Genomic DNA, 48,013 nt, shown 5'->3' with positions numbered 1-48,013 from the left:
TACGGAATTGATGAGGGGAAGCAGGAAAAGAAATAGCCCTCCTGTCTGGCTTAGTAAGGTGGAACACCCTGAAAACCGAGGACAAGAAGGCAATATCTAATTCCTGTTTTCTACTCTACTGTTCAGTATAGGCTTCTGAGACTCTCGAGTTACAAGCCTAAATACAATCATGTTTTAGATAATTTTTATCGGGGTTTAGCTGTTGCTTATTAGTTTTCTCCATCTTGTCTAATTTGACCTGGGGATTTTCCAAGCTGTTTTCGTGTTACTTTGCTTAGGTAATTGGCATTTTTATACCCTACTAGCTGGGCAATTTCATCAACCGTATACTTTGTATGTTGCAATAATTCTGTTGCCTTTTGTAAACGGATATTTGTTAAATATTGAACAGGAGTTACGCCGGTTTCCTTTTTAAATAGGCGGCTAAAATGGTATTTTGATAATTGTGATGCTTCTGCCATTTCATCAGAGCTAATGTCTTCTTGATAATAATTTCTAGCAAATAATGCTGCGCGAATAATCCCTTCTGACCAATCTTCCATTAATTTATCGAGATTTGATAGGTATACATATAACTCCATAATAAAATGATAGGCGATGCTTGATCCTTCGTAAGCATTCGTAATTTTGCGCTCCTTTGCATCATCATATATTTTTTTAAGAAGCTTGATTGGTGTTGACTCAGGATGAAAACGGACGATTTGATTATCCGTTTCCTTCACATAATCCCAGCAGCGTTTTGCTTCATTGCCATATAAGGTCAAATATAGGAATTCCCATTTCTCAGCATCCTTTGGAAAATAATAATGATAGTTACCAGGACTACTAACAATAAATGCTTGTCCAGCACCCACTTTAAAAGTACGCCCATCAATCGATATTTCACCATGTCCTGATAATGTATATTGAAAAATGTATTTTCCCTGATCTTTACGTTCAATTCCGCTCCAATTGTATATCGTTGAATGCTGTTCATCCCACCCGACAGACCAAATTTGTGCAACATGATTGACCACATGATCGGTAAAACGAAAGACGATCGCCCCGGTTCTTTTATCCATAGCAAAATATTCCCCCTTTTCTACCCTTTTTTTATGATTGAAGCAAAATATGGGTTGTTTTATATGAAAAATCATTTCCGGAAATGTATTTAATACACAAGTAAAAACGGTTTTACTAATTTAAGCATGAGCAAAAAAGTACTCATTTATAAAATGATTTTACCATTGTAACAGGTAGAAATGAAAATTAAAATGAAGCTAACAAAAGAGAAATAATCTAAAGGAAATTTTTAGTGAAATTCGATATAATGAAGGGTGATTTAGATGAAGGAACAAATGAGAGAGCAATTTAAGAAGCTGTTTGGTAAGACTGAAGGTATTCGTAGCTTTTTTGCACCAGGTCGAGTGAATTTAATCGGAGAACACACCGATTACAATGGAGGGCATGTCTTTCCGTGTGCGCTAACATTTGGAACATATGCATTAGCCGCTTTACGAACAGACAAAACGATTCAAATGTATTCAATGAACTTTCCTGACGTAGGTGTAATCTCCATTTCACTTGATGAACCGGTGTACTTTATGGAAGAGCATGATTGGGCAAATTATCCAAAGGGTGTTTTAAAGGAATTTCTTGATAGAGGAATCGAGTTCGGGAATGGATTTGATGTCTTGTATTATGGAGATATTCCAAATGGAGCAGGCTTATCTTCTTCTGCTTCAATTGAACTTGCAACATCAGTTATGCTTCAAGGTTTGTTTGAAACAAGCTTTTCAAAAGTTGAATTAGTTAAGATGAGTCAGCATGCTGAAAATGAATTTATCGGAGTAAGCTGTGGAATTATGGATCAATTTGCGATTGGAATGGGCAAGGAAAATCACGCAATTCTCTTAGATTGTCAAAGCCTGCAATTTAAATACAGTCCAATTATCCTTAAGGATGCATCACTTGTTATTGCAAATACAAATAAACGCAGAGCATTAGCGGATTCGAAATATAACGAAAGACGCTCAGAATGTGAAAGAGCGCTAAAGGATTTGCAAAATGAACTTGATATTCAATCACTAGGAGAGCTAACGCCAGAACAATTTGAAAATCACCGTCATCTTATCGTAAATGAAATTGATCAAAAACGAGCGAAACATGCAGTCTATGAAAATGCTCGGACAATTCTAGCAGTTGAGAAATTACAACAAGGTGATATCGAAAGCTTTGGTCAATTAATGTGTGATTCACATACATCATTACGAGATGACTATGAAGTGACAGGATTTGAATTAGATACTTTAGTTGAGGCAGCGTTAAATCAACAAGGGGTCATAGGCTCGAGAATGACTGGAGCAGGATTTGGCGGCTGTACAGTATCCATTGTAGAGAATGAAAAAATTGATCAATTTATTGAAGAGGTAGGCAAGGCATACAAGGAAAAAACAGGATTAACAGCTGATTTCTACGTTGCAAATGTTGGGGATGGCGCGAGAGAAATAATTTAATTTTGGAGGGATTTACATGGCAGTATTAGTATGTGGTGGAGCAGGTTATATCGGTAGTCATGCTGTTTCAGAGCTTTTAGACCGAAATGAAGAGGTTATCGTCGTTGATAATTTGCAAAAGGGTCATAAACCAGCAGTATTAGAAGGAGCAAAGCTTTATACAGGTGACTTACGTGATGAAGCATTTTTAAAACAAGTATTTGCGGAGAACAAAATTGAAGCAGTTATTCATTTTGCAGCAGACTCTCTTGTTGGTGAAAGTGTTGAAAAGCCACTTCAATACTATGAAAACAATGTATACGGAACGATGTGTTTATTAAAGGTTATGACAGAGTTTGGTGTTGATAAAATTGTCTTTTCATCAACAGCAGCAACTTATGGTGAAGCGGAAAATATTCCAATTTTAGAAACCGATCCGACTGTGCCAACTAATCCATATGGTGAAACGAAGCTCGCGGTAGAAAAAATGCTGAAATGGAGCAAGCAAGCATATGGTTTAAACTATGTCGTTTTACGTTACTTTAATGTTGCAGGAGCCCATATGGAGGGAAAATTAGGTGAGGATCATCAGCCAGAGTCTCATTTAATCCCAATCATTTTACAGGTTGCCCTTGGTCAACGCGAAAAAATTATGATTTTTGGAGACGACTACAATACAGCAGATGGCACATGTATTCGCGATTATATTCATGTGACAGACCTAGCGGATGCACATATTTTAGCGATTGAGAAACTTCGAAAAGAAAACGAAAGTGCTACCTATAATCTTGGAAATGGCAATGGCTTCTCTGTAAAAGAAGTAATTGAAACAGCAAGAAAAGTAACAGGTCACCCTATTCCAGCAGAGGTTGCACCGAGACGTGCAGGAGATCCAGCTATCTTAATTGCCTCATCAGAAAAGGCAATGAAAGAGCTGGGCTGGAAGCCAAAATATGCCGACCTTCATACAATTATTGAAAGCGCATGGAAATGGTTCCAAGCGAATCCAAACGGATATACAAAATAAAGTTAATGAATGAGGGGTTTATCCCCTCACATCTCTATTATTTTTCTAAAATTTACTTCCAGTTATATATGCCTTGTTGGGGGATGATGTCATGTCTATTCTAATCGATTATGAAATTGAACGACTTTTACAATTTGCATTAAAAAAACAACTTATTTCCAAATGGGACCTTGATTTAGTGCGTAATAAAATATTAGATGTTTTCCAGCTGACAGATATTAAGCAGGTTACTGTACCAAATGAGGATCTTGCCTCACCAGTTCTAATTTTAGAGCGGATGTTGGATTGGGCCTTTGAAAACGGACAATTACCAGAAAATACTGTAACTTACCGTGACTTGCTTGATACAAAAATAATGGGATGTCTCGTTCCTTCACAAAGCGAAGTCATCCGTCACTTCGAAGAGAATGTCCGAAAGTATGGTCCTAAGGAGGCAACAGCTTCGTTTTATCAGTTCTCCCAGGATGTTCATTATATTCGGACGGATCGAATTGCTAAAAATGAAAAATGGTTAGCTCCAACAGAATATGGCGACTTGCAAATGACGATTAATCTCTCTAAGCCTGAAAAAGACCCGGTAGCAATTGCTGCTGCGAGAAATTTGCAAAAAAGCGATTATCCAACATGCTTGCTTTGCAAAGAAAATGTAGGCTATGCAGGTAGACTTAATCACCCGGCAAGACAAAACCATCGAATTATTCCTGTTACGCTCGAAGATGAACAATGGTTTCTCCAATTTTCTCCATATGTTTATTATAACGAGCATGCAATTGTACTATCGGGTGAGCATAAACCAATGAAAATATCAAAGCAGACTTTCACAAAGCTGCTGCAATTTGTTGAGCAATATCCACATTATTTTTTAGGCTCAAATGCAGACTTACCAATCGTTGGTGGCTCGATATTAAGCCATGATCATTTCCAGGGTGGATATCATACCTTTCCAATGGAAGTAGCTGAAATGGAGTATAGCTTTACGCTCGATAAATATCCAACCGTTCAACTTGGAACAGTCAAATGGCCAATGTCTGTCCTACGTCTTCAAGGGCTAAATCAACAGGATTTAATCGATGCTGCGGATGATATTTTACGTGAATGGAAGAAGTATAGTGATGAATCTGTTGAAATTATTGCTTTCACAGGTGAAACTCCACATAATACGATTACACCGATTGCTCGAAGAAGAGGAGAGCTTTTCGAATTAGATTTAGTCCTCCGCAATAATCGAACAAGTGATAAGCATCCATTCGGTATTTTTCACCCTCACGAAGAGGTTCATCATATAAAAAAGGAAAATATCGGGCTTATCGAGGTCATGGGATTAGCGGTTCTACCAGGTAGATTACTTGAGGAATTAAAAGCAATAGCTGAGATTTTAGACAGCAATGAAGATCTATCAGTGATTTTAGAAAACAGTGAGCTTACAAAGCATTATGATTGGGTTGTTAAGCTAAAAGATAGGCTTACACCTGAACGGAAACAGTCAAGCTATCAATTATTGCTAGAGGATGTTGGCAATATATTTGCTACTATCCTAGGTCATGCAGGTGTGTTTAAGCGTGATGAAGCAGGTAAGCAAGCGTTTCAACGTTTTATAAAGGAAATGCAAAACAATATAAAATAAATCAGAGATGCTAGTATAAGATAATTATATATCGGACATACTGATCTTAATCCCCCCCTTTATTTTTAATATATTGTTTTCGGAATTTGTATTTCCGAGTTTGCTCTAGTGTATAGACTAGAGCTTTTTTTATTGTCTAGGAAAATGATAAAATTTTGAAACTGAGGATAAGTGCAAGACATCTCAGTGCCTATCCTCGAGGTCATAAACTTGTCGGAACTGTTCAAGGTGCTTATGCTTTCTTATTCAGTCAACGACATTCTATTTTTTGTTTTACCTATGATAAGATAAATAATAGATTGTAAGAAAAGGTGATAAATGATGAAACTTTCTATCGTGATTGTTACATATAATAGGCTCCCTGAACTTGCTGAGCTTCTCGAATCAATCTTAAGACAAACGGTAGCTCCATATGAAATTATCATCGTGAATGATGCAGGGGAAAGTGTCACACCGTTAGTGGAGTTATATCCAGAATTGCCGATAAAGGCAATAACCTTAAAGGAAAATGTTAAGCATGTTCATGCAAGAAATATTGGTGTAAGCTATGTAACAGGAGATGTAATCATGCTTTGTGATGATGATGATTTCCTTACAAAGCAGCATATTGAATTTGTACGAAATGAACTTAAGGATGCAGATTTCATATACTCAGATGCAGAAATTGTCAGCTTTGAAAAAAAAGGAAACACACGCATTCCTTTATCAAGAAGGACATTTGCCTATCACTATAGTCTTGAGGAAATGAGAAAGTTTTCAACCTATATTCCTTCAGGAAGTGCGTATAAAAAAGCATTACATGACAAAATTGGATTATTTGATCCTGATGTTCATAATTATTGGGATTGGGACTTTTTCCTCCGAGCAGCTAAAGTATGTGAAATAAAAAGAATACCTATTGCTAGTGTTATCTATGCTTTTTCAGAAGCAGGAGACAATCAATCATCAGAATTTACCGATAGAAGAAAACATTATTTAGACAAGCTGTGTGAGAAGCATCAACTCGGCAATCTACCACAAAAAAACTTTTTCGTTTTATTAGAAGAACCAGCGATGAAAAAGCGTGAGGCAGAAACGAAAATTGTTTGGGATGGTAAGCCAATTTATACAAGATTCGGGAGGGCAGACTATGCACCATTCAATAAATAATGATTGGGCAACGCGATTAAGCTCCCAGTTTGAACAGCCATATTATCAAGAGCTTCTTGAATTTTTAGAGGAAGAATATAAAAACAACGTTGTTTTTCCAGCAAAAGATAAGGTTTTTACTGCTTTAAATGAAACATCATATGATTCTGTAAAAGCAGTTATTCTTGGACAGGACCCGTACCATGGTGAAGGACAAGCGGAAGGTCTCAGCTTTTCGGTACAGCCTGAAGTGAAGCTTCCCCCATCACTACGCAATATTTTTATCGAATTACAAGACGATATTGGCTGTGAACAACCTGCAAATGGCTCGCTTATGAAATGGGCAAAAGAGGGTGTGCTGTTATTAAACACAGTCTTAACAGTAAGAAAAGGCAGTCCAAATTCACATAAAGGTAAAGGCTGGGAACGATTAACAGATGAAGTAATCTCTCATTTAAATAGACGCGAGGAACCAATTGTCTTTATTTTGTGGGGGAAGCATGCTGGCGAAAAAAAGCAACTTATTACTTCGCCACAGCATCATATCATTGAAAGTCCCCACCCTAGTCCATTTTCAGCAAGAAAGGGCTTTTTTGGAAGCAAACCTTTTTCCAAAACAAACGCTTATTTAAAACAGCATCACATTCGTGAAATTGACTGGAGCTTATAATTGTTTTTAGTTTCCTGAAAAGGAGTAAACAATAATGAAGGACGCGCAAATAAATTGTTTGAAATGCAAATATTTTTATATAACATGGGATAAGAGTTTCCCAAATGGCTGTCGTGCGTATGGCTTTAAGTCAGCCACCAGACCTGCTGTAATGGTGAAGCAATCATCAGGAACGGCATGTCTTAAATTTAAACCAAAGGGGTAACAAAAATGATGAATATTCATGTTTCAAAGCTCCTGCAAAAGATGGAGGAAGAGCTGACAAAAGCAAAACAAAGTGCTTCAGATAAAGAAATAAGGGAAAGATTGATCGTTATTCAATCGCTATGTGACGTCATTCTCGATGAACAAAAGAATTCGTTACACATACCTTCACCACAACCAAATCAAATTAATCCTGCTGAGCTTCAAAAAATGATGGGAAATTTTTCATCTGCACCTAAGCCACAGCAGACATCGTCAAATCTTTACAAAGAAGATGATGCGAACGGGGATTCCCTATTCGATTTTTAATTCCATTGGAAGAAGAAACTCCCCAAACAAATTCATCATATTATAACCTTATCAGGACACACTGATAGTAAATCCAATTGGAGGTTTATAATATGGCTTACGATGATTTGTTTGAAATGGGGAGAGGGAGATTTGGTTTAGATATGTTTAGTCCTGCTTCCCAAGCAAAAGTTTCACATGACCGTTATGATGTATATGTAAACGACGATTTCGTCGGTCAAAAATACTTGCTTACTGCACAGGAATCGGTTCATGATATTGATGAATTTCTCATGAACGAAGGACAAAAGGATTTCCATTCTTATTTAGATGGTGATCATTACTATATTAGAACTCAAACAAATGAACAAAGCATATCAAATGTGTTAAAAGTTTATTTGCAAAATCGCTAGAGCCTTTAAGTAGGCTCTTATTTTTTTATATGTAGGAAAGTAGTTTTAAAAAAACAGAAGTTCTCAAAAATCTTTCACAATTTCATAAGTTGAAATGAGCGAATTCTAGGGTAAGATGATAAAAGAGGAGGTTGGTTGAATGAAGCTGTTTCTTATTTTAGGTGCAATTAATGGATTTTTAGCTGTTGCGTTAGGAGCATTTGGGGCACATGGGCTAGAAGGGAAGATTCCCGAAAAATACATAAAAACGTGGCAAACAGGTGTTACGTATCAAATGTTTCACGCTGGCGGGCTGTTTGTCATTGCGTTTTTAGTGGATAAGCTAGCGAATGTTGGGCTGCTAACTGCTGCTGGTTGGTTGTTTTTCATTGGTATTATCTTATTTTCCGGTAGTCTTTATGTGTTAAGTGTGACACAAATTAGTGTGTTGGGAGCTATCACTCCGTTAGGTGGGCTTGCCTTTTTAGCTGGCTGGCTTCTAATTGGATATGTTGCAATTCGCTTTTTATAAAATAAAGCTTTTTTCGTAAACATGAATGCTTTTTATTAATTTAAAATAAAGAGGCCTATTCTCAATTATTGTGGAATAGGCCATTTTAGTTTACCTTATTTTCTAGGCTGAAAGGTAGCTAGTGCATATTGAGGATCGTATACTAGCTCTTCATCAAATGTTACATAATCTAAGTATACCATGAGTAATAAATAACGCATGCCTGTTTGCGGGTCACTAAGAATTAGATGATCGCGACCAGCTGCTTCAATAACCCCTTTAAAGATTTTCGCATTCCATTCACGATTGTTTTCAAAGGTCATATAGACAGTTGCGACCTTCCCGCGATTTAATCGTAAAATATTTTCTACATAGGATTGTTCTAATGGAAGCATACCAGGGATGTTTTGAGCGACACCTTGTTGCTGCGCAGGCAATGGAAATGATTGTATTAGCGGGAATCCTTGTTGACCTCCAAACTGAGCACCAGGATAAGGGTATGTAGCATATGGTTGACCTCCTGCACCTTGCATGCTCATTGGTTGCATTTGCATTCCGGCTCCTCCCCCTATACCTTGCATAGTCGATGGTTGCATTTGTCCTCCTCCTGCACCTTGCTGATTAAAGCTATAAGGTGGTGCTTGTGTTGATTGTCTTTTTTCATTTGCCATTTGTAACCCTCCTTATTAAATAAAAACTTGAACAAGCGGATTGTGATGGAAGATAAAAGCAGTGTGGTTTGTAATGACTTATATGCCATTGATTAAACAAATGTGCAAGTTATTCTATTAGATGGTTAACCATAGTGAGAATGTTGCTTGAACAGCTTTTTAACTTGAACGTGCAAGCAATTAAACATCCGCTTTACGTATAAGGAATAACCCCATTTTCTTAATCTACTTTTGATAGCAGTCATGCGAAAAGGGAGCATGATTCAATCTTTGCTCATTCATATGTATGTTAAAGGAGATGCTCTTATGACTTTTCATTTATCAATTTAGTGGATAGAAAGGAGACGTATAAAAATAGGGGATAGTTGTTTTGTTGTTAAAAAAACCTGTTGAAATCGATTACCAACAATCGTATTTCCAAAACAGCAAAAAAGAGGCTATCTCAAAACATAAGGGTCAGACCCTTCCTGAGACAGCCTCGCATTACTTTTTATTGAATAGCAAAAAACGGTTGGATTTTTTCTGCGTTTAAAAGGTTTCCGACAAAGAAGGAACCGAATTCACCGTAACGTGCGCTTACTTCGTCAAAACGCATTTCATAAACGAGCTTTTTGAATTGGAGAACATCATCTGAGAATAATGTCACACCCCATTCATAATCATCAAAACCGACAGAGCCAGTAATGATTTGCTTCACCTTTCCAGCATAGGAACGACCGATTAAGCCATGGCTTTTCATTAATTCACGGCGTTCTTCCATAGATAAAGAATACCAGTTATCATTTCCTTGACGGCGCTTATCCATTGGATAGAAGCATGCGTATTTAGATTGTGGAAGCTTTGGATACAATCTTGCGCGAACATGTGGGTTTTCATATGGGTCTTCATTGCTTTGACCTGCTAAGTAATTACTTAGTTCCACAACAGACACATAAGAATATGTAGGAATCGTAAATTCCGCAAGCTTTGTTTTATTAAATTCAAGCTCGATTGCATTTAGCTCATCCATTGTAGGGCGGAGAATCATGATCATAAAGTCAGCTTTTTGACCAACTATTGAATAAAGAGCATGACTGCCTTTGTCTGCATTCTGGGCAGTTCCCCATTTCTCAAGTAAACCTAAAAATTCATCGATGGCAGCTTGGCGCTCATCGTTTGTTAACAGCTTCCATGATGGCCAATCAATTGAACGGAAATCATGTAAACAATACCAGCCGTCTAACGTTTGTGCTGCTTCACTCATATATATTCACTCCTAAAGATTGATAGAAAATGTTTATATGTTAACTATATCATAGTTTGTCCATCCGACAGTATGAATAAAACTTGAACAAATGAGTAAGTTTGACAATTGTGGGGCATCATTTCTTATGAGAAAGTGAAAATAAAATAAGTGAAAATTTAGAAAGTAAAGACTTTTAGGTGTAAGCGTTATTATCATAAGGATATGTTTGAATTTAATAATAAGTGGAGTATTCTTAAGGAAGAGGTTTTTCTTTACATATCAAGGAGGTTTTTAACGTGTCAGATTTATTTGCGACATTAAAGGAAAAAGTGAGCGGACAACAAATTAAAATTGTTTTCCCAGAAGGAACGGATGAGCGTATTTTAACAGCTGTTCATCGTCTAGCTAGTGAAAATATTTTACAGCCAATCCTAATTGGAAATCAAGATGAAATTTCGAAAAAGGCAAGTGAACTTAACGTTTCTTTGGATGGTATCGAAGTGTACGATCCGAAGCAATACGATGCAATGGAAGAGCTAGTGGCAGCTTTTGTTGAAAGACGTAAAGGGAAAGCAACGGAAGAGGATGCACGTAAAATTCTATTAGACGAAAACTACTTTGGAACAATGCTTGTTCATCTTGGAAAAGCACAAGGGCTTGTAAGTGGAGCGGCTCATTCAACAGCTGATACAGTACGTCCTGCTCTACAAATTATTAAAACAAAGCCAGGCATTAAAAAGACTTCAGGTGTATTCATTATGGTACGTGAAGAAGAGAAGTACGTATTTGCAGACTGTGCAATCAATATTGCTCCTGACAGCCAGGATCTAGCGGAAATTGCTGTTGCAAGTGCTGAAACAGCAAAAATGTTTGATATCGATCCACGTGTTGCACTTTTGAGCTTCTCGACAAAAGGATCTGCAAAATCACCAGAAACAGAAAAGGTAGCAGAAGCAGTTAACATAGCGAAGGAATTAGCTCCAGATTTAGTTTTAGATGGAGAGTTCCAATTTGATGCAGCATTTGTACCATCTGTTGCAGAAAAGAAGGCTCCAGGCTCTGTTCTAAAAGGTGATGCAAATGTTTTTGTATTCCCAAGCCTTGAAGCAGGAAATATTGGCTATAAAATTGCGCAACGCTTAGGAAACTTTGAAGCAGTTGGACCAATTTTACAAGGGTTAAATAAACCTGTAAATGATTTATCACGTGGCTGTAATGCAGAGGATGTTTATAAGTTAGCGTTAATTACAGCTGCTCAAGCGTAATTTAACAATTGTTCGAGCTCACCTAGGTAATGGGTGGGCTCTTTTTTGTATATTTTGGATAATAACCAAGCTAATAAGTATATTTGATATAATAACGGTATAACTAGCATAAGGGTGAAGAATTTGTATGAACTCATTAATTGAACAGCCGCAATGGAGAATAGTCGATCAATCTAGCTTAGGTCCGCAATTCGAGGCTAAACAATCATTTGCAATAGATGATACATTATGTACAACTGTTGGAAAACTTGAATCACCGCCAACAGCTCGCACATGGGTGCATCACAATACAATAGTCCTTGGGATTCAAGATACAAAGCTACCATACTTAAAAGATGGGATTAATTTTTTGCAAGAGAGAGGCTACCACGTAATCGTAAGGAATTCAGGCGGTCTTGCGGTTGTATTAGATAAGGATGTTATGAACATTTCATTAATTTTCCCAGATCTTGAAAAAGGAATTGATATCAATCGGGGCTATGAAGCGATGTTCGAATTGATTAAATCTATGTTAAAGGAGCATGGCAACAAGGTAGAGGCGCGGGAAATTATTGGCTCCTATTGTCCTGGAAGCTATGATCTTAGCATAAATGGAAAGAAATTTGCAGGGATTTCACAGCGGAGATTGCGCAACGGTATCGCTGTTCAAATTTATTTATGTGTGTCTGGGAGTGGTGAGGAGCGAGCAGATTTGATTCGTCAATTTTATGACGTATCTCTTAAAGGCGAGCAAACGAAACTCACTTTTCCAACTATCAAACCAGAAACAATGTCCTCACTAAGCGATTTGTTACAAGAGAACGTAACAAATGAAACGATATTATTTGATTTATTCACAACATTAAAGGAACATAGTGGGCAATTACTTTCATCATCATTGACAGCAGATGAGCAGCTATTATATGAGCAAAACCTAGTGAGAATGATAGAACGAAACGAAAAGGTATTCTCAAAAATTGAATAGAAATGGGAGGCTGTTTAGAAAGGGCCTGACCTGGGGCCAGACCCTTTCGTTTTACGGCAGTCTCTATTCAGCTTCTATGACTTCTTTGTTACCTTCTAGTCTCTCGAGTATTCTTCTTTTTCGATATAGCATCATGCCTGTTTCAGCTAAATCATTGATCATCGAGCGGTTTGTAAGGGCACCAAATACCATTCCAGCAATTGGAACCATTTGCAAAAGCTTTTTCCAGCCAAATTGGTCGCGGTATGTGTAAACAACCTCGCGCCAGCCTTGAAGCTGTGAAATTACTTCACTTTTGGACTGTTCATTTTTATAAAAGTTTGCTAACTCATTTAAAATGGCTTCCTTCCCGACGACATCAGCTGATGAGAATTGCAAGCACTTAATGATGAATATGCGCTCTTCTCGTTCGTTAGGGTCATAGCCATAGGCAATCGCAATATCCTGAAGCGTTTTTAGTGAAAGTCCAAGAATAACTGGAATATCAACAGCAAGTGTGAAGATTCCTCCGATGCCTGTTGTTGCACCTTGAATCGTTGCAAACTGGCTGCGATTTGTTTTGAGATCCTTGCTAACAGCATCCATCGTTGATAATGGAAGTGAAGGTATTTCATCTACTGTTAAGGAATCATTTTTTGAATAGTGTTGTAGTTTTTTTAATATCGTATGTTCCTTCGTTAAATATTGTCCACCAGTTTGGACATATTGCCCAATTTCATCTAGTAAAACTCCAATTTTCTTTTGAATGAAGGCAGGAGTTAATTTATCTAGTAATTTAAATGGAAGCCTCCCAATCTTTTCCCAGAACCATAATCCCTTTTGATCCTGCTCCCATTCCTCAATCGTTTTTAATTCAGACTGTAACCATTCCTTTGTTTCCAATATAATCCAACCTTTACTATTAGCGTTATAGAACATACTACGTTTTTTTCGTTTAATTAGTTTCAAAAATAATTTTTGCCTCTGTTATAGTGAAATTCTTACTAGTATCCACTTTTCTATAAGGGATTTTTAATACAATTCCCAAAGAAGCTCACATATCGTCTCTAACAAATATAACGTTGCAAAAGCAATTATAAGATATATCTTCCATTTTATACATATTATTAGCTAAAAGTAGAAGGGTGATACGGACTAAAAAACGCCTTGATCCCATGTAATTAAGGCATCAAGGCGTTGTTTCAAGCATTCTATTATTATTCAGCAAGCTTTTCTAAATTTCCATTTCGGTCCATTTTAAATGTAGTAGGAGACGTACGATCCTCTTCATCAAATAATACAAGCTTTCTTGCTCGATTCATAATTTTCATTAATGTTTCATAGTCTTCTTGGACCGTAACAGTATCTTGTTCAAGCTTTGCTACCTTTTTCTTCAATTCTTCATTTTCTGTAGACAGTTCTTGGTTTTCACGCTTAAGACGAGTGTTTTCACTCATTAAAGCTTCAGAATGATCACTTGTTGATTTATAAGACTGTAAGAATGTGATGACCTGATCCATCGTTAACTTATTCGTTGCTGTAGGCTGCATAGGTCTAGCGATTGTTTTTGTAGCTTGAGTAGTTCCAGTTTCTGGTAGATTTGCTTTTACATCCTCATCTGCAGGCATTACCTCAGCCATATGATTCTCTAAAGCTGACATCATCGTAAGCTCTTCTTGTTCATCTAAATCAATAGAAGGAACCTCTGGTGAATAAAGAAGCTGCTTTTTAACAGGCTGTCCTTTTCCGAGGGCTCTCATTCGTTGCTTGCGTTGTTTTTTTGCTAGTTGTAATGCTTTTTCATAATCGTGACGAACGACAGCATTCCAGCGAAAACCACATGCAGCTGATGTGCGGTTAAGCTTATCGCCTACCTCTTCAAAAGCGTTTAGCTGGGTACTCCCTTCGCGAACATGTCTAAGGACAGTTTCTGCTAGTAATAAATCATTCTCTTGAGACCATGCGTCTTGTCTTTGTTTCATAATTTTTCCAACTCCCTAAAATAAATAAATGTTTTTCCAAATAACTGTTAATAAGCATGGACAAGTTATCGCCATTTTATTCATTTTTGTTACGAGGATAGTAGATTTTTTTATAAAACCTTAAGGATTTTATTCATTTGGGACGTTTTGACAATATATCTTTTAGCTTTAGAATCTACTACAAATGGAATTTCCTCCTAAAAATAGAAGTGCTTTATCATACTTGCATTGCTAATTGAATAGCGGTAAAATATTTTTTAGCGAAAAAATGAGATTGATGTAGGATAAACTCCTCAATAAATAGATGGTGGGTTTTCCATCATATTCGGTTAGTTAGAAAGGGTTGTACAAAATTATGGCAAACGAATTTCGAATTTGTGATGATTGCCAAGCAACGAACATAAAAACTTTAATACCACGTTTAAAAGAAATTGATGCAGATGCAACAATTGATATTGCTTGCCAATCATATTGTGGACCAGGTAGAAAAAAAGCTTTTGCTTTTGTCAATAATCGTCCTGTGGCAGCACCAACGGAAGACGAATTAATTGAAAAAATTGAAAACAAGCTAAAAAAATAACATCACCTTTGTAAAGTCTCTACAACGGTGATTTTTTTATGAATGTTTTCGAGTTTTAAAAGAGGAAAATTGTAAAATTGTAGGTGTTAATGTCTAGTTGAAGTAGCTATAATAAAAACAAGTGTTATTGATTAGTGTTAGTGTCTATTAGGCACTTTTGTATTTTTTTAATGTTGAGCTACAACGCCTAGTCTCATGAGGGTATGAGTCAGCTAAGAACCCTAAAAGAGATAGAGACTTTCTTGATGTGTTGTCTTTATCCTCACAGGGTCACTAACAAGGCGTATTCGCTTTTTTATTAAGTCGGAACGGAAGTGGGAAGACAATGGCAAATACAAAATTGTCTGAGGAGAAGGTTTTTAAGGATCCCGTTCACCGCTATATACATGTTCGAGATAAATTGATTTGGGATCTGATCGGGACAAAGGAATTTCAACGGTTACGAAGGATTCGTCAGCTTGGGACGACATTTTTCACCTTTCATGGAGCAGAGCATAGCCGGTTTAATCATTCATTGGGTGTTTATGAAATTGTTAGACGAATTGTTGATGATGTTTTTAAAGGGAGACCGCAATGGAATGATGAAGAAAGAATGCTATGTCTTTGTGCGGCGTTATTACATGATTTAGGACATGGTCCTTTTTCACATTCATTCGAAAAGGTATTCCATCTCGATCATGAGGATTATACACAGGCGATCATTTTGGGAGATACAGAGGTTCATGCAGTTCTCTGTGAGAATGGGAAGGATTTTCCAAAAAAGGTTGCCGAAGTGATTGCAAAAACATACGAAAATAAACAGGTTGTAAGTTTAATATCAAGCCAGATTGATGCAGATAGGATGGATTATCTTCAGCGGGACGCCTATTATACGGGTGTGAGCTATGGGCATTTTGATATGGAACGGATTTTACGTGTGATGCGTCCTCGAGAAGATCAGGTCGTAATTAAGAGCAGCGGGATGCATGCGGTTGAGGATTATATTATGAGCCGTTACCAAATGTATTGGCAGGTATATTTTCATCCTGTTACACGTAGTGCGGAAGTGATTTTAACAAAGATTCTTCATCGTGCTAAACAGCTTCATCAGGAATTTTATTCGTTTAAGCATGAACCGCTACATTTTTACTCTTTATTTGAAGATGAAATGACATTAGCGGACTATTTAAAATTGGATGAGTCTGTTATTTTGTATTATTTTCAGGCTTGGCAGGATGAAGATGATGCGATTTTAAGTGATTTATGTACGCGATTTATGGACCGCAAGCTGTTTAAATATGTTGAGTTTAACCCAAATGTGCAAATGATGACACTGATGGAACTCACGGCGTTATTTAAAAAGGCTGGAATTGATCCCGAATATTATTTAGTTGTCGATTCGTCATCAGATTTGCCATATGATTTTTATCGGCCTGGTGAGGAGGAGGAACGTTTACCAATTCATCTGCAAATGTCGAATGGAGACATTCGAGAGCTATCACGAGAATCAGAAATTGTTGATGCCATATCGGGAAAAAGAAGGACAGATCATAAGCTATATTTTCCTTTGGATTTATTAGAGGATTTATCAACGAAGCGTACGGCGAAGAAAAAAATATTAGAATTATTAGGATTAGCTAACTAAATCGAGAGAGATATAACGTTGAACATAGAAAGAGTTAGGAGATGACGGGGCTTTGATGAAAGAACATGCTAAGCTGATGAAGGTTATTTCATCAGCTGGTGAAATTATTGGTCGTAAAAAGCTGCAAAAGATGATTTATATTGCAAAGAAGGTTAATCTTCCTTTTTATGAAAAATATAACTTTCATTTTTATGGACCTTATTCAGAGGAATTAACACTTCGAATTGAAGAGCTTTGCAATTTAGGATTTATAAATGAGGTTCATGAAAAAAAGGGTGGCTACTTTCAATATCGTTATTCATTAACAGACGCTGGACAAGAATTTTTAGGCCATTATGAGCTTGATTTGCCGCCATTAAAGGATTTTATGCTAGATTTAAATGAACAAAATTCAAGATTTTTAGAGTTAGTATCAACGGTTTTATACTTTGAAGGACTTGAAAAAGATGAAGTGAAGGATAAGGTGTTTACGTTAAAAAGCAAACAGCGTTATACAGAAGAGGAAATCGACGAGGCTTATCAGTATATTGAAAAAATTAGAGATTTAGTAACGAAGGAGCTTACAAAACATTAAAGAGTGCACGGGTGGAAAGAATTTTTCTTTCCTATTTTTTTTGCTTAGATTAGGAGTATATAAGGTGCTTAAAAGGGCTGCTCAAAAGATTTACCTTATTGAGTCAGCCTTTTGTTACTTTGCAGTATTTCTATTCATCACTTAGTCTTTTTCCGCCAACAGCATAATGATTTTTTGACATTTCTTCAATGAAGACGACAATTTTTTCATCAGGTGCTCCTGTTGTTTCAGAGACGGCAGCAGTTACTTTTTCCACTAATGCCTTCTTTTGCTCCTCTGTACGGCCTTCTAGCATTTTAACAGTTACATATGGCATATGTCCCATCCTTTCAAAAATATGTATCGCTGGTGAACATTTTGCTTGGAAAATGTATTCAGCCTGTAAATATAGTATACTTTAAGCGAGTACGTTTGCATAACCTCACATAAAGGAGAATGAGATGGAAAGATTAGAAGAAACGATAGGACAGTTTTTGGCGTTTCCATTACAAATGATTCCGTATGTTGTCATTACATTAGTTGTAGCCTTCACATTTCATGAGTTTGCCCATGCATATGTTGCCTATAAATTTGGAGATCCTACTGCTAAAAGGCAGGGGAGACTAACGCTATCACCGTTAGCCCATTTGGATCCGTTTGGTACGATTCTTATTTTTATTGCAGGCTTCGGTTGGGCAAGGCCGGTACCGGTTAATCGCTACTTTTTTAAAAGACCTCGACTTGCAGGTGTTTTAGTATCTGTAGCAGGTCCATTAAGCAATTTAGTGATCGCTTTTCTTGGAACAGCTATATGGTATATTCTTATATCAACGAAAATATTAATGGCTCTGCCAGAATCGATGATGTACGGTCTAGAGGACTTTTTTAATATATTTGTATCACTTAATGTCATGCTATTTATTTTCAATCTACTACCGTTTCCACCGTTAGATGGGTATCGAATTATTGAAGATTTAGCACCAGCACATATTCGTGCTAAAATGACACAATATGAAAGCTATGGGATTATTATCTTTCTCATTCTTGTCATTACACCGCTTGATCAGTACATTATTCAACCGATTTTTGCTGTCGGTCGACCATTAGTGATGGAGATGTTCCATTTCTTATTAAGCCCGATTATTTAACTACATAAAATAGTTTAAAGAAACAAATGGTTATAAAGAAGGAGGATTACTTATGGAGGAAAAGAAAAAGAAGAAAAGTATTGGCTTTAATATCATCAAAAATGACCCAACGGATGGTCACGGAGGGTTCGGTGTAGGTGCATTAAGCCTTGATAATGTATCCCCGGTATTTGTTGATATTGAAGAGGGCGAGGCCTTTGTTGATATTGGTGCAATGCATGCTAGAAGTGCTGTTGAGAAGGGCATTAAGTTTCTAAAAAATAAAGAGGAAGTACCAAATGGAAAACCATATTGGCTCGTTTGGGTAACAATTGATCGAAAAGCGGAGGGTCCATATTATGCCGGTGTTGCAGCATGTGAAATGACTGTGGATCGCTCGATTAGAAGAGGGTATAAATCTCTTCCTGAGCATGTAAACCGAATGGATAAATCAATGAAAAGACATATTATCGTTGACCATATGGATGACCGCTCTAAGGAAATTCTTGCAAATTATTTAAAAAATCATGACCAAGGCATGTGGGAGCGCTCTGAGCAGAAGCTGAAGGATGATTTAAACGCAAACTGAAAATATGTCGAAACTGTGACACTTTCGTGAACAAATTGGTAATATCTTGTGAATTTCCCTTAAAGTTAGTAGACTAAGGTTAAGTTTATAAAACTAGGACATAAAAAGCCCCGAGCATATTTGTTCGGGGTTTTTTATTGTTTGGAAATTATAAAATTTTGAAATTTTGGTGAAGCGCACGACATCTAACTCCGGCGCTAAGCCCTCAAAGCTACAAGCCTAGGAATTGATAGTAAGAGCAAGCACCTTCCATTCATTTGCGTCTTGTGCTTGTCGGGGCTGACCAAGGTGCTTCCGCTTTTCTATTTGTCTAGCTCCAGCGCCTAGCCCCTCGAGGTCACAAGCCACATAGGAATTGAAGGCAAAGAACACCTTCATTTCCTATGCGTCTTGTGCTTGTCGGGGCTAAACGAGGCGCTTTCGCTTTTCTGGTTACCACCATTTAAACAGTTTTTCGAAAAGTCCTTCTTCTTTATTGTTTTTCTCTTTCTTTGCTTTGTCTTCGGATTTTTTGTTTGATTTGTGTTCTTTACAGTATTCAGTTGGTTCAGTGCCTTCCACAAAATAGGTCAATCTGCGAACGGGGCAATCTTTTGTTGCCAGCTTGCCGCTTGCTGGGTTAATGTATACGCCAACAACACCATCAGGAGGACGGAATGCTTTGACGGATTCGTCTTCTAATGATTCCTCCATGAAATTTGCCCAGATTTTTTTAGCGTAGCTTCTTTCCTGAACTAAATTGATCGATTTCCCTTTATCATAGCCTGTCCATACTCCTGCGACAATTTGTGGAGAGAAGCCGACCATCCAGCTATCAGTCGATGTTGTACCAGATTTACCGGCATATTCCCTTGTTAATGTTGATGCAATTGTCTGCCCTGTTATTGAGGTGTAATCATTTAACTTCGGATCAAACATCCCTGTCATCATATGTGTTGTAACAAAGGCAGCTTGCTTATCTAATATTTGCTCTTTTTCCTTACTGCTTTTATAAATAAGCTTGCCGCTTGCATCCTCAATTTTTGTGACAAAGGTTGGTTCAATTTTTTTCCCACCGTTTCCTAAAATACCGTACGCATTGACTAAGTCAATTAACCGTACAGGTGAGGTACCTAAAGCAGTCGATGGGATTTGTTTCATTTTCGTCTTTAATCCAAACTGTTCACCGGATTTTACAAGCTTATCCATTCCGAGAAACATATGTGTTTTAACAGCATAAATATTGTCGGATAAAGCAATTGCTTGAAGCATCGTTATAAAGTCATTTGCATAATAGCCATTATAGTTACTCGGTTTATATGTTGCTTTGCCATTATCATACTTGAACGTTGTTGGCTCACTTTTCATTTCTGTGGATGGAGTGAAGCCGTTTTCGATCGCTGTATAATATAATAATGGCTTTATCGCTGAACCAGGCTGTCTAACTGCTTGAGTAGCCCGATTGAACGGACTTTTATCATATTCACGTCCACCAATTAATGCTTTTACATGACCTGTAGAAGGCTCTAATGCAACAAAGCCTGCTTGAATATCTGATGATTGATCGATAGAACTGTTCATTAGTTTTTCTGCGGTTTCCTGCATTGTGATGTCTAGTGTAGTATAAATTTTTAAACCTTGCGTTTGGATAGCCTCTTCATCAATTTGCAGCAAATCAGCGACAGACTCCATAACAGCATCTTGGAAATAAGGGGCAATGCCCTTCTGTTGTTTGCTTTCTTTTTTAGTATAGACAAGCTCTTCACGTAAAGCCGCATCTAATTGGTTTGCCGTAATATAGCCTTCATTTTTCATCGTTTTTAAAATGATTTCCTGTCTAGCCTCGGCTTTTTCCTGATTAACATAAGGTGAATAAGTGCTTGGACCTTTTGGGATTCCTACCAATAAAGCTGCTTCTGCAAGTGATAAATCCTTTGCGCTTTTGCCAAAGTAATAATTCGCTGCTGCCTCAATACCGTAAACGCCATGACCGTAATATATCGTATTTATATATCCTTCTAATATTTGTTCCTTGCTGTAATTTTGCTCAAGGCGGATCGTATAAAAGGCTTCCTTAGCCTTTCTTTCCCATGTCTTACCATGATGTAAAAAAAGATTTCGTGCATACTGTTGGGTAATCGTACTAGCGCCTTGTACTTTAGCCATCGCTTTTAAATCAGCTAAAGCTGCTCCGGCAATTCGTTTATAATCGAAGCCGTTATGCTCAAAAAAGCTTTGATCCTCAATTGCAACAGTTGCTTGTAGGACATAATCTGAGATCTCATCTAATGGAACCCAATACCGCTTTTGCCCATTGTGCAGCTCGCCAATTTTTGTCCCATCACCTGCATAAATAATGGTTGATTGTGGCACTGTTAAGGAAGGAGGACCTTGCCATTTCGCATACAAAACAATGCTAAGAATAATCGTAGATAAAAAGACTAAAACTAAAATGCCGATAAATAAAAGGGCTCGCATTGTTTTTAACGTTATTCGTAAACGTTTAGGTGTGATTACATCCATCGTTTTTCACCTCCAGACTGTATGATTTATCCGTACAAATACACTGTTAGTCATTATGAGTGTTTTTATCAGTTTTTAAACATCCGAGGGGAAACTATGTATTTTTTTCTTGCATTTTTGCTAGTTTCATCTATACTTTTTTTAGGTTTTATTGAAGTCTGGCTTTATCAATGAATTCTTACTTTTCGTACATTCGCCGCTTGAAAATACAACGGATTTTTCTATTTTGCTTAAAACAGGCAGGTAGGATTTGAAGGGTTGAAAGGATGATTTAAATAAATGAGTGAATTATGGTATACAGAGAAGCAAACGAAGAATTTTGGCATCACTTTAAAAATAAAACAAACGTTACATACAGAACAAACTGATTTTCAATACTTAGAGATGGTGGAAACAGAAGAGTTCGGTAACATGCTTTTCCTTGATGGAATGGTCATGACATCACAAAAGGATGAATTTGTTTACCATGAAATGGTGGCACATGTACCGTTATTTACACACCCTAACCCAGAAAATATCCTAGTTGTTGGTGGGGGAGACGGCGGAGTTATCCGTGAAGTCTTAAAGCACCCGCAAGTGAAAAAGGCGACACTTGTTGACATTGATGGCAAGGTCATTGAGTATTCTAAGAAATTCCTTCCTGAAATTGCAGGGAAATTAGATGATCCACGTGTTGAGGTGAAGGTCGGAGACGGCTTTATGCATATTGCTGAAAGCGAAAATGAGTATGATGTCATTATGGTTGACTCGACTGAACCGGTTGGGCCAGCTGTTAACCTTTTTACTAAAGGCTTTTATGCAGGTATTTCAAAGGCTCTTAAAGAGGACGGAATTTTTGTTGCCCAAACAGACAATCCTTGGTTCACGCCAGAGCTTATTTCTACAGTGCAACGCGATGTGAAGGAAATTTTCCCTATAACACGTCTCTATACAGCCAATATCCCGACATACCCAAGTGGTTTATGGACATTTACAATCGGCTCAAAGAAATATGACCCACTAGAAGTAAGCGTAGACCGTTTCCACGACATTGAAACGAAATATTATACAAAAGAATTGCATAAGGCATGCTTCGTATTACCGAAATTTGTTAGTGATTTAATTAAATAAATGAAATGAGGGTGAGGGCATATCTCTCACTTTTTTTAAAGAAAGTCGTTCGCTTTAGCATCAACAAGTTTAACGGTGCTCGAGCTTTTTATGAGATCGGAGGGTAAAACATGAAATTTGATGAAGCATATTCAGGTAATGTATTTATAAAAAGTCATCCAAGCTATGAAGAAAGTGAAGCGGTTATTTATGGAATGCCGATGGATTGGACGGTCAGCTATCGTCCAGGTTCTCGTTTTGGCCCAGCGCGTATTCGTGAGGTTTCCATTGGACTTGAAGAATATAGTGCTTATTTAGATCGAGAATTGGAAGAAGTGAAGTATTTTGATGCAGGCGATATTCCGCTTCCGTTCGGTAACCCACAACGAAGCATCGAGATGATTGAGGAATATATTGACGGACTTTTAGCAGATGGGAAATATCCGTTAGGAATGGGTGGAGAACATCTAGTTTCTTGGCCGGTTATGAAGGCAATGTACAAGAAATATCCAGACTTAGCGATCATTCATATGGATGCCCATACAGATTTGCGTGATCATTATGAAGGGGAGCCGTTGTCACATTCTACACCAATTAAAAAAATTGCTGATTTAATTGGTCCAAAAAATGTGTACTCCTTCGGGATTCGCTCTGGAATGAAGGAAGAATTCCAATGGGCGAAGGAAAACGGAATGCACATTTCAAAATTTGATGTGCTTGAGCCACTCAAGGAAGTGCTGCCAACACTTGCGGGTCGACCAGTCTATGTCACGATCGATATTGATGTCTTAGACCCTGCGCATGCACCAGGTACAGGAACAGTGGATGCAGGTGGAATTACGTCTAAAGAATTATTAGCGTCTATTCATGAAATTGCAAAATCTGATATCCGGGTAGTTGGTTCCGACCTAGTTGAAGTAGCGCCAATCTATGATCATTCAGAGCAAACAGCAAATACAGCAAGCAAAATCATTCGTGAAATGATTTTAGGCTGGGTACAGAAAAAAGGGTAATTATTTTTTCATAATAGTTAAAAAGCTTCCTATGCAGGGTGGAAACACCTGTATTTGGAAGCTTTTTGTTTATTTTAAGCTTAGTGTTTGATACTCTCACACCTATTAAAAATTTTGGATTGTTTGATTAAGTTCATCAGCTAATGTTGAAAGCTTTAATGATGATTCTCGAATATCTGTTAGTAGATGTGTAAAGCTTTGAATGTCTAAATTGTTCCGTTCATTTTGTTTTTTGTTTGAGTTACTAACCGTTAAGATTTCCTCAAAGCTATTTAGCGTATCACTTACATGTTGGTTTGTATGGATCGCCTTTGAATCCACATCGTTTATTTGCTCAACAACACCTTCAATTTGAGTAATGGTTGAACGTACTAAATCTGTAATATTATTTGATGAATCCTTTGTTTGTTCGGCTAGTTTTCTAACCTCTGCTGCAACAACCGAGAATCCTTTACCTTGCTCACCTGCGCGGGCAGCTTCAATGGCAGCATTTAACGCTAATAGATTTGTTTGCTCAGCAATTGATGTAATGACCGCAACAATTTCTCCTATTTCCTTTGACGTAGAGGCTAATGAAGAGATGCTGCTTTTGATTTGATTTACACTTTCCTTTAATGAGGCCGTTTGGACGATAACAGCGTCTAGCTGTTCCTTTCCTATAAGTGAACGCTCTTCAGTTGAAATTGCCGATTGCAGACCTTCTTCAATGTTTTCTTTAATTTTCTCCGATTTGTTTAAAACATCTTCGACCGTTGCCCCTGTTTCTTCTGACATTGCAGCTAAATCCTCAGTAATATCGCCAATTGTCTTTTTCACATTTTGCTTCGCTTCATCCTCTTTGTCTAAAAGCAGTTGATTTTGCAGCTTTTGCAGGGCAGCTAAACATATTTGTGCTTCAAGACTAAAGATTTTAGAAACGACTCGATAGGCTAAAGTTAAGCTTTCGGGATCCGTTTTATAGGCTTCACCAACAATTTCAATAACAGCTTCCGTTAAAATTTGGTTTGTACATAAATACCATTTCACTTCAACACCTATTGCTAAGTAGTATCTGGCTAAATTATTTCTCTTTTCCATAAAATCAGCACTAATAACTCCAGAAAAGAAGTCAATGATATATTGTTTTGAACCGCTTTTTTCAATTCCTAGTGATTTCATATCAACGATTTTTCTAATTCCATCAAAAGGATGGTTATATAAAGCATCGTATACTTTATCGAACTTTTCTTCGATTATCGGTTTTAAAGCCTTCGCCACAGCTAAATCATGAAGTGTTATGTTGAGAAGTTCTAATTGTTGTTCTAATTCAGAATGACCGTTGCAGTTAATTGAAACATCCTGTTGTTGTTCAGCGAGTTCTACCAATGATGGGTGTGAGCTTGCCTTTTTGCTAAATAAAGCCATGTTATCCCTCCGTTATTCAATACTCTATATCTTATATCGGTATAATATCTATTTTCTAAATAATTGCAGGACAGAAATTATCAGCTACCTTCCCCTTGCACAGTTGCAAATCGTTCTTTATACTATTAAAGTTAAAGGAGTATGAGAAAAGGGAGTGTCTATATGTCAAAAAGCACACCTATCCAAATCCATGTATTATCGGAAATTCGCAATGAAAAAGACCTTGATAAAGAACAAATCGAGGTTAGGACGAAAGGCGAATTTATTTTAAAAGGAAAGACATCTTATATCCGATATGAAGAGGAACATGAGCTCGGTTCTGTAAAAACGACGGTAAAGATAGCTGAGAATGAGGTTGTAGTGATGCGAACTGGAGCTGTTGTAATGAAGCAGCGTTTTATTAAAGGTATGGTAACTGCAACAGAGTACACAACACCTTATGGTCGGCTTCAACTCGCAACGAATACTCACTCTTTATCTCACGTGACAGAAAATCGTCAAGGCAAGCTCGTTCTTCATTATGATTTGCAATTAGATGAAAAGGAAAAGCATGTACATACATTAATGATGACATATAAGGAGGAACAATCATGAATATCGTCGAGCAAGTGAAGGAACGCTTAAAGGATGAAATTAAAGCAGCTGTCATAAAGGCTGGATTAGCTGAAGAAGCGCAAATACCGGACGTATTATTAGAAATTCCAAAAGAAAAAACACATGGTGATTATTCAACAAATATGGCAATGCAGCTTGCAAGAGTGGCGAAAAAGGCACCTCGGATGATCGCAGAAGGTATTGTCGAGCATTTTGATAAAGAAAAGGGATCCATCGATAAAATCGAAATAGCTGGTCCAGGTTTTATTAATTTCTATATGAATAATCATTATTTAACAGAGCTAATTCCAGCGATCTTAGATGCTGGCGAAAGCTATGGTGAAACAAATATCGGAAACAATGAAAAGGTACAAGTGGAGTTTGTTTCTGCAAACCCTACAGGTGACTTGCATCTAGGACATGCACGCGGAGCAGCTGTTGGTGATTCCTTATGTAATGTTTTAGCGAAAGCTGGCTATGATGTTTCTCGTGAGTATTACATTAATGATGCGGGTAATCAAATTAATAATTTAGCACGATCTGTCGAAGCACGTTATTTGCAAGCGTTAGGAAATGCTGCAGAAATGCCGGAGGATGGCTATCACGGTGAGGATATCATTGAAATCGGTAAAAAATTAGCTGAGGAATTTGGCGATAAATATGCGAACCAATCAAGTGAGGAGCGTTTAAGCTTCTTTAGAGAGTATGGTCTTAAATATGAAATGGGTAAGCTAAAGGCTGATTTAGAGGAATTCCGCGTTTCCTTTGATGTTTGGTATTCTGAAACTTCTTTATATCATAACGGAAAAATTGATGAAGCACTTGCAAAGCTTAAGGAAAAAGGACATATCTATGAAGAGGATGGAGCAACATGGTTCCGTTCGACAACATTTGGTGATGACAAGGATCGTGTTTTAATTAAAAACGATGGATCTTACACATATTTAACACCAGATATTGCTTACCATAAAGATAAGCTTGATCGTGGCTTTTCAAAGCTTATTAACGTATGGGGAGCAGATCATCATGGATACATTCCACGTATGAAGGCTGCTATTGAAGCGCTTGGTTACAGCAAGGATACACTTGAAGTTGAAATCATTCAACTCGTCCACCTTTATAAAAATGGCGAGAAAATGAAAATGAGTAAACGAACAGGTAAAGCAGTCACTATGAGAGATTTAATTGAAGAGGTAGGTCTTGATGCTGTTCGTTATTTCTTCGCAATGAGAAGTGCTGATACTCATATGGATTTTGATTTAGACTTAGCGGTTTCAACATCAAATGAAAACCCTGTGTACTATGCGCAATATGCTCATGCACGTATTTGCAGCATGCTTCGTCAAGGTGAGGAACAAGGATTATCCTTTGATGGTCAGTTAAAGCTTGAGGAAATCTCGTCTGAAAAGGAATATGATCTGTTGAAAAAGCTTGGGGAATTCCCACAAGCCGTTGCGGAAGCAGCTCAAAAACGAATTCCACACCGAATTACAAACTATATTTATGATGTCGCATCTGCTCTGCATAGCTTTTATAATGCTGAAAAGGTACTTGACCCTGATAACGCAGAAAAAAGCCGTGCAAGATTAGCGCTAATGAAAGCAACCCAAACGACTTTGAAAAATGCTTTAACATTAATCGGTGTATCAGCACCTGAAAAGATGTAATTTCATAAGAAGAGGCTGTTACAATCGGGGAAAAACCCAGATGTAACAGCCTCTTTTTTTAGTTGCTATTTTTCTTGCGTACTCTTTTTCGTATAAAGATGACGACAAACACAATAATTAGTAATGCTAATATCGCATAAACGATATTTGAGTAAATATCCATATAGTGTACAATTGTTTCCCAAGAGCCCCCAACAGCTGCTCCGATATTGACTAAAATGATATTCCAAATTAATGTTCCGAGTGTTGTGAATAACAGAAATACTCCAAAATTCATATGGGACATCCCTGCAGGTAAGGAAATTAAGCTTCGGATTAAAGGGACGAGCCGGCAAAAGAAGATTGTCCATACACCATATTTCTCAAACCATCCATTTGCTTTATGAATGTCATCTGTTGTTAGCCGTAAAATATGTCCCCAGCGATTAACAATTTTTTCGATCTTTTGAATATCAATAATCAAGCCGATGCCATAAAGAATAACTGCTCCAAGCACAGACCCTAACGTAGAGTATATGACAACGCCTGTTACGGTTAAATTTGTTGTCGTCGTTAAATATCCGCCAAAGGTTAAAATGACCTCAGATGGTATAGGCGGAAATACGTTTTCTAATGCGATTAAAAGAAGAATACCAAAGTATCCGAACTTTTCCGTTATCTCTGTTATCCAAGCTTCCAAAATATCTTCACTCCAATTTTTAATTTTTAGCTATGTGAAAACATGGTGTAAATTTTTTGTTCTTTTGTTGATTGTTGAAAAATGCTAAGACTCCTGCAAAGAAAAGTGAATACCTATAGCAAAAATCTACAATCAAGTTTAGCAGAGCCAACTTTTTATGAAAACAGCTTATTCACCTTTTGATAAAGAATAGAGTCGAGGATTTTATAGACAAAAAATAATCCAACAAGGCCAATGCAATAGGCAAACAATGTCACTTCAATCATTAAGGTAATGAGTGTGTTTTCGTTCATTGCTGCTGTAACGACCCAAATGATTAAACCGACAATACCGGTTATAACGGCCAAGCCTAATAAATAATAATGGGCATGAAGATTGAAAAACGATGTGCTTTTTGACAATGATAAAAATTCCTTCACTTTAAATTGATTAATCGCTTCGTTTGTTGCTTCTTGTTTTGTCATACCTTGCTTTACTAAATCCTCAACATAGTCTTCTAAATAGGTTTGTAATTCCAATTTTTCGTCCGCACTCATCGCCAACTGGTTTACATATGCATGGATATCATTTTGCTTTTGATACATCGCATTCAAATGGATATGGCTTATATAATTTAAAGCTCCCCAGATAACAGCGAGTCCAAATGAGAACCAATAACAGAGAATTAACCAAAACGGATCAGTTGTATACATTCGATCAACATAATAAAAGCTAGCGAAACATAGTGCGGATAATATGATTAGCCAAGGATATTTTATCTCAGATAACATTAATGCTTTCTTCAAAAAATGACTCATGAAATCCTCCTCCCTTAAATAAATCGTTTTACCATTTCAGTTATCATTTTCCAATCGTGAACATATGTCTCAAATAGCTCAATGCCTTCCTCTGTAATGGCATAATATTTGCGTCTGCCTCCATGGCTTTCAGTGCCCCAGTAGGAGGATATCGCCCCGTGTTTCTCTAGCCTCTTTAATGATAAATACAGAGTTGCCTCCTGAATTTCAAATGTACCTCCAGTTTTCTCTTTAATTGTTTTGGAGATTTCGTAGCCGTAATTATCTTTTTCTTTTAAGACTGATAGAATAAGCAGATCGATATTACCTTTAAGCATTTCCTTATTCAAAAAGATGCCCCCCAACGATCCAATTACTTAATATTATTAAGTACATAGCTATCGTATAACAGATTACTTAAAATAACAAGGTAATTTTTCATGTTTTTTCCAAAGGGAGTTTTTTTGCTATCTAAAGTGAGTAAGGTGTGCCTTCTAAAGTCTTGACTCCTACAAGTCTCACAAAAAGACCAAGCCTTAAAGGAGTTCTGTTTAAAGCAGGGGGGATTTAAAACGGAAGGGGCAGATCAACAAGATGGGAATAGAAGGGGAGCAAGCCCTTTTACAGGCTTAATCATTTTGACTGTGCCCTTCTTACTTCTTCCGTAAAACAATCACGTTCATCTACAGCTAAAAGAATTGTATAGATTTCTTTTTTCTGCCAAAGAAATTGGAAACACTTATTTTTATTTTTTCTTCCAAGGGATCCCATCTTGTAACGTACGATAGTAGCAAACAAGCTTGAATACCTTATAGACAAGAAAGATGAGAAGCAAGACAAGGAGTAGACCTATAGTTACTTTCATAGATTACATCTTATTTCCTTCAGTTGTTGAGTTACTGGCATTAGCGACAAAATCGATTAAGAAATGGAAAATCATTAGGGGAAATAGACTACCTAAAATGAGATAAAGCATACTAAAGCATATCCCGATCAGAGTAGTTCGAATAAATCCACTTAATCCTTGATAGGTATGAGCTAAGCCAAAGACGATTCCAGCGATAACGACATAAAGCCATTCTGATGCATCTGGTACCAAGGTCATTAAGACTAACAGCAAGAACCCTCTATAAATGATTTCCTCTGTCACACCTGCAGTTAACGAGACATAGCCCCATAGTTTTTTCTCCTGACTTGACTCGGGGAGTAGCTCCTGGTAAGGCATTTTCTCTAACTCATTCGCAACCTTGTCTCTAAACGCTTGACTTGTTTTCATTGCGACGAAATGGTAGACAATGGCGAAAAGGTAGCCGACGAATAAAGCAAGCAGGATATAAGAGATCCATTTACCGAATATAGATGTGTTAAGGGAGGGCCAAGAAAACCCAAGTGAGGAAAAAGTAATTGGAGAAACCATTGTAACAATAACAATAATAAGTGTAGGTATCCATAACGCTAGCATCGTTTCTTTATAATAGGCTATTCTCCGAGTTTTGTTTTCAGGGGTTTTATGGATGTCTTGCTTAAATCGCTGATACGATATATACCCCCAAATAGGCTCATAGGTTAGTAGAAAGCATAAAAAGAGTACATAAAAAATAGTCAATGCCATAAGAATTCCTCCTAGCCCTCTATGAAGAAGAGGTAACAATAGTATGTAGTGCTTTCAAAATTCTGTGGTACTCGATAATGTCCTTCGCTGGTAGCTTCAAAAAATATTTTTCAAATATTTTTTTATCTGCGTGCTCCAATTCAGAGAATAAGCTCTCTCCTTTTTCTGCGAGAATAACAAAGGTTTCCCGACGATTATCAACATTAATTTCTCGTTTTACATATTTATTAGCCTCCAATTTTTTAACAAATTGACTTGCTGCACTTGGTGTTGCATCGATCGCTACAGCAATGTCCCCCATTGTTGGGTTTCCTCTTTGCTTAACAAGGCTAACGATTATTGATTGTTTTGAAGATAATTCATATTTCTCTAGTATTTTTTGATATTCCTTAACAAAAACAAGCTTAATATCCTCTGAAAACCGTTCAGCTTCATGCAGTAAAGTCATTGGATCCATATGAAAACTCCTTTATTTAAGTATTCTCAATTGTTAAGTTTACTTAAATAAAAAATACCATAAAAATACATCAGAAACAATTAGTTCCAATGTATTTCATAGTAATGTTTTATAGTTTTTCATAAATTTGCCATATATTATTTACATTTCAATTGTTGCTTCACCAATCCGCTTAATACCTCTTATTTTAGAAATGTCCTCACATAGCTTAAGAGCAGCAAAGTCCTTACGTTTTGCCTCAACCATTACGTCGATGTCTATATTAAAATTCTTAAGGTGATTTATGAGAGGGAGCAAAAATTCTAGATCAACATAATCAGCATGGCTACGAAATTCTTTCTCGGATTTAGGGGAGGAGACATGAATCTTTGGTTTCAGCCCAATTGTCTCCCATGTTTGAAAAATTCTTGGCAGTAAATTTTCTAATTTTTCATCGCTTTCGTTGTTTGCCATGTAATGATGGTAATCAAACATGAGAGGGATGTTTTCCTTTTCACATATTGCTAATGTTTCTGTTGTCGTATATGTCTTATCATCATTTTCTAATGTCATTCTTCGCTTTATATGAAGAGGTAATGCTGTTAAGTTCATGTGGAATCGCTCGATTGCTGCTTGTTTATTTCCATATGCCCCACCAACGTGAATGTTTATAATTGCCTCATTCGAAAGACCCATTGCTTCTAAAACATCATAGTGATAAGACATATCTAAGACTGCATTTTCCGTAATTTGTGGCTTCTCACTTGTAAACAGGGTAAACTGATTTGGATGGAAGCTTGTACGGATTCGATGTTTTTTTACAAGTGTACCGATTTCTGAAAAGAGATGTTGAAATGGGGTTTTATAATCCCATCTTACTTCAGGATGTGTTGCTAATGGAACCATCGATGATGAAAAGCGATAGAGAAAGATTTCATGAGCGATATTATAATGGATCATTCGAAGCGTATGCTTGAGATTTTGTTCTGTTACATAATGAAGCTGAGCGCTTCTTTCATCCTCTGAAAGCTTCTTCCACCTAGTAAAGGTTAATGCTTTTGCCGGAGAACAATCCCAAAGAGAAAGAGCATGTGAAACATATCCAAATCGAATAATCATCCAATTCCTCCATAAACCTTATAAAAAATGGGAAAGACATGTTGCGATTACTTCAAGAATCCTTTGCTGAAACGGACGTTTCTGATAATCCTTATAGGTTAACTGTTCAGAATGAGTAAGATCTTCATCAATATATTTTTTAAATTCATGAATAAACGTTTTGTCGTAAATTAAACAGTTCATTTCATCATTTAAATATTGGCTTCGCTTATCAAAGTTAGCCGTTCCGATATCACATAGCCTGTCATCTATAACAATTCCTTTAGCATGATAAAAGCCTTGGTAAAAACGATAAACTTCACAACCAGCAGGTAGAAGCTTGCCGAGGTAAGGAAAGGATGCCTCTTTTACAAGTGGGTGATCAGATTTCATTGGCACCATCAATCGAACTCTAACACCTCTTTTTAATGCAAGAAGCAGCTCGTGAAGCACCTGTTCTCCTGGAATAAAATAAGGTGAACAGATAAAAATTTCCTCCTTCGCCATTTGAATAAATTCAATGACATGCTTCTTTAAATGCTCACCATATGTCGCAAAAAATCGTTGCTCACTTGCTCCAGCTGGCTGAACGGGATAATAGCGTGGATTTTCTATATCATTATCTCCCGTTGCGTCAAACCAATCTTTTAAAAATTGCTTTTGAAGGTCATTAACACCTTCAGCAGTTACTTTTAGATGATAATCGCGCCATAAACCAAACTTTAAATCATGTCCAAGGTATTCTTTTCCGACATTGAATCCACCTAAGTAGGCTATTTTGCTATCGATGACAGAGATTTTGCGATGGTTTCTTGCTTGGCTTGAATAAAAAAGAAAAGGAAGCTTTGGTTTATGCGTATAAGCAAAAAGAACACCCTTTTCCTTTAATCCTTGAATAGTCTGCTTTTTAAGACGCTTGCTGCCGATGTAATCGAGCAATAGTCGGACCTCTACTCCTTGTTGAGCCTTTTCTCCAAGTAAAGCTAGGAAGTCTTCACTTATTTGGTCATTTCGGACAATATAAAAAAGAACATGCACACTTTTCGTACTTTTCCGGATGCAATCCATTAAGTCTTGAAATAAGTGATTTCCATCTACAATTAGCTCAAAATCACTCTTTCTTAACGGAAATACCTCATATTTAGATTTTGCAAGATGATTTTTTCTTCCAAAGTGATAATCTATTCGAAGCCAACATACAATTGCCACTATAATAAAGCCGATCAAAAGGAACTGAGTCAAGGTCATTCCTCCTAGTAGCATATTTTTTATAGTATTAACACGACTTTTTATTTTATGTGGAAACAAGGAAATAAATATTGACTGAATGCTCATTCATTATTTATCATAAACGTATAGATGTCATTCATAAGATGTAAGTAGGGTGGATGTTATAGAATAATGAAAAAGCTAGACAACGTCTTTAAGGGGAAAAGACCTTTGTTTAACAACATGTAATCGGGAAAAGGGGGAGAAGAAATGACTTGGCTACTTGTGGCAAATTTTGTGGCATTTATTATTGTAACCGCTTACGCAATTCATTTGTTTGTGTACTTAATAAAAACGAGGCTCGCTTATATTCGACTTGGAAAAAAGGTTGAATTTGAGCATCGAATGAAAGAGCGATTCCATAACCTTTGGATTAATGTCTTTGGACAAAAGAAGCTTTTAAAGGATAAAAAAAGTGGGATTATTCATGTCATGTTTTTTTATGGATTTATTCTCGTTCAATTTGGAGCGATTGATTTTATTATCAAAGGACTTATGCCAGGAAGACATCTTCCGTTAGGACCGCTATATCCGGCTTTTACATTTTTTCAGGAAATTGTCACGTTTATGATTTTAGTTGCCGTTGCTTGGGCATTCCATCGTCGCTATATAGAAAAGCTTGTCCGACTAAAGCGAGGATTTAAATCTGGATTAGTCCTATTATTTATCGGGGGATTAATGCTATCTGTCCTTTTAGGGAATGGAATGGCACTTATTTGGCACGAGGAAGGACTGACATGGTCTGAGCCGATTGCCTCATGTTTTGCGGCAATTTTAAGCTTTGTCGGTGAATCTGGCGCAGTTGTCCTATTCTATTTTGCATGGTGGATCCACTTACTCTTCTTATTATCATTTTTAGTTTACGTACCTCAATCTAAACATGCTCATTTAATTGCAGGACCTGCAAATGTGTTTTTAAATCGATTAACAAATCCGGGAAAGCTTGAAAAAATTGATTTTGAAGATGAATCACAAGAAACATTTGGTGTTGGGAATATTCAAGATTTTACCCAAAAGCAATTAGTAGATCTCTATGCCTGTGTGGAATGTGGACGATGCACAAGTATGTGCCCAGCAACTGGAACGGGGAAACTTCTCTCACCAATGGATTTGATTACCAAGCTACGTGACCATTTAACACTAACAGGTGCTGCAGTTACGCAAAGGCAGCCATGGGTTCCCACTGCAGCCTTTAGTAAGACGAAGGGAAACCAAATTGCGCTGATGGCAGCAGGTGCTAGTGCAAACGAGTCAGCAGCAACTGCATTTGAATACAATCCATCGCTAATTGGAGATGTCATTACCGAAGAAGAAATTTGGGCGTGTACAACATGCCGCAATTGTGAAGACCAATGTCCAGTGATGAATGAGCATGTCGATAAGATTATTGATTTGCGCCGTTACCTAGTCTTAACAGAGGGGAAATTAGATGCTGATGCACAGCGGGCGATGACTAATATCGAGAGACAAGGAAATCCATGGGGATTAAATCGAAAAGAAAAGGAGTCATGGCGGGAACTTAATGAAGAAATTTCCATCCCGACAGTAAAGGAAATGCAAAAGGTCGGGGAAGAGTTTGAATATTTATTTTGGGTCGGCTCAATGGGCTCGTTTGACAACCGTAGTCAAAAAATCGCCCTCTCCTTTGCAAGACTTTTAAATAAGGCTGGGGTGAAGTTTGCGATTCTTGGAAATCGAGAGAAAAACTCAGGCGACACTCCACGTCGACTTGGGAATGAATTTTTGTTCCAGGATTTTGCAACAAAGAATATCGAGGAATTTACCAAGCATAATGTGAAAAAAATCGTTACGATTGATCCTCATGCCTATAACACATTTAAAAATGAATATCCGGACTTTGGACTTGAAGCAGAGGTGTATCACCATACTGAACTGCTAGCTAAATTAGTTGAGGAAGGCAGGTTAAAACCAGTTCATGCAGTAAATGAGACGATTACCTTTCATGATTCCTGCTATCTAGGGCGCTACAATGATGTTTACGATGCCCCACGCCAGGTTATTAAAGCAATTCCCGGAGTCACTCTAGTAGAAATGAAACGAAACCGCGAAACAGGAATGTGCTGTGGTGCAGGTGGAGGATTAATGTGGATGGAAGAGGATACAGGCAGCCGCATTAATGTAGCAAGAACAGAACAAGCTCTTGCCGTAAAACCGACGATTATTAGCTCGGGCTGTCCGTATTGTTTAACAATGCTAAGCGATGGCACGAAAGCTAAGGAGGTTGAGGCAACAGTAAGCACATATGATGTCGCAGAACTATTAGAAAAATCGATATTTAATAGCTAATAAAGGGGAGAAAAGGATGACAACGACAGTAATTTTAAGTGGGGCACGGACACCATTTGGTAAATTCGGTGGAGCATTGGCGTCCTTTACCGCAATTGAACTTGGTGGTATCGCTATTAAGGAATCGATAAAAAGAGCAAATATTGATGGAAATGAAGTTCAAGAGGTGATATTTGGTCAAGTGCTCCAAGGTGGGCAAGGGCAGATTCCGTCGCGCCAGGCTGCACGGGCGGCGGGTCTTGCTTGGGATGTGAAAACAGAAACAATTAATAAAGTTTGTGCATCTGGATTAAGAGCTGTCACCTTAGCGGATCAAATCATTCGTGCTGGAGATGAAGAGGTAATTGTAGCTGGTGGGATGGAATCAATGAGTAATGCACCATATCTTTTACCTAAAGCACGCTTCGGAATCAAAATGGGTGATACCCCTGTAAAGGATTTAATGATCCATGATGGCTTAACCTGCAGCTTTACAGGAGTCCATATGGGTACTTACGGTAATCGGACAGCAAAGGAATTAAACATAACGCGAGAGCAACAGGATGAATGGGCATTGCAAAGTCATCAGCGCGCCGTCTCTGCACAGAACGCTGGGCGATTGGCAGAAGAAATCATTCCAATCACGGTACCGCAAAGAAGAGGAGCACCAATTATTGTGGAGAAGGATGAAGCACCGAGAAAGGATACTTCAATCGAACAGCTTGCGAAACTAGCCCCTGTTTTTGATCATGATGGAACAATAACTGCAGGGAATGCCCCAGGTATTAACGATGGGGCAGCGGCTTTAGTCCTTATGAGTGAAGAGCGGGCTATTCGAGAAAACCGTAAGCCGCTCGCAAAAATTGTAGCTCATACAGCTATAGCCGTTGAAGCAGAGAATTTCCCAAAAACACCGGGAATCGTCATAAACGATCTTCTTAAAAAGACCGGTAAAACAATCGATGACATCGACTTGTTTGAAATAAATGAAGCGTTCGCCTCTGTTGCATTAGCAGCAAACCAAATTAATGATCTTAATCCGAACAAAGTCAATGTCAATGGAGGTGCGATTGCGTTAGGGCATCCGATCGGTGCGAGTGGTGCGAGAATTATCCTTACCCTTATGTATCAGTTAAAACGTAGAGGCGGAGGTATAGGGATTGCAGCTATATGCAGCGGTGGGGGGCAAGGTGATGCGATTATGCTTGAAGTGTAGCTGGGAGGAGGATGAATGATGAGGAGCTTAAAACTCATGGTTGTTGGTGCTGGGCAAATGGGTAGAGGAATTGCCCACGTATGTGCAATGGCAGGATTTCCTGTCATTCTTTATGACTTGGAGCAAGCCGTTGTTTCAACAGGGAAACAATTGATTCAGGACCAGCTTGGAAAGCAAGTTGAAAAGGGAAAGCTTGCTAAACAAGAAATGATGGAAATTTGCAAAAGAATTACAACAACTACGAAGCTTGAGCAAGTTCAAACAGTCGATTTCGTCATTGAAGCTGTCGTTGAAAAAATCAAGGTAAAAAAAGACGTATTTTATCAGCTTGATAAATTAGCTCCACCCCATACGATTCTTGCGACAAACACATCATCATGCTCGATAACTGAAATTGCTGCCGTAACAAATCGTCCCGAAAACGTAATAGGCATGCATTTTATGAACCCTGTACCTGTTATGAAGCTAGTTGAAATTATTCGCGGCTTAGCGACTAGTGATAATGTGTTTGAGCAAACAAAAAGTCTTGCTGAAGCTCTAAACAAAACACCGGTCGAGGTCAACGATTATCCTGGCTTTGCCTCTAACCGTATTTTAATGCCGATGATAAATGAAGCGATTTACACTGTCTATGAAGGTGTTGCAACAAAAGAGGCGGTTGATGAGGTGATGAAGCTTGGAATGAATCACCCAATGGGACCGCTTAGACTGGCAGATTTTATCGGTCTTGATACATGCTTATATATTATGGAAACTCTCCACAATGGCCTTGGAGATGATAAATATCGTCCTTGTCCATTGCTGAAAAACTATGTAAAAGCCGGGTGGCTAGGGAAAAAAACTGGCAGAGGCTTTTATCAATATGAATAATCATCAATAAGATTGTTCCCAGATTAACATCATCGGGTTGCTCTTATTTTTACGTTGCTAAAGAAAGCTACTATGCTTTTTTAAAAAAGGAGTGACATCAAGTGAATTTTAAGCTAACAGAGGAACAAAAGGCTATGCAGAAAATGGTTCGTGACTTTGCCGAAAACGAGGTAGAGCCCTTTGTGGAAAAAATGGAAAACGGTGAATTCCCAACATCCCTTCTAAAAAAAATGGGAGAGCTTGGTTTGATGGGGATACCAATCCCAACATGTTTTGGTGGGGCGGGAAAGGATTTTATATCCTATATTATTGCTATTCATGAGATTTCCAAAATAAGTGCAGCGCTTGGGGTCATTTTATCTGTTCATACGTCTGTTGGTACGCTTCCGATATTCATGTTCGGAACAGAGGAGCAAAAGGAAAAGTATCTAAAAAAATTAGCGACAGGTAAAAGCTTAGCAGCCTTTTGTTTAACTGAGGCAAATGCTGGATCAGATGTGGCTAAAATGGCGACTCGTGCGATGCGTAAAGAAACGTGCTATGAAATAACCGGTGCAAAGGAGTTTATAACAAATGGAGGGGAAGCAAATACGTATATCGTCTTTGCAAAAACAAATCAGTCTAAAGGTAACAGGGGAATATCAGCTTTTATCGTAGATAAGGAAACAGATGGCTTTAGCTTTGGACATGATGAACAGAAAATGGGGTTACACGGTTCAAGAACTGTACAGCTTCTTTTCGATGAGGCAAAGGTACCGCTAGAAAACCTCCTTGGTAATGAAGGAGATGGCTTTAAAATGGCGATGTCAGTCCTTGATGGTGGACGAATTGGTATTGCCGCCCAGGCGCTTGGCATTGCGGAAGCTGCTTTACATGTTGCAACAAACTTTTTAAAAAAACGAAGCGCTGAATCGCAGCGTCCAATTGAACAAGGCTTAGCGTTCAAGCTTGCAGATATGGCGACAAAGGTGAAAGCGGCAGAGCTACTAGTCTATCAAGCTGCATATTTAAAGGGAAATGGCCTTTCTTGCGGGAAACAAGCAGCAATTGCGAAGTTATTCGCCTCAAAAACAGCGATGGAAAATGCAACAGAAGCCATACAGCTTCTCGGTGATGAAGGATATACAGATAAGTTTCCTGCTGAACGATTTTTTCGTGATGCAAAGGTTTGTGAAATCTATGAAGGAACGAGTGAAATTCAACGAATTGTAATTAGTAAGCATCTTCTAAAAAGTTAGGGGGATTGGTGATGCAGTTTATGCTTTCAGAAGAACATGAAATGCTTCGAAAAACAGTAAGGGATTTTGCCAAAAAGGAAGTGGAACCAACTGCAGCAGAACGTGATGAGCAGGAGCTTTTTTATCGAGACATCTTTACGAAGATGGCGGAGCTAGGACTAACAGGTATCCCTTGGCCTGAGCAATACGGTGGAATTGGCAGTGACTATTTAGCTTATTGCATTGCAGTCGAAGAATTATCAAGAGTTTGTGCTTCAACTGGTGTAACGTTATCAGCTCATACATCCTTAGCCTGCTGGCCCCTCTATAAGTTCGGAACAGAGGCACAGAAGCAAACGTATTTAAAGCCCCTTGCATTAGGTGAAAAAATCGGTGCTTATGGTTTAACTGAACCCGGATCTGGATCAGATGCAGGGAGTATGAAAACAAATGCGAGATTAGTAGGGGATCATTATGTATTAAACGGTTCAAAAATTTTTATTACAAACGGGGGCATTGCTGATATTTATATCGTGTTTGCTGTAACGGACGCAACGAGTAAAAGTAAAAAAACAACAGCCTTTATTATAGAAAAGGATTTTGCCGGCTTTTCGATCGGGAAAAAAGAACATAAATTAGGAATCCGTTCATCACCAACAACTGAGATCATTTTTGAAAACTGCAAAGTACCAAAGGAGAACATACTTGGTCAGCTTGGTGAAGGCTTCAAAATTGCGATGATGACATTAGATGGAGGGAGAAATGGTATAGCTGCCCAAGCGGTTGGAATTGCCCAAGGTGCATTGGATGCTGCAATCGACTATGCAAAAACACGTGAGCAGTTCGGAAAACCGATAGCGGCTCAGCAAGGGATTAGCTTTAAATTAGCTGATATGGCAACAAGCATTGAGGCTGCCAGGCTTTTAACCTATCAAGCTGCTTGGCGGGAATCAGAAGGACTATCCTATGGGATGGAGTCTGCTATGTCAAAGCTTTTTGCCGGTGATACAGCGATGAAGGTGACAACAGAGGCTGTACAAATATTCGGTGGCTATGGGTACACGAAGGACTATCCAGTAGAAAGATATATGCGTGATGCAAAAATAACGCAAATTTATGAAGGCACCCAAGAAATCCAACGTCTTGTCATTTCAAGAATGCTAACAAAATAGTTAGAGCTTCTATTAATAGTAAAATTCATTTTATTCGACTAAGGGAGGTATAGATGAAAAAACGTCAGGTTCAGGCATCTGTAAAAGATGAGCAGTTAATAGAAAAACGACGGGATCAAATGATCAAAGGGGCTGTATCTCTATTTAAAGAAAAGGGCTTCCATCGAACAACGACAAGAGAAATCGCCCGTGAGGCAGGCTTTAGCATTGGAACATTGTATGAGTACATTCGCCAAAAGGAAGATGTTCTTTATTTAGTATGTGATACGATTTATGACCAAGTCTATTCAAGATTAGAAGAAGATATCGATACGAAGGAGGGGACGGTTGAAAGCCTGAAAAAGGCCATTAAGACATATTTTTACGTTGTCCATGATATGCAGGATGAGGTACTTGTCATGTATCAGGAGGCAAAATCATTATCAAAGGATGCCCTTCCATATGTGTTGAATAAAGAACTTGAAATGACAAATTTATTCAAACAGATGATCCAAACTTGTGTTAATACAGGTGAGCTACAGCTTACCGAGCAGCAGTGTGAGCTTCTTGCCCATAACATTGTAGTTCAAGGTGAGATGTGGGCATTCAGAAGATGGACATTACAAAAGCATTATACGTTAGATCAATACATTGAATTTCAAACAGATTTCATCACTCACGGAATGGTGAAGCAAAACTGATTATTTTGAAGTGATGCTATTCATTTATTTTAATTCCTAGTATAGAAAAGATGGAATCTATTTTCAAAAAAGTACATGTTTTTACGATAAAGGATATGAAGAGTGCTGAAAAATACAGCGATATAATATTTGGTCATGATGAGACAAAATTCCTCTCATTGAACAAAGATAACGGGAAAAATGCAAAGGGATCAAAACGTTCCAATTCCTTCTAAATTGATAGAAATTGAACGCCCCTTCTGGAGCAGAATTTCCCGTTTTTTACTGGAATTTTACGGTCCCCTTAGATTTTGCATATTTTTACGTGATTATTGTGGCATAAACTGCTAGAATTTGTTTATAATGAATGGTATGATTTGCAGACTTACCTAGTACATAATGGAATAGAAGGCCAAGCTAAACATCGTATTTAAGTTCATATTAGTGAAAATTCGATGTTTGTTTCATGCAATCATTCTATGAGAAGCTAGGAAATAAATGCTTCTATTTTGACATAGTAATGAGTGCAAGGAGCTTTTCTATCTAATAAGATTTTCAATAAGCGTGGGCTCTAATCCTCGCTAAATTAGTGAAACTTATCCGATTGTACGATAAAGCAATAATACTTGCTAGTTACATCGGATAAATAGATGAGATACCTAGAAAGGGAGTGCCGTACTTGAGTCTTAAGGAATTAACAGAAGAGCAAATTAAAGAAATGGCAATGGTTGAAGTTGCCTATGAACTGTTTAAAGAAAACAGAAAACCTTATATTTTTAACGAATTAGTAGAAGAGGTTGCAGCCCTTCTTGGTTTAACTAAAGAACAGGTTGAAGACCGTATTGCACAATTTTATACAGATATGAATATTGATGGCCGCTTCATTTGTGTAGGAGAAAACATGTGGGGCTTACGTACATGGTACCCATATGAACAAATAGAGGAAGAAATTGTTCCGACAACAACGAAGCCGAAGAAGAAAAAAGCGAAAAAAGCTCTTGTTGATGATTTGGATGAAGACTTCGATGACATTGAAGACGATTTAGACTTTGATGATTTAGATGACTTTGACGATACAGATGACGAAGATGAAGATGATGAAGACTTCGATGATTTAGAGGATGTCGATTTAGATGATGACGATGATCTTATCGACGATGATGATGAGTTTGATTTAGATGAAGAAGATGATGAAGACTTTGATGATGAGGAAGAAAATTAATCTGAATCATCTTGACTTTCCTTATCTAACTAGGTAGAATCTATTTTGGGCTCTTAAAAAAGCAATCGTTGTATATATTATACATTTACGCTCCCTTTCAACTTGTTTGGAAGGGGGCTTTCTATTTTTAACGGGTAATCAAGTATATCATTTAATCTTAGATTTGGTGTAGGATCTGCGTCTAGCTTCTTTTAGGTAACAAGCGAAAAGGGAATTAACTTGCGTTTTGTTTGCCTTAAGTATTTTAAGGCGTTTGGATTTTTCTTATCTAAGTTGGTTTTTTAAGAAAGTTGAAGGCTCTTTAAGTAAAGTTCCCAAATGGCGATGGTGTGAGTATGCCAAAGTGCATTTAATACAAAATAAACATATAAAGCTTCTTTAGGGGGATAACTATGACAAAGTATATTTTTGTAACAGGTGGCGTTGTATCATCTCTAGGAAAAGGGATTACAGCCGCATCACTAGGAAGATTATTAAAAAATCGTGGCATGAGTGTAACGATCCAAAAATTCGATCCTTACATCAATGTGGATCCTGGAACGATGAGTCCATACCAGCACGGGGAAGTTTTTGTTACTGGCGATGGAGCTGAAACAGATCTTGATTTAGGTCATTATGAGCGTTTCATTGATATCAATCTAACAAAATTCAATAATGTCACTACAGGGAAAATCTATTCTACTGTTTTAAAGAAAGAACGCCGTGGAGATTATTTAGGTGGAACAGTACAGGTTATTCCGCATATTACAAATGAAATTAAAGAACGTGTTTTCCGTGCAGGAAAAGAAACAGGTGCTGATGTTGTTATTACTGAAATTGGTGGAACAGTTGGGGATATCGAATCATTACCATTCCTAGAAGCAATTCGCCAAATTAAAAGTGATATCGGTCGCGATAATGTTATGTATATTCACTGTACACTCGTTCCTTATATTAAAGCTGCTGGTGAAATGAAAACAAAACCAACACAGCATAGTGTAAAAGAGCTTCGCAGCTTAGGGATTCAACCGAACGTTATCGTTGTTCGTACAGAAAAACCAATTTCTCAAGATATGAAGGATAAGATTGCTTTATTCTGTGATATCGATAAAGAATCAGTTATTGAATGTCGTGATGCGGAAACATTGTATTCGATCCCATTAGATTTACAAGAACAAAACTTAGACACAATTGTTTGCAAGCATTTAAAGCTTGATTGTAAAGAAGCAGATATGACGGAATGGAAACAGCTAGTTGATAAAGTAACAAATTTATCAAAAACAACAAAAATCGGTCTCGTTGGAAAATATGTTCAATTACAAGACGCCTATATTTCAGTTGTTGAAGCCTTGCGTCATGCTGGCTATCAATATGATTCAGATATTGAAATTAAATGGATCGATGCTGAAACGCTAACAGAGGAAAACGTCGAAGAGCAGCTTTCTGATGTTGATGGAATTTTAGTTCCTGGTGGCTTTGGTGATCGTGGTGTTGAAGGGAAAATCCTTGCAACTACGTATGCTCGTGTGAACAAAGTTCCGTTCTTAGGAATTTGCTTAGGTATGCAAGTTGCTTCAATTGAATTTGCTCGTAATGTTTTAGGTTTAAAAGGAGCAAACTCATCTGAAATTGATCCGTCAACTCCATACCCAGTAATTGATCTATTACCTGAACAAAAAGATATTGAAGACCTTGGAGGAACTTTACGTTTAGGATTATCTCCAAGTAAGTTAAAATCAGGTTCACTTGCGTTTGAAGCGTATAAAGAAGAAGTTGTATATGAGCGTCATCGTCATCGTTATGAGTTTAACAATGAGTACCGTCAAGCGATGGAGGATGCTGGATTTGTCTTCTCTGGTACTACACCAGATGGACGATTAGTTGAAATTGTTGAAGTGAAGGATCACCCATGGTTTGTCGCATCACAATTCCATCCAGAATTTACATCAAGACCAACAAGACCACAACCATTATTTCGTGACTTCGTTCACGCTTCACTAACTAGCAAAAACTAATAAGACAAACGAAAGCTAATGTATCTTGGACAAGCCTTTTCAATAGGCCCTAAGATATGTTAGCTTTTTTTCGTTAGGCTAGCGGATACTAATTGTAACGAATATGAGGGGACTCTGCAGACAGGCTTCTCTGACTTCTGCAATAAGGTACTACGGAAAATATCCCAAAGTAAAATAAAAAGCAACTAGCATTAGCTAATTGCTTACAACTCTTCATCATATTCACTTAATATTTCCTGAATAGTAAAATGAATCGCATAATACACATATAACGATGTCATAAGAGCTGGAAATCCATAGCGATTCCCGTCGTCCCCAGGAATAAGCGGCTGCCGTAGCTTGGAATCGATATGAAAATCAGTTATCGATTCGAGTCCCTTTGGAGCATCTTTGGCAATTGCAGAAACACCGACTGTCTGAATTCCTTTTTTTGCTAAGGATTTAGCAATTTGAATGGCTTCTTCATCTGTTGAAAAATGTGTAAATAACAGAACTCTATCAGCAGATGAAACCTCAGTAATTTGCCCGTCATGTTCAAGCAAGGGCTTTGCTCTTAGTAACGGCTCATTACTTGAAATAGCCTCTAAGACGATACCATGAAGCTCTTTATGGCCATATAAATATAGATTCCCTTCCCCGACTAGCGCCTGGGCAAGAAGTCTTGAGCTATCCTCAATATCCAATGTCTCCTGATCAACAATCCTGTTAAAATGCCCAGTTAATTGTGTAGTGAAAATTTTCATCATCGTATATAGGTTCTCCTTTTAAACGGCGATTGGCAATAAATGCCGTCAGCACTTCGTTTTTCTTATTAGTGTATAACTATTATAACGAAACATGTCGGCAGGGAAAAGAAACAGGCACGATATGTGGAAATATTGCTATCATCCTTTATAAAACGATGGTATGGTTATAAGAGGAAATTGACAAACAAATGAAAAAATTGTCGATAAACAAGTTGATATTCAAGCAGGAGTTAGCCTTAAAAGAAAGAATTATGTAAGTTGTGGAAAAAATCCTTATGAAGGTGATCCTTCATATAAAAGCTTACTTCCATAATTAGAGATTAATTTCATCATTATATTTAATTCTAAGCCATATCCAGTATGAATTACTGGATTTTATGTGTGTATGATAAGTAGCACAAGGCAGATAGTAAAGACTTTTATATTAGGTGAAGTCACTGGATGTGGATTCTTGAGCGGATTCGATTTATTTTACAAAAAGTAGGTAGCAATTTTTGTATGAAGTTTAATGTTTAGCTCAAGTCTAAACCCTTTCTGGTATATGCGAATGATTCGAAGGGTAAGTATCCTTTTTGATCATATCCATGTCAGGGCTAAAAAGTGCTTGCGCTTGTCTTAGAAACCAACGAAGAGGTGTGTAGGAATCATGTTAAAGGAAAAAATACTAATTGTTGATGATCAGTATGGAATTCGAATTTTGCTAAATGAAGTTTTTCAGAAAGAGGGCTATCAAACCTTTCAAGCAGCTAACGGCTTTCAAGCGCTGGAAATTGTTGATAAGCACTCACCAGATTTAGTTCTTTTAGATATGAAAATCCCAGGTATGGATGGAATTGAAATTCTAAAGCGTATGAAGGTAGTTGACAAGGACATTCGTGTTATCATTATGACTGCTTATGGAGAGTTAGATATGATTCAGGAGGCAAAGGATTTAGGTGCACTTACGCATTTTGCTAAGCCTTTTGATATCGACGAAATTCGTGAGGCAGTAAAAAAATATTTGCCGCTAAAAGCATAATATTGAATTTATATTTTGAAAAGAGCTGTCGAATTGTTGCCGATTTTCGAAGAAATTGGTATGCTTAGTAAGTGAAAAGTGATCATGCGGATACTACATAATCGCGAATATTCTGGTCAAGCTAGGTATGATATGCTTTTCTGTTTCAGAAAATTAGGTTCATTAGGAGGGTTTTTCGGTATGCCTTTAGTTTCAATGACAGATATGCTAAATAAAGCGAAAGACGGAGGATATGCAGTAGGTCAATTTAACATTAATAACCTTGAGTTCACTCAAGCTATCCTACAAGCAGCACAAGAAGAAAATTCACCAGTTATTCTTGGTGTTTCTGAAGGGGCTGGACGCTACATCGGAGGATTTAAAACCGTTGTAAAAATGGTTGAAGGTCTAATGGAAGACTACAATATTACTGTACCAGTGGCTATTCACCTTGACCACGGTTCAAGCTACGAAAAATGTAAAGAAGCAATCGATGCAGGATTTACTTCTGTAATGATTGATGCTTCACATCACCCATTTGAAGAAAACGTAGAAACAACTAAAAAAGTTGTTGACTATGCTCACTCAAAAGGTGTTTCTGTAGAAGCTGAGCTTGGTACTGTTGGTGGACAAGAGGATGACGTAGTTGCTGACGGCGTAATCTATGCTGACCCACAAGAATGTAATGAACTTGTAAAACGTACTGGTATTGATTGCTTAGCGCCAGCACTTGGTTCAGTTCACGGACCATACAAAGGTGAGCCAAACTTAGGTTACAAAGAAATGGAAGAAATTGCAGGCTTAACTAACATGCCATTAGTACTTCACGGTGGTACTGGAATTCCTACAAAGGATATCCAAAAAGCAATCTCTTTCGGAACTGCTAAAATTAACGTTAACACTGAAAACCAAATTGCATCTGCAAAAGTAGTTCGTGAAGTGTTAGCAGCAAAACCAAACGAATATGATCCACGTAAATATTTAGGACCTGCTCGTGACGCGATTAAAGAAACAGTAATCGGAAAAATGCGTGAATTCGGTTCTTCTAACAAAGCTTAATCATAAAATAAAGAATAAAGCCGCCTTTTTATAGGCGGTTCTATTCCGAAGATAAAGGAAAGCGCTAACAAAATGCCAAGCTGACCAATTGTGATAAATGAAACGGACAAGCAAAATGTTTGTTCGTTTTGATTTGTTCTTTTAGCTTTAGTAGTAAGCACAAGCACCTAGTCCATTAATTAATCTCTTTCATCACTTATATACAAATAGTGATGTATAGCGATTTTATTAGTGAATTTGCTCTTTTAGAAAATTTTACATAAAGATTCACTAAAACTCTTCTCAATCCACGATGTCTAAAAACACCTACTGTCTAGTTAATTCCAGATTTAATTAAACGAAGAATAATCAGTAGGTACTTCTAATCAAATGTAATTAAACGTAAATTTCTAGCGTAAATGTTGTTGTCCTTCATAATAGATGGTTTAATATAATAGAATCAATAATAATATGTAAGAGTTCTAAATTTTATGTAGATGTTGTCCGATATTATTAGTAAGTATACTCTACCAAAAATGGAGTGATATTTTTTCATACGAGATGATTTTTTACATAACAAGTTGTAAACAGGTATTTACTAAGGCTAATAAGGAAATAAAAGAAATAACGGTTTATTTGCCAAGATGCCCAGTGCTTTTCCTATGTATTGATAATTTTGTTGACAAGATTTGCATCTAATTCGGAAAACATGATGGCTAATGAATAAAAGGCGTGTTTCGTGTGAGTGAATGCATATTTGTGCGAAATGAGCGCAAACTCACCTCCATGTTCTTTCCGGAAAGTCAACTTCATAAGAAGGGAGACTATCATGGAAAAATTAAAAGTAGCCGGTGGAGATTTTTTAAATGGTACAGTCAATATTAGTGGGGCAAAAAATAGTGCTGTTGCCCTCATACCAGCAACAATATTAGCAGAATCACCAGTCACAATCGAAGGGTTACCAAATATTTCAGATGTAGCTATTCTTGGTGACCTTCTAGAGGAAATAGGTGGTCGAGTTGAATTAAAAAACAACGAAATGTATGTTGATCCTTCAACAATGATTTCGATGCCACTTCCAAATGGCAAAGTGAAAAAGCTAAGAGCATCCTATTACTTAATGGGTGCAATGTTAGGAAGATTTAAAAAGGCGGTTATTGGTTTGCCAGGAGGATGTCACCTTGGCCCTCGACCGATTGATCAGCATATAAAAGGGTTTGAAGCATTAGGTGCTCAAGTAACGAATGAGCAAGGAGCGATTTATTTACGTGCTGATGAATTGCATGGAGCAAGAATTTATTTGGATGTTGTCAGTGTTGGCGCCACAATAAATATTATGTTAGCAGCCGTCTTAGCTAAAGGAAGAACAATCATTGAAAACGCAGCAAAGGAACCGGAAATTATCGATGTTGCGACATTGCTTACAAGCATGGGTGCTAAAATTAAAGGGGCAGGTACCGATGTGATAAGAATTGACGGTGTCGAAAAGCTACACGGCTGTCGTCATTCGATTATCCCTGACAGAATTGAAGCAGGGACTTATATGATTATCGGCGCTGCTATGGGGAAAGAGGTTATGC

The 48,013-nt window shown here is 37.6% G+C and carries 47 protein-coding genes (1 of these 47 cut by a window edge); 31 read left to right on the top strand and 16 right to left on the bottom strand.

Annotated elements, in window-relative coordinates; all coding sequences use genetic code 11:
• Positions 1–209: 209 nt before the first annotated feature.
• Positions 210–1,061, bottom strand: a complete 852-nt coding sequence (locus ACTJJ9_RS03380; protein WP_145580150.1) for an AraC family transcriptional regulator — start codon at positions 1,059–1,061, stop codon at positions 210–212.
• A 264-nt stretch (positions 1,062–1,325) separates the two neighbouring features.
• Between ACTJJ9_RS03380 and ACTJJ9_RS03375 the strand changes: the two genes are divergently transcribed.
• The 9 genes from ACTJJ9_RS03375 (at position 1,326) to ACTJJ9_RS03335 (ending at position 8,339) form a co-directional block, all read left to right on the top strand.
• Complete coding sequence (locus tag ACTJJ9_RS03375; protein ID WP_145580151.1) at positions 1,326–2,495, top strand: galactokinase; 1,170 nt, start codon at positions 1,326–1,328, stop codon at positions 2,493–2,495.
• A gap of 16 nt (positions 2,496–2,511) precedes the next feature.
• Entirely contained in the window at positions 2,512–3,501 is a 990-nt protein-coding gene (gene galE, locus ACTJJ9_RS03370; protein ID WP_095300281.1) for a UDP-glucose 4-epimerase GalE, read from the top strand.
• 91 nt (positions 3,502–3,592) lie between these two features.
• On the top strand, positions 3,593–5,125 hold the full coding sequence (gene galT / locus ACTJJ9_RS03365; RefSeq protein ID WP_145580152.1) for a UDP-glucose--hexose-1-phosphate uridylyltransferase: 1,533 nt from the start codon (positions 3,593–3,595) through the stop codon (positions 5,123–5,125).
• A gap of 321 nt (positions 5,126–5,446) precedes the next feature.
• Positions 5,447–6,274, top strand: coding sequence for a glycosyltransferase family 2 protein (locus ACTJJ9_RS03360; protein WP_145580153.1), 828 nt, complete (start codon positions 5,447–5,449; stop codon positions 6,272–6,274).
• Positions 6,255–6,923, top strand: a complete 669-nt coding sequence (locus ACTJJ9_RS03355; protein WP_095300278.1) for a uracil-DNA glycosylase — start codon at positions 6,255–6,257, stop codon at positions 6,921–6,923. The genes ACTJJ9_RS03360 and ACTJJ9_RS03355 overlap by 20 nt, the downstream gene beginning before the upstream one ends.
• 34 nt (positions 6,924–6,957) lie before the next feature.
• Positions 6,958–7,128 (top strand): uracil-DNA glycosylase, encoded by a 171-nt coding sequence (locus tag ACTJJ9_RS03350; RefSeq protein WP_145580154.1) that lies wholly within the window; start codon positions 6,958–6,960, stop codon positions 7,126–7,128.
• Positions 7,129–7,133: 5 nt separating this feature from the next.
• Complete coding sequence (locus ACTJJ9_RS03345) at positions 7,134–7,436, top strand: YwdI family protein (protein ID WP_255451748.1); 303 nt, start codon at positions 7,134–7,136, stop codon at positions 7,434–7,436.
• Between the two features lie 92 nt (positions 7,437–7,528).
• Positions 7,529–7,828: a hypothetical protein gene (locus tag ACTJJ9_RS03340; protein ID WP_095300276.1), complete on the top strand. Its 300-nt coding sequence runs from the start codon at positions 7,529–7,531 to the stop codon at positions 7,826–7,828.
• A gap of 139 nt (positions 7,829–7,967) precedes the next feature.
• The gene (locus ACTJJ9_RS03335) at positions 7,968–8,339 is read left to right on the top strand and encodes a DUF423 domain-containing protein (RefSeq protein ID WP_095300275.1); all 372 of its coding nucleotides are present in this window, start codon (positions 7,968–7,970) and stop codon (positions 8,337–8,339) included.
• A 95-nt stretch (positions 8,340–8,434) separates the two neighbouring features.
• Here ACTJJ9_RS03335 and gerQ read toward each other — a convergent pair whose 3' ends face one another.
• Both gerQ and hemQ read right to left on the bottom strand, forming a co-directional pair.
• A complete protein-coding gene (gene gerQ, locus ACTJJ9_RS03330) occupies positions 8,435–8,989 on the bottom strand; it encodes a spore coat protein GerQ (protein ID WP_233452135.1) in 555 nt (184 codons plus the stop codon).
• Positions 8,990–9,479: 490 nt separating this feature from the next.
• Positions 9,480–10,232, bottom strand: coding sequence for a hydrogen peroxide-dependent heme synthase (gene hemQ / locus ACTJJ9_RS03325; protein ID WP_095300274.1), 753 nt, complete (start codon positions 10,230–10,232; stop codon positions 9,480–9,482).
• A 278-nt stretch (positions 10,233–10,510) separates the two neighbouring features.
• On the opposite strand from hemQ, the gene pta reads away from it, so the two are divergent.
• On the top strand, positions 10,511–11,479 hold the full coding sequence (pta, locus tag ACTJJ9_RS03320; RefSeq protein ID WP_145580155.1) for a phosphate acetyltransferase: 969 nt from the start codon (positions 10,511–10,513) through the stop codon (positions 11,477–11,479).
• Between the two features lie 127 nt (positions 11,480–11,606).
• Positions 11,607–12,443, top strand: a complete 837-nt coding sequence (locus tag ACTJJ9_RS03315; RefSeq protein WP_186324079.1) for a lipoate--protein ligase family protein — start codon at positions 11,607–11,609, stop codon at positions 12,441–12,443.
• 63 nt (positions 12,444–12,506) lie between these two features.
• Here ACTJJ9_RS03315 and ACTJJ9_RS03310 read toward each other — a convergent pair whose 3' ends face one another.
• Positions 12,507–13,325 carry an EcsC family protein gene (locus ACTJJ9_RS03310; protein ID WP_186324080.1) on the bottom strand — a complete coding sequence of 273 codons (819 nt, stop codon included), beginning with the start codon at positions 13,323–13,325 and terminating at the stop codon, positions 12,507–12,509.
• A gap of 314 nt (positions 13,326–13,639) precedes the next feature.
• Positions 13,640–14,407, bottom strand: coding sequence for an RsfA family transcriptional regulator (locus ACTJJ9_RS03305; RefSeq protein ID WP_145580157.1), 768 nt, complete (start codon positions 14,405–14,407; stop codon positions 13,640–13,642).
• A gap of 352 nt (positions 14,408–14,759) precedes the next feature.
• Between ACTJJ9_RS03305 and ACTJJ9_RS03300 the strand changes: the two genes are divergently transcribed.
• The 3 genes from ACTJJ9_RS03300 to ACTJJ9_RS03290 all read left to right on the top strand — a co-directional run bounded on the left by ACTJJ9_RS03300 (position 14,760) and on the right by ACTJJ9_RS03290 (position 17,182).
• Positions 14,760–14,984, top strand: a complete 225-nt coding sequence (locus tag ACTJJ9_RS03300; RefSeq protein WP_095301732.1) for a DUF1450 domain-containing protein — start codon at positions 14,760–14,762, stop codon at positions 14,982–14,984.
• 325 nt (positions 14,985–15,309) lie between these two features.
• Complete coding sequence (locus ACTJJ9_RS03295; RefSeq protein ID WP_095301733.1) at positions 15,310–16,608, top strand: HD domain-containing protein; 1,299 nt, start codon at positions 15,310–15,312, stop codon at positions 16,606–16,608.
• Positions 16,609–16,660: 52 nt separating this feature from the next.
• A complete protein-coding gene (locus ACTJJ9_RS03290) occupies positions 16,661–17,182 on the top strand; it encodes a YwgA family protein (protein ID WP_145580158.1) in 522 nt (173 codons plus the stop codon).
• A 130-nt stretch (positions 17,183–17,312) separates the two neighbouring features.
• On the opposite strand, the gene ACTJJ9_RS03285 is transcribed toward ACTJJ9_RS03290, so the two are convergent.
• Complete coding sequence (locus tag ACTJJ9_RS03285) at positions 17,313–17,498, bottom strand: 2-hydroxymuconate tautomerase (protein WP_233452134.1); 186 nt, start codon at positions 17,496–17,498, stop codon at positions 17,313–17,315.
• Between the two features lie 145 nt (positions 17,499–17,643).
• On the opposite strand from ACTJJ9_RS03285, the gene ACTJJ9_RS03280 reads away from it, so the two are divergent.
• The gene (locus ACTJJ9_RS03280; protein ID WP_145580354.1) at positions 17,644–18,309 is read left to right on the top strand and encodes a site-2 protease family protein; all 666 of its coding nucleotides are present in this window, start codon (positions 17,644–17,646) and stop codon (positions 18,307–18,309) included.
• Between the two features lie 52 nt (positions 18,310–18,361).
• Positions 18,362–18,877, top strand: a complete 516-nt coding sequence (locus ACTJJ9_RS03275) for a YwhD family protein (protein ID WP_095301736.1) — start codon at positions 18,362–18,364, stop codon at positions 18,875–18,877.
• Positions 18,878–19,309: 432 nt separating this feature from the next.
• On the opposite strand, the gene ACTJJ9_RS03270 is transcribed toward ACTJJ9_RS03275, so the two are convergent.
• Complete coding sequence (locus ACTJJ9_RS03270; RefSeq protein WP_145580160.1) at positions 19,310–21,379, bottom strand: transglycosylase domain-containing protein; 2,070 nt, start codon at positions 21,377–21,379, stop codon at positions 19,310–19,312.
• A gap of 279 nt (positions 21,380–21,658) precedes the next feature.
• Between ACTJJ9_RS03270 and speE the strand changes: the two genes are divergently transcribed.
• Together speE and speB are read left to right on the top strand one after the other, a co-directional pair.
• Positions 21,659–22,489: a spermidine synthase gene (gene speE, locus ACTJJ9_RS03265; RefSeq protein WP_145580161.1), complete on the top strand. Its 831-nt coding sequence runs from the start codon at positions 21,659–21,661 to the stop codon at positions 22,487–22,489.
• 110 nt (positions 22,490–22,599) lie between these two features.
• Positions 22,600–23,481, top strand: a complete 882-nt coding sequence (gene speB / locus ACTJJ9_RS03260; RefSeq protein ID WP_095301740.1) for an agmatinase — start codon at positions 22,600–22,602, stop codon at positions 23,479–23,481.
• A 105-nt stretch (positions 23,482–23,586) separates the two neighbouring features.
• Here speB and ACTJJ9_RS03255 read toward each other — a convergent pair whose 3' ends face one another.
• Complete coding sequence (locus ACTJJ9_RS03255; RefSeq protein WP_145580162.1) at positions 23,587–24,885, bottom strand: globin-coupled sensor protein; 1,299 nt, start codon at positions 24,883–24,885, stop codon at positions 23,587–23,589.
• 162 nt (positions 24,886–25,047) lie between these two features.
• Between ACTJJ9_RS03255 and ACTJJ9_RS03250 the strand changes: the two genes are divergently transcribed.
• Both ACTJJ9_RS03250 and argS read left to right on the top strand, forming a co-directional pair.
• Complete coding sequence (locus ACTJJ9_RS03250; protein ID WP_186324082.1) at positions 25,048–25,479, top strand: DUF1934 family protein; 432 nt, start codon at positions 25,048–25,050, stop codon at positions 25,477–25,479.
• On the top strand, positions 25,476–27,146 hold the full coding sequence (gene argS, locus ACTJJ9_RS03245) for an arginine--tRNA ligase (protein ID WP_145580164.1): 1,671 nt from the start codon (positions 25,476–25,478) through the stop codon (positions 27,144–27,146). The genes ACTJJ9_RS03250 and argS overlap by 4 nt, the downstream gene beginning before the upstream one ends.
• Positions 27,147–27,204: 58 nt before the next feature.
• On the opposite strand, the gene ACTJJ9_RS03240 is transcribed toward argS, so the two are convergent.
• The 7 genes from ACTJJ9_RS03240 to cls form a co-directional block, all read right to left on the bottom strand.
• Entirely contained in the window at positions 27,205–27,825 is a 621-nt protein-coding gene (locus ACTJJ9_RS03240) for a DedA family protein (protein WP_145580165.1), read from the bottom strand.
• A gap of 155 nt (positions 27,826–27,980) precedes the next feature.
• Positions 27,981–28,622 (bottom strand): hypothetical protein, encoded by a 642-nt coding sequence (locus ACTJJ9_RS03235; protein WP_145580166.1) that lies wholly within the window; start codon positions 28,620–28,622, stop codon positions 27,981–27,983.
• A gap of 14 nt (positions 28,623–28,636) precedes the next feature.
• On the bottom strand, positions 28,637–28,951 hold the full coding sequence (locus tag ACTJJ9_RS03230; RefSeq protein WP_095301746.1) for a PadR family transcriptional regulator: 315 nt from the start codon (positions 28,949–28,951) through the stop codon (positions 28,637–28,639).
• A 518-nt stretch (positions 28,952–29,469) separates the two neighbouring features.
• A complete protein-coding gene (locus ACTJJ9_RS03225; RefSeq protein WP_145580167.1) occupies positions 29,470–30,213 on the bottom strand; it encodes a CPBP family intramembrane glutamic endopeptidase in 744 nt (247 codons plus the stop codon).
• 19 nt (positions 30,214–30,232) lie between these two features.
• Positions 30,233–30,670: a MarR family winged helix-turn-helix transcriptional regulator gene (locus ACTJJ9_RS03220; protein WP_095301748.1), complete on the bottom strand. Its 438-nt coding sequence runs from the start codon at positions 30,668–30,670 to the stop codon at positions 30,233–30,235.
• 141 nt (positions 30,671–30,811) lie between these two features.
• The gene (gene uvsE, locus ACTJJ9_RS03215) at positions 30,812–31,768 is read right to left on the bottom strand and encodes a UV DNA damage repair endonuclease UvsE (protein ID WP_145580168.1); all 957 of its coding nucleotides are present in this window, start codon (positions 31,766–31,768) and stop codon (positions 30,812–30,814) included.
• 18 nt (positions 31,769–31,786) lie between these two features.
• Entirely contained in the window at positions 31,787–32,995 is a 1,209-nt protein-coding gene (cls, locus tag ACTJJ9_RS03210) for a cardiolipin synthase (protein WP_095301750.1), read from the bottom strand.
• Between the two features lie 231 nt (positions 32,996–33,226).
• Here cls and ACTJJ9_RS03205 point away from each other — a divergent pair, with 231 nt between their 5' ends.
• The 8 genes from ACTJJ9_RS03205 to ACTJJ9_RS03170 all read left to right on the top strand — a co-directional run bounded on the left by ACTJJ9_RS03205 (position 33,227) and on the right by ACTJJ9_RS03170 (position 43,652).
• Entirely contained in the window at positions 33,227–35,323 is a 2,097-nt protein-coding gene (locus tag ACTJJ9_RS03205; RefSeq protein WP_145580169.1) for a (Fe-S)-binding protein, read from the top strand.
• Between the two features lie 16 nt (positions 35,324–35,339).
• Positions 35,340–36,518 carry an acetyl-CoA C-acetyltransferase gene (locus ACTJJ9_RS03200; protein WP_095301752.1) on the top strand — a complete coding sequence of 393 codons (1,179 nt, stop codon included), beginning with the start codon at positions 35,340–35,342 and terminating at the stop codon, positions 36,516–36,518.
• Positions 36,519–36,536: 18 nt separating this feature from the next.
• Complete coding sequence (locus ACTJJ9_RS03195) at positions 36,537–37,388, top strand: 3-hydroxybutyryl-CoA dehydrogenase (protein ID WP_186324083.1); 852 nt, start codon at positions 36,537–36,539, stop codon at positions 37,386–37,388.
• Between the two features lie 101 nt (positions 37,389–37,489).
• Entirely contained in the window at positions 37,490–38,626 is a 1,137-nt protein-coding gene (locus tag ACTJJ9_RS03190; RefSeq protein WP_145580171.1) for an acyl-CoA dehydrogenase family protein, read from the top strand.
• An 11-nt stretch (positions 38,627–38,637) separates the two neighbouring features.
• Complete coding sequence (locus ACTJJ9_RS03185; RefSeq protein WP_145580172.1) at positions 38,638–39,777, top strand: acyl-CoA dehydrogenase; 1,140 nt, start codon at positions 38,638–38,640, stop codon at positions 39,775–39,777.
• Positions 39,778–39,830: 53 nt separating this feature from the next.
• Entirely contained in the window at positions 39,831–40,457 is a 627-nt protein-coding gene (locus ACTJJ9_RS03180) for a TetR/AcrR family transcriptional regulator (RefSeq protein ID WP_145580173.1), read from the top strand.
• Positions 40,458–41,115: 658 nt separating this feature from the next.
• On the top strand, positions 41,116–41,658 hold the full coding sequence (rpoE, locus tag ACTJJ9_RS03175) for a DNA-directed RNA polymerase subunit delta (protein WP_145580174.1): 543 nt from the start codon (positions 41,116–41,118) through the stop codon (positions 41,656–41,658).
• Between the two features lie 392 nt (positions 41,659–42,050).
• Positions 42,051–43,652, top strand: a complete 1,602-nt coding sequence (locus ACTJJ9_RS03170; RefSeq protein ID WP_145580175.1) for a CTP synthase — start codon at positions 42,051–42,053, stop codon at positions 43,650–43,652.
• A gap of 203 nt (positions 43,653–43,855) precedes the next feature.
• Here the strand turns inward: ACTJJ9_RS03170 and ACTJJ9_RS03165 are convergent, their stop codons facing one another.
• A complete protein-coding gene (locus tag ACTJJ9_RS03165) occupies positions 43,856–44,398 on the bottom strand; it encodes a DUF2529 family protein (RefSeq protein ID WP_145580176.1) in 543 nt (180 codons plus the stop codon).
• Positions 44,399–45,044: 646 nt separating this feature from the next.
• On the opposite strand from ACTJJ9_RS03165, the gene ACTJJ9_RS03160 reads away from it, so the two are divergent.
• The 3 genes from ACTJJ9_RS03160 to ACTJJ9_RS03150 form a co-directional block, all read left to right on the top strand.
• On the top strand, positions 45,045–45,416 hold the full coding sequence (locus ACTJJ9_RS03160; RefSeq protein ID WP_095301760.1) for a response regulator: 372 nt from the start codon (positions 45,045–45,047) through the stop codon (positions 45,414–45,416).
• A 180-nt stretch (positions 45,417–45,596) separates the two neighbouring features.
• Positions 45,597–46,454: a class II fructose-bisphosphate aldolase gene (locus ACTJJ9_RS03155; protein WP_095301761.1), complete on the top strand. Its 858-nt coding sequence runs from the start codon at positions 45,597–45,599 to the stop codon at positions 46,452–46,454.
• Positions 46,455–47,262: 808 nt separating this feature from the next.
• Positions 47,263–48,013: the 5' portion of a UDP-N-acetylglucosamine 1-carboxyvinyltransferase gene (locus ACTJJ9_RS03150; protein ID WP_145580177.1), read on the top strand. 539 nt of this gene lie beyond the right edge of the window; only the first 751 of its 1,290 coding nucleotides appear in the window; its start codon is at positions 47,263–47,265; its stop codon lies off the right edge, out of view.

This window comes from Metabacillus sp. 22489, assembly GCF_052044855.1.
GTDB lineage: Bacteria > Bacillota > Bacilli > Bacillales > Bacillaceae > Metabacillus > Metabacillus niabensis.
Note: the sequence above shows the minus strand (reverse complement) of the source record. Positions and strands in the feature narration are given on the sequence as shown.

What these genes read in the sequence shown, in the direction of transcription:
- ACTJJ9_RS03350 (WP_145580154.1), top strand. Translation starts at nt 6,958, where the DNA reads ATGAAGGACGCGCAAATAAATTGTTTGAAATGCAAATATTTTTATATA.
- ACTJJ9_RS03180 (WP_145580173.1), top strand. Translation starts at nt 39,831, where the DNA reads ATGAAAAAACGTCAGGTTCAGGCATCTGTAAAAGATGAGCAGTTAATA.
- ACTJJ9_RS03285 (WP_233452134.1), bottom strand. Translation starts at nt 17,498, where the DNA reads ATGCCATATGTAACTGTTAAAATGCTAGAAGGCCGTACAGAGGAGCAA.
- ACTJJ9_RS03200 (WP_095301752.1), top strand. Translation starts at nt 35,340, where the DNA reads ATGACAACGACAGTAATTTTAAGTGGGGCACGGACACCATTTGGTAAA.
- ACTJJ9_RS03250 (WP_186324082.1), top strand. Translation starts at nt 25,048, where the DNA reads ATGTCAAAAAGCACACCTATCCAAATCCATGTATTATCGGAAATTCGC.
- ACTJJ9_RS03340 (WP_095300276.1), top strand. Translation starts at nt 7,529, where the DNA reads ATGGCTTACGATGATTTGTTTGAAATGGGGAGAGGGAGATTTGGTTTA.
- ACTJJ9_RS03375 (WP_145580151.1), top strand. Translation starts at nt 1,326, where the DNA reads ATGAAGGAACAAATGAGAGAGCAATTTAAGAAGCTGTTTGGTAAGACT.
- argS (WP_145580164.1), top strand. Translation starts at nt 25,476, where the DNA reads ATGAATATCGTCGAGCAAGTGAAGGAACGCTTAAAGGATGAAATTAAA.
- ACTJJ9_RS03345 (WP_255451748.1), top strand. Translation starts at nt 7,134, where the DNA reads ATGATGAATATTCATGTTTCAAAGCTCCTGCAAAAGATGGAGGAAGAG.
- ACTJJ9_RS03165 (WP_145580176.1), bottom strand. Translation starts at nt 44,398, where the DNA reads ATGATGAAAATTTTCACTACACAATTAACTGGGCATTTTAACAGGATT.
- ACTJJ9_RS03335 (WP_095300275.1), top strand. Translation starts at nt 7,968, where the DNA reads ATGAAGCTGTTTCTTATTTTAGGTGCAATTAATGGATTTTTAGCTGTT.
- ACTJJ9_RS03315 (WP_186324079.1), top strand. Translation starts at nt 11,607, where the DNA reads ATGAACTCATTAATTGAACAGCCGCAATGGAGAATAGTCGATCAATCT.
- ACTJJ9_RS03155 (WP_095301761.1), top strand. Translation starts at nt 45,597, where the DNA reads ATGCCTTTAGTTTCAATGACAGATATGCTAAATAAAGCGAAAGACGGA.
- galT (WP_145580152.1), top strand. Translation starts at nt 3,593, where the DNA reads ATGTCTATTCTAATCGATTATGAAATTGAACGACTTTTACAATTTGCA.
- ACTJJ9_RS03360 (WP_145580153.1), top strand. Translation starts at nt 5,447, where the DNA reads ATGAAACTTTCTATCGTGATTGTTACATATAATAGGCTCCCTGAACTT.
- ACTJJ9_RS03235 (WP_145580166.1), bottom strand. Translation starts at nt 28,622, where the DNA reads ATGAGTCATTTTTTGAAGAAAGCATTAATGTTATCTGAGATAAAATAT.
- ACTJJ9_RS03205 (WP_145580169.1), top strand. Translation starts at nt 33,227, where the DNA reads ATGACTTGGCTACTTGTGGCAAATTTTGTGGCATTTATTATTGTAACC.
- galE (WP_095300281.1), top strand. Translation starts at nt 2,512, where the DNA reads ATGGCAGTATTAGTATGTGGTGGAGCAGGTTATATCGGTAGTCATGCT.
- gerQ (WP_233452135.1), bottom strand. Translation starts at nt 8,989, where the DNA reads ATGGCAAATGAAAAAAGACAATCAACACAAGCACCACCTTATAGCTTT.
- ACTJJ9_RS03380 (WP_145580150.1), bottom strand. Translation starts at nt 1,061, where the DNA reads ATGGATAAAAGAACCGGGGCGATCGTCTTTCGTTTTACCGATCATGTG.
- ACTJJ9_RS03160 (WP_095301760.1), top strand. Translation starts at nt 45,045, where the DNA reads ATGTTAAAGGAAAAAATACTAATTGTTGATGATCAGTATGGAATTCGA.
- ACTJJ9_RS03225 (WP_145580167.1), bottom strand. Translation starts at nt 30,213, where the DNA reads ATGGCATTGACTATTTTTTATGTACTCTTTTTATGCTTTCTACTAACC.
- cls (WP_095301750.1), bottom strand. Translation starts at nt 32,995, where the DNA reads ATGACCTTGACTCAGTTCCTTTTGATCGGCTTTATTATAGTGGCAATT.
- speB (WP_095301740.1), top strand. Translation starts at nt 22,600, where the DNA reads ATGAAATTTGATGAAGCATATTCAGGTAATGTATTTATAAAAAGTCAT.
- ACTJJ9_RS03220 (WP_095301748.1), bottom strand. Translation starts at nt 30,670, where the DNA reads ATGGATCCAATGACTTTACTGCATGAAGCTGAACGGTTTTCAGAGGAT.
- hemQ (WP_095300274.1), bottom strand. Translation starts at nt 10,232, where the DNA reads ATGAGTGAAGCAGCACAAACGTTAGACGGCTGGTATTGTTTACATGAT.
- ACTJJ9_RS03255 (WP_145580162.1), bottom strand. Translation starts at nt 24,885, where the DNA reads ATGGCTTTATTTAGCAAAAAGGCAAGCTCACACCCATCATTGGTAGAA.
- uvsE (WP_145580168.1), bottom strand. Translation starts at nt 31,768, where the DNA reads ATGATTATTCGATTTGGATATGTTTCACATGCTCTTTCTCTTTGGGAT.
- ACTJJ9_RS03270 (WP_145580160.1), bottom strand. Translation starts at nt 21,379, where the DNA reads ATGGATGTAATCACACCTAAACGTTTACGAATAACGTTAAAAACAATG.
- ACTJJ9_RS03300 (WP_095301732.1), top strand. Translation starts at nt 14,760, where the DNA reads ATGGCAAACGAATTTCGAATTTGTGATGATTGCCAAGCAACGAACATA.
- ACTJJ9_RS03170 (WP_145580175.1), top strand. Translation starts at nt 42,051, where the DNA reads ATGACAAAGTATATTTTTGTAACAGGTGGCGTTGTATCATCTCTAGGA.
- ACTJJ9_RS03355 (WP_095300278.1), top strand. Translation starts at nt 6,255, where the DNA reads ATGCACCATTCAATAAATAATGATTGGGCAACGCGATTAAGCTCCCAG.
- ACTJJ9_RS03295 (WP_095301733.1), top strand. Translation starts at nt 15,310, where the DNA reads ATGGCAAATACAAAATTGTCTGAGGAGAAGGTTTTTAAGGATCCCGTT.
- speE (WP_145580161.1), top strand. Translation starts at nt 21,659, where the DNA reads ATGAGTGAATTATGGTATACAGAGAAGCAAACGAAGAATTTTGGCATC.
- ACTJJ9_RS03195 (WP_186324083.1), top strand. Translation starts at nt 36,537, where the DNA reads ATGAGGAGCTTAAAACTCATGGTTGTTGGTGCTGGGCAAATGGGTAGA.
- ACTJJ9_RS03275 (WP_095301736.1), top strand. Translation starts at nt 18,362, where the DNA reads ATGGAGGAAAAGAAAAAGAAGAAAAGTATTGGCTTTAATATCATCAAA.
- ACTJJ9_RS03185 (WP_145580172.1), top strand. Translation starts at nt 38,638, where the DNA reads ATGCAGTTTATGCTTTCAGAAGAACATGAAATGCTTCGAAAAACAGTA.